The 49,171-nt window shown below is 69.8% G+C and carries 54 protein-coding genes, 2 tRNA genes and 3 pseudogenes (1 of these 59 running past the window's edge); 28 read left to right on the top strand and 31 right to left on the bottom strand.

Translation table 11 applies throughout. The features are described from left to right. Window positions 1-312: pseudogene (locus BUE16_RS09725) on the bottom strand (transcription initiation factor IIB); the annotation flags it as partial. Window positions 313-397: 85 nt separating this feature from the next. Here BUE16_RS09725 and rnhA point away from each other — a divergent pair. Together rnhA and BUE16_RS09715 are read left to right on the top strand one after the other, a co-directional pair. Further along, on the top strand, window positions 398-988 hold the full coding sequence (gene rnhA / locus BUE16_RS09720; RefSeq protein ID WP_073309058.1) for a ribonuclease HI: 591 nt from the start codon (window positions 398-400) through the stop codon (window positions 986-988). A 1-nt stretch (window position 989) separates the two neighbouring features. Further along, entirely contained in the window at window positions 990-1,640 is a 651-nt protein-coding gene (locus tag BUE16_RS09715) for a DUF7108 family protein (protein ID WP_234972374.1), read from the top strand. 52 nt (window positions 1,641-1,692) lie between these two features. Here BUE16_RS09715 and BUE16_RS09710 read toward each other — a convergent pair whose 3' ends face one another. Continuing rightward, a complete protein-coding gene (locus tag BUE16_RS09710) occupies window positions 1,693-2,058 on the bottom strand; it encodes a PadR family transcriptional regulator (protein WP_073309110.1) in 366 nt (121 codons plus the stop codon). 338 nt (window positions 2,059-2,396) lie between these two features. Between BUE16_RS09710 and BUE16_RS09705 the strand changes: the two genes are divergently transcribed. From BUE16_RS09705 to BUE16_RS09680, 6 genes are all read left to right on the top strand, one after another. Next, complete coding sequence (locus tag BUE16_RS09705; RefSeq protein WP_073309057.1) at window positions 2,397-2,930, top strand: inorganic diphosphatase; 534 nt, start codon at window positions 2,397-2,399, stop codon at window positions 2,928-2,930. A gap of 129 nt (window positions 2,931-3,059) precedes the next feature. After that, window positions 3,060-3,236, top strand: coding sequence for a hypothetical protein (locus BUE16_RS16950; protein ID WP_200778410.1), 177 nt, complete (start codon window positions 3,060-3,062; stop codon window positions 3,234-3,236). 111 nt (window positions 3,237-3,347) lie between these two features. Then, complete coding sequence (locus tag BUE16_RS09695) at window positions 3,348-4,271, top strand: rhomboid family intramembrane serine protease (protein WP_073309053.1); 924 nt, start codon at window positions 3,348-3,350, stop codon at window positions 4,269-4,271. Between the two features lie 6 nt (window positions 4,272-4,277). Further along, window positions 4,278-5,069 (top strand): endonuclease V, encoded by a 792-nt coding sequence (locus BUE16_RS09690; protein WP_073309050.1) that lies wholly within the window; start codon window positions 4,278-4,280, stop codon window positions 5,067-5,069. Between the two features lie 83 nt (window positions 5,070-5,152). Continuing rightward, complete coding sequence (locus BUE16_RS09685) at window positions 5,153-5,977, top strand: SDR family oxidoreductase (protein WP_073309048.1); 825 nt, start codon at window positions 5,153-5,155, stop codon at window positions 5,975-5,977. Window positions 5,978-5,981: 4 nt separating this feature from the next. Beyond that, on the top strand, window positions 5,982-6,281 hold the full coding sequence (locus BUE16_RS09680) for a hypothetical protein (protein WP_073309046.1): 300 nt from the start codon (window positions 5,982-5,984) through the stop codon (window positions 6,279-6,281). A 9-nt stretch (window positions 6,282-6,290) separates the two neighbouring features. Here the strand turns inward: BUE16_RS09680 and BUE16_RS09675 are convergent, their stop codons facing one another. Both BUE16_RS09675 and BUE16_RS09670 read right to left on the bottom strand, forming a co-directional pair. Further along, window positions 6,291-7,517, bottom strand: a complete 1,227-nt coding sequence (locus BUE16_RS09675; RefSeq protein ID WP_073309044.1) for an ArsA family ATPase — start codon at window positions 7,515-7,517, stop codon at window positions 6,291-6,293. A 224-nt stretch (window positions 7,518-7,741) separates the two neighbouring features. Then, window positions 7,742-8,842: a pyridoxal phosphate-dependent aminotransferase gene (locus BUE16_RS09670; protein ID WP_073309042.1), complete on the bottom strand. Its 1,101-nt coding sequence runs from the start codon at window positions 8,840-8,842 to the stop codon at window positions 7,742-7,744. Between the two features lie 75 nt (window positions 8,843-8,917). Here BUE16_RS09670 and BUE16_RS09665 point away from each other — a divergent pair, with 75 nt between their 5' ends. After that, window positions 8,918-9,436 (top strand): CinA family protein, encoded by a 519-nt coding sequence (locus BUE16_RS09665; RefSeq protein ID WP_073309040.1) that lies wholly within the window; start codon window positions 8,918-8,920, stop codon window positions 9,434-9,436. 105 nt (window positions 9,437-9,541) lie between these two features. Then, a complete protein-coding gene (locus BUE16_RS09660) occupies window positions 9,542-10,048 on the top strand; it encodes a metal-dependent hydrolase (protein WP_073309038.1) in 507 nt (168 codons plus the stop codon). 38 nt (window positions 10,049-10,086) lie between these two features. Here BUE16_RS09660 and BUE16_RS09655 read toward each other — a convergent pair whose 3' ends face one another. Continuing rightward, window positions 10,087-10,848: a PHP-associated domain-containing protein gene (locus BUE16_RS09655; protein WP_073309036.1), complete on the bottom strand. Its 762-nt coding sequence runs from the start codon at window positions 10,846-10,848 to the stop codon at window positions 10,087-10,089. 125 nt (window positions 10,849-10,973) lie between these two features. Between BUE16_RS09655 and BUE16_RS09650 the strand changes: the two genes are divergently transcribed. Beyond that, window positions 10,974-11,270 (top strand): DUF7565 family protein, encoded by a 297-nt coding sequence (locus BUE16_RS09650; RefSeq protein WP_073309034.1) that lies wholly within the window; start codon window positions 10,974-10,976, stop codon window positions 11,268-11,270. Between the two features lie 85 nt (window positions 11,271-11,355). Here the strand turns inward: BUE16_RS09650 and BUE16_RS09645 are convergent, their stop codons facing one another. The 6 genes from BUE16_RS09645 to BUE16_RS09620 form a co-directional block, all read right to left on the bottom strand. Next, window positions 11,356-11,811 carry a transcription elongation factor Spt5 gene (locus tag BUE16_RS09645; protein ID WP_073309032.1) on the bottom strand — a complete coding sequence of 152 codons (456 nt, stop codon included), beginning with the start codon at window positions 11,809-11,811 and terminating at the stop codon, window positions 11,356-11,358. 2 nt (window positions 11,812-11,813) lie between these two features. Beyond that, window positions 11,814-11,987, bottom strand: a complete 174-nt coding sequence (locus BUE16_RS09640) for a protein translocase SEC61 complex subunit gamma (protein WP_073309030.1) — start codon at window positions 11,985-11,987, stop codon at window positions 11,814-11,816. Between the two features lie 193 nt (window positions 11,988-12,180). Beyond that, complete coding sequence (gene ftsZ, locus BUE16_RS09635) at window positions 12,181-13,374, bottom strand: cell division protein FtsZ (RefSeq protein WP_073309028.1); 1,194 nt, start codon at window positions 13,372-13,374, stop codon at window positions 12,181-12,183. Window positions 13,375-13,434: 60 nt separating this feature from the next. Next, window positions 13,435-14,931 carry a D-aminoacyl-tRNA deacylase gene (locus tag BUE16_RS09630; RefSeq protein WP_073309026.1) on the bottom strand — a complete coding sequence of 499 codons (1,497 nt, stop codon included), beginning with the start codon at window positions 14,929-14,931 and terminating at the stop codon, window positions 13,435-13,437. Between the two features lie 99 nt (window positions 14,932-15,030). Then, window positions 15,031-16,353, bottom strand: coding sequence for a sodium:calcium antiporter (locus BUE16_RS09625; protein ID WP_073309024.1), 1,323 nt, complete (start codon window positions 16,351-16,353; stop codon window positions 15,031-15,033). Between the two features lie 141 nt (window positions 16,354-16,494). After that, window positions 16,495-17,508: a calcium/sodium antiporter gene (locus BUE16_RS09620; RefSeq protein WP_073309022.1), complete on the bottom strand. Its 1,014-nt coding sequence runs from the start codon at window positions 17,506-17,508 to the stop codon at window positions 16,495-16,497. A 141-nt stretch (window positions 17,509-17,649) separates the two neighbouring features. On the opposite strand from BUE16_RS09620, the gene BUE16_RS09615 reads away from it, so the two are divergent. The 6 genes from BUE16_RS09615 to BUE16_RS09590 all read left to right on the top strand — a co-directional run bounded on the left by BUE16_RS09615 (window position 17,650) and on the right by BUE16_RS09590 (window position 23,758). Further along, window positions 17,650-18,486, top strand: coding sequence for a shikimate dehydrogenase (locus BUE16_RS09615; RefSeq protein ID WP_073309020.1), 837 nt, complete (start codon window positions 17,650-17,652; stop codon window positions 18,484-18,486). Window positions 18,487-18,609: 123 nt separating this feature from the next. Then, window positions 18,610-19,413, top strand: coding sequence for a helix-hairpin-helix domain-containing protein (locus tag BUE16_RS09610; protein WP_073309018.1), 804 nt, complete (start codon window positions 18,610-18,612; stop codon window positions 19,411-19,413). Between the two features lie 541 nt (window positions 19,414-19,954). Then, window positions 19,955-21,631 (top strand): anthranilate synthase component I family protein, encoded by a 1,677-nt coding sequence (locus tag BUE16_RS09605; RefSeq protein ID WP_073309016.1) that lies wholly within the window; start codon window positions 19,955-19,957, stop codon window positions 21,629-21,631. Then, complete coding sequence (locus BUE16_RS09600; protein ID WP_073309013.1) at window positions 21,628-22,218, top strand: anthranilate synthase component II; 591 nt, start codon at window positions 21,628-21,630, stop codon at window positions 22,216-22,218. Before BUE16_RS09605 ends, BUE16_RS09600 begins: the two co-directional genes overlap by 4 nt. Then, window positions 22,215-23,297, top strand: a complete 1,083-nt coding sequence (locus tag BUE16_RS09595) for an aminotransferase class IV (protein ID WP_073309011.1) — start codon at window positions 22,215-22,217, stop codon at window positions 23,295-23,297. Before BUE16_RS09600 ends, BUE16_RS09595 begins: the two co-directional genes overlap by 4 nt. A gap of 35 nt (window positions 23,298-23,332) precedes the next feature. Further along, the gene (locus BUE16_RS09590) at window positions 23,333-23,758 is read left to right on the top strand and encodes a Rieske (2Fe-2S) protein (protein WP_073309009.1); all 426 of its coding nucleotides are present in this window, start codon (window positions 23,333-23,335) and stop codon (window positions 23,756-23,758) included. A gap of 93 nt (window positions 23,759-23,851) precedes the next feature. Here the strand turns inward: BUE16_RS09590 and BUE16_RS09585 are convergent. The 4 genes from BUE16_RS09585 to BUE16_RS09570 all read right to left on the bottom strand — a co-directional run bounded on the left by BUE16_RS09585 (window position 23,852) and on the right by BUE16_RS09570 (window position 25,726). Then, window positions 23,852-23,926, bottom strand: a tRNA-Met gene (locus BUE16_RS09585). A 110-nt stretch (window positions 23,927-24,036) separates the two neighbouring features. Continuing rightward, window positions 24,037-24,561, bottom strand: a complete 525-nt coding sequence (locus BUE16_RS09580; RefSeq protein ID WP_079991586.1) for a GtrA family protein — start codon at window positions 24,559-24,561, stop codon at window positions 24,037-24,039. Beyond that, window positions 24,558-25,397, bottom strand: coding sequence for a glycosyltransferase (locus BUE16_RS09575; protein WP_073309007.1), 840 nt, complete (start codon window positions 25,395-25,397; stop codon window positions 24,558-24,560). The genes BUE16_RS09580 and BUE16_RS09575 overlap by 4 nt, the downstream gene beginning before the upstream one ends. Window positions 25,398-25,459: 62 nt before the next feature. Beyond that, window positions 25,460-25,726, bottom strand: coding sequence for a hypothetical protein (locus BUE16_RS09570; protein ID WP_073309005.1), 267 nt, complete (start codon window positions 25,724-25,726; stop codon window positions 25,460-25,462). Between the two features lie 149 nt (window positions 25,727-25,875). Here BUE16_RS09570 and BUE16_RS09565 point away from each other — a divergent pair, with 149 nt between their 5' ends. Continuing rightward, entirely contained in the window at window positions 25,876-28,263 is a 2,388-nt protein-coding gene (locus BUE16_RS09565) for a DUF2298 domain-containing protein (protein ID WP_073309003.1), read from the top strand. On the opposite strand, the gene BUE16_RS09560 is transcribed toward BUE16_RS09565, so the two are convergent. The 5 genes and pseudogenes from BUE16_RS09560 to BUE16_RS09540 form a co-directional block, all read right to left on the bottom strand. Beyond that, the gene (locus BUE16_RS09560) at window positions 28,244-29,146 is read right to left on the bottom strand and encodes a hypothetical protein (RefSeq protein ID WP_073309001.1); all 903 of its coding nucleotides are present in this window, start codon (window positions 29,144-29,146) and stop codon (window positions 28,244-28,246) included. The two genes, BUE16_RS09565 and BUE16_RS09560, sit on opposite strands and share 20 nt — an antisense overlap. 61 nt (window positions 29,147-29,207) lie before the next feature. Next, window positions 29,208-29,474 (bottom strand): HAH_0734 family protein, encoded by a 267-nt coding sequence (locus BUE16_RS09555; RefSeq protein ID WP_073308999.1) that lies wholly within the window; start codon window positions 29,472-29,474, stop codon window positions 29,208-29,210. Between the two features lie 115 nt (window positions 29,475-29,589). Continuing rightward, window positions 29,590-29,847 (bottom strand): annotated as a pseudogene (locus tag BUE16_RS09550) (ABC transporter ATP-binding protein); the annotation flags it as partial. 127 nt (window positions 29,848-29,974) lie between these two features. Then, entirely contained in the window at window positions 29,975-30,400 is a 426-nt protein-coding gene (locus BUE16_RS09545) for a Zn-ribbon domain-containing OB-fold protein (protein WP_073308997.1), read from the bottom strand. Continuing rightward, window positions 30,397-31,569 carry a thiolase C-terminal domain-containing protein gene (locus tag BUE16_RS09540; RefSeq protein WP_073308995.1) on the bottom strand — a complete coding sequence of 391 codons (1,173 nt, stop codon included), beginning with the start codon at window positions 31,567-31,569 and terminating at the stop codon, window positions 30,397-30,399. The genes BUE16_RS09545 and BUE16_RS09540 overlap by 4 nt, the downstream gene beginning before the upstream one ends. Before the next feature lie 143 nt (window positions 31,570-31,712). Here BUE16_RS09540 and BUE16_RS09535 point away from each other — a divergent pair, with 143 nt between their 5' ends. The 7 genes from BUE16_RS09535 to BUE16_RS09505 all read left to right on the top strand — a co-directional run bounded on the left by BUE16_RS09535 (window position 31,713) and on the right by BUE16_RS09505 (window position 36,662). Further along, window positions 31,713-32,582, top strand: coding sequence for an HVO_0234 family beta-propeller protein (locus BUE16_RS09535; protein WP_073308993.1), 870 nt, complete (start codon window positions 31,713-31,715; stop codon window positions 32,580-32,582). Window positions 32,583-32,691: 109 nt separating this feature from the next. After that, window positions 32,692-33,543, top strand: coding sequence for a ribose-phosphate diphosphokinase (gene prs / locus BUE16_RS09530; RefSeq protein WP_073308991.1), 852 nt, complete (start codon window positions 32,692-32,694; stop codon window positions 33,541-33,543). A 238-nt stretch (window positions 33,544-33,781) separates the two neighbouring features. Then, window positions 33,782-34,108: a TM2 domain-containing protein gene (locus BUE16_RS17220; protein ID WP_073308989.1), complete on the top strand. Its 327-nt coding sequence runs from the start codon at window positions 33,782-33,784 to the stop codon at window positions 34,106-34,108. Window positions 34,109-34,183: 75 nt separating this feature from the next. Beyond that, the gene (locus BUE16_RS09520) at window positions 34,184-34,639 is read left to right on the top strand and encodes a zinc ribbon domain-containing protein (protein ID WP_073308987.1); all 456 of its coding nucleotides are present in this window, start codon (window positions 34,184-34,186) and stop codon (window positions 34,637-34,639) included. Window positions 34,640-34,688: 49 nt separating this feature from the next. Beyond that, the gene (locus tag BUE16_RS09515) at window positions 34,689-35,312 is read left to right on the top strand and encodes a uracil-DNA glycosylase (protein ID WP_234972373.1); all 624 of its coding nucleotides are present in this window, start codon (window positions 34,689-34,691) and stop codon (window positions 35,310-35,312) included. Between the two features lie 68 nt (window positions 35,313-35,380). After that, a complete protein-coding gene (locus BUE16_RS09510; RefSeq protein ID WP_073308985.1) occupies window positions 35,381-35,803 on the top strand; it encodes an HIT family protein in 423 nt (140 codons plus the stop codon). A 58-nt stretch (window positions 35,804-35,861) separates the two neighbouring features. Next, a complete protein-coding gene (locus tag BUE16_RS09505; protein ID WP_073308983.1) occupies window positions 35,862-36,662 on the top strand; it encodes a P-loop NTPase family protein in 801 nt (266 codons plus the stop codon). A 63-nt stretch (window positions 36,663-36,725) separates the two neighbouring features. On the opposite strand, the gene BUE16_RS09500 is transcribed toward BUE16_RS09505, so the two are convergent. Then, window positions 36,726-37,241, bottom strand: a complete 516-nt coding sequence (locus BUE16_RS09500) for a DUF7858 family protein (protein ID WP_073308981.1) — start codon at window positions 37,239-37,241, stop codon at window positions 36,726-36,728. Window positions 37,242-37,409: 168 nt separating this feature from the next. Between BUE16_RS09500 and BUE16_RS09495 the strand changes: the two genes are divergently transcribed. Beyond that, window positions 37,410-38,270, top strand: coding sequence for a transcription initiation factor IIB (locus tag BUE16_RS09495; protein ID WP_073308979.1), 861 nt, complete (start codon window positions 37,410-37,412; stop codon window positions 38,268-38,270). Window positions 38,271-38,330: 60 nt separating this feature from the next. Here the strand turns inward: BUE16_RS09495 and BUE16_RS09490 are convergent, their stop codons facing one another. From BUE16_RS09490 to BUE16_RS09455, 8 genes and pseudogenes are all read right to left on the bottom strand, one after another. Then, the gene (locus BUE16_RS09490) at window positions 38,331-38,993 is read right to left on the bottom strand and encodes a nucleotide-binding protein (RefSeq protein ID WP_073308977.1); all 663 of its coding nucleotides are present in this window, start codon (window positions 38,991-38,993) and stop codon (window positions 38,331-38,333) included. Next, complete coding sequence (locus BUE16_RS09485) at window positions 38,990-39,730, bottom strand: DUF7857 domain-containing protein (protein WP_073308975.1); 741 nt, start codon at window positions 39,728-39,730, stop codon at window positions 38,990-38,992. Before BUE16_RS09485 ends, BUE16_RS09490 begins: the two co-directional genes overlap by 4 nt. Window positions 39,731-39,794: 64 nt before the next feature. Next, the gene (locus tag BUE16_RS09480) at window positions 39,795-40,706 is read right to left on the bottom strand and encodes a DUF7856 family protein (RefSeq protein WP_073308973.1); all 912 of its coding nucleotides are present in this window, start codon (window positions 40,704-40,706) and stop codon (window positions 39,795-39,797) included. Further along, on the bottom strand, window positions 40,703-41,041 hold the full coding sequence (locus BUE16_RS09475) for a DUF7855 family protein (RefSeq protein ID WP_073308971.1): 339 nt from the start codon (window positions 41,039-41,041) through the stop codon (window positions 40,703-40,705). Before BUE16_RS09475 ends, BUE16_RS09480 begins: the two co-directional genes overlap by 4 nt. 67 nt (window positions 41,042-41,108) lie before the next feature. Further along, the gene (locus BUE16_RS09470) at window positions 41,109-41,393 is read right to left on the bottom strand and encodes a DUF7854 family protein (RefSeq protein ID WP_073308969.1); all 285 of its coding nucleotides are present in this window, start codon (window positions 41,391-41,393) and stop codon (window positions 41,109-41,111) included. A 6-nt stretch (window positions 41,394-41,399) separates the two neighbouring features. Beyond that, a complete protein-coding gene (locus BUE16_RS09465; RefSeq protein ID WP_073308967.1) occupies window positions 41,400-45,617 on the bottom strand; it encodes an LAGLIDADG family homing endonuclease in 4,218 nt (1,405 codons plus the stop codon). Between the two features lie 112 nt (window positions 45,618-45,729). Next, window positions 45,730-45,802: transfer RNA gene (locus BUE16_RS09460), tRNA-Pro, on the bottom strand. A 63-nt stretch (window positions 45,803-45,865) separates the two neighbouring features. Beyond that, window positions 45,866-46,528: pseudogene (locus BUE16_RS09455) on the bottom strand (SLC13 family permease); the annotation flags it as partial. 183 nt (window positions 46,529-46,711) lie between these two features. Between BUE16_RS09455 and BUE16_RS09450 the strand changes: the two are divergent. Further along, a complete protein-coding gene (locus BUE16_RS09450) occupies window positions 46,712-47,311 on the top strand; it encodes a DUF5789 family protein (RefSeq protein ID WP_073308965.1) in 600 nt (199 codons plus the stop codon). A 48-nt stretch (window positions 47,312-47,359) separates the two neighbouring features. On the opposite strand, the gene BUE16_RS09445 is transcribed toward BUE16_RS09450, so the two are convergent. Next, the gene (locus BUE16_RS09445) at window positions 47,360-47,782 is read right to left on the bottom strand and encodes a DUF7539 family protein (RefSeq protein WP_073308963.1); all 423 of its coding nucleotides are present in this window, start codon (window positions 47,780-47,782) and stop codon (window positions 47,360-47,362) included. A 135-nt stretch (window positions 47,783-47,917) separates the two neighbouring features. On the opposite strand from BUE16_RS09445, the gene BUE16_RS09440 reads away from it, so the two are divergent. Then, entirely contained in the window at window positions 47,918-48,775 is an 858-nt protein-coding gene (locus tag BUE16_RS09440; protein WP_143165401.1) for a hypothetical protein, read from the top strand. Between the two features lie 7 nt (window positions 48,776-48,782). Here BUE16_RS09440 and BUE16_RS09435 read toward each other — a convergent pair whose 3' ends face one another. Further along, on the bottom strand, window positions 48,783-49,171 hold the end of the coding sequence (locus tag BUE16_RS09435) for a DEAD/DEAH box helicase (RefSeq protein ID WP_073308959.1). The gene runs 1,654 nt beyond the window's last position; the window shows 389 of its 2,043 coding nt (coding positions 1,655-2,043); its start codon lies off the right edge, out of view — the gene reads right to left on this strand; the stop codon is at window positions 48,783-48,785.

Here is a 49,171-nt window from a genome sequence, read left to right as displayed (position 1 = left end):
CTTGTCGTGCATCGTCTCGGTCACGGGCGCGCCGACCCGCGACTTTGACTGCCGCTCGGAGTGGTTGAACGCCCGCCACTCCGGCCCACGGTCGACGTGGTCCTCCTCGACGATGAGCCCCGTCGGTTCGTGCATCAGTTCGTCGTCAGCCGTGCGGACGAGGTCTTCCTCGTCGAACTCCTCGGGGTCGACCTCGTCGCGTTCTTTTTCATCCGCTACCGCTTCCGCTTTGGCCGCCGACTCGCCGGCACGCTCAGAGCCGGTCCACTGCCGTCGCTCGCGTTCGTCCCGCTGCCGGGTAGGCCCTGTCATCGTATTTATATCCTGTCCGGATACAGACAAATAAGGCTTTGTGGCGATGGCAACGCTTTCTCCCCGTCCCCCGCCAACGACGAGTATGCCGGTCATCGACTGCGACCCCGAGGCGGCCCGCCGACGGCTGACAGAGGCGGGCGTCGAGGTGGACGCGGGCAACACCGACCACGAGCGGTGGCGCGCCGAACGCGACGGCGCCGTCGCGGTGGCGTACGACGACAAGGTCGTCGTCCAGGGAGGCGACCCGCAGCGGCTCGCCGCGCTCGTCCGCGAGGGGGGCGGCCGCGGACACGTCTACTTCGACGGCGCGTCGAGGGGGAACCCAGGTCCCGCGGCCGTCGGCTGGGCGATCGTCACGAGCGACGGCATCGTCGCGGAGGGGAGCGAGCGGATCCCCGACACGACCAACAACAAGGCGGAGTACGAGGCGCTGGTCAGAGCGCTGGAGGCGGCCGTCGACTACGGCCTCGACGAGGCCGACGTGCGCGGTGACTCCCAGTTACTCGTCAAGCAGATCCGCGGGGAGTGGGACGTGAACGACCCCGGACTGCGCGAAAAGCGCGTCCGGGCGTTGGAGCTGCTGGAGCGGTTCGACCGCTGGAGCATCGAACACGTCCCGAGAGAGATAAACGAGCGCGCCGACGAGTTGGCGAACGAAGCGTTCGAGGCCTGAGATGGACCACCAAGACGACACAGCCGATGCGACGCGAACGGTATCGACCGACGAACACGGCGACGGCGCCGAAACAGCCGGCGCCGAAGCGGACGGCGACGGGTGGGACGAGGAGCTCCCCGAACCGACCGTCGACGCCGCCGAGCGGCTCACCCGACTGGCCCGCGAGGCCGTCGACGACGCGGAGGCGGACGCCTATCGTGCGGACCGCGCCGAGCGACTCGCCGAGTACGGCTTCACCGCCCGCGTCCGCGACGAGGACGACACCCTCGTGTGCCACCCCGACGAGTGGATCGAGGACGGGACCGTGCAGATCGACCGCATCGAGGACACCGACCGCGCCGTCGAGGTGTCGCTATCGGGGCCGGGCGACCCGGACGACTGGTCCGAGATCGAAGCTCACAACGCCGCGCTCGTCGAGCAGATCGCCGAGGAATACGGCGAGACCCACGCGGCGAACGCGCGGGCGTTCGCCGACTTCATGGGCAACCACTACGCGCGACCGATGGACTCGGCCGACGCCGACGAGGTACAGGAGTTCCTCAACGAGTACTACCCGCGCAACGCGTGGCCGTCGGAAGAACAGCGCGACGCCGTTCGAGCGTCGCTGCGGCACGTCTTCGAGGCCGCGGACGAGCGGACTCCCTTGTGAGCCCGTCCGGGCGGTGACGCCCCGCGAGTGATCGTTTCGGTGACGCGTGTGTCTACGCGTCGAGCGCAGCGTCGACGAGTTCGCGAACGTCGTCAGCGCGGTCCCCGTCGGTGGCGTACTTGCCGACAACCCAGTTCAGACGGTCCAGGACGGCATTTTGACCAGTCATAGTCAGTTCGTACTGGTTCGTCCGCTTGTCGAGTTCGCTCTTTTCGACGAGCCCCAGCTCGACGAGGTCGTCCAGGTTGGGGTACAGCCGACCGTGGTTGACCTCGGCGTCGTAGTAGCTTTCGAGCTCGCGCTTGATCGCGAGTCCGTACATCGCCTCCTCCGAGAGGATGACGAGGATGTTCTGCTGGAACGCGGTGAGGTCCCGCGCGATGCTACCCACTTCTGCTTCCGCTTGTGCCTCTGACATGGTCATTGGATTGGAAGTCATGGGAGTATTTAATTGTTACCAACCACAACATCAATTCTGGATATAGAAGGTCTGAGAAGCCACTATATCGACAATCGTCTTCGCTCTCATCCCCCCAGCTTGTCAATCGCTTATCCAGAATGGACGGCGAGAACGCATATAATTCCTCGGGCGATATTATTCGGGGAAGCGGACACAAGTACTCTTTGAAGAATCTTCAGGGGTGACCCCAGGCGCACCGCGCGCGAATGCAAGCAGATCGATCGAGCCACCGAGGGGAGCCGACGCCGACTGCGTGCCGAAAGGTCTTTGCTCGCGTTGGCGGAACCCTCAGGCGCATGACGAACCTCTGGGAAGACCTCGAGACGGGCCCGAACGCCCCCGAGGAGATCTACGCCGTCGTGGAGTGTCTGAAGGGCGAGCGTAACAAGTACGAGTACGACAAAGACATTCCCGGCGTGATGCTCGACCGCGTCCTGCACTCGAACGTCCACTACCCCTCGGACTACGGCTTCATCCCGCGGTCGTACTACGACGACGAGGACCCCTTCGACGTGCTCGTGCTCGTCGAAGACCAGACGTTCCCGGGCTGTGTTATCGAAGCTCGTCCCGTCGCCCTGATGAAGATGGACGACGACGGCGAGCAGGACGACAAGGTCATCGCCGTCCCGAGCGAGGATCCCCGGTACGACCACATCGAAGACCTGGAAGACATCCCGCAACAGCAGATCGACGAGATCGACGAATTCTTCCAGACCTACAAGAACCTCGAGGAGGGCAAGGAAGTCGAGACGCTGGGCTGGGAGGACAAGCAGGCCGCGATGGACGCCATCGAGCACGCCCAAGACCTCTACGACGAGAAGTTCGCGTAACGCTCCGAATCCTGCCGTTTTCGGTGTTCTCGATCCGTTGGGATTAGCCGTGAGCATGGCTCCGCTCCCGTGCATACATTATGCTCATGAGTAATCTTTTGTGGTGCGACCGGCAAGATGTACCCGAACATGGCCGCGAAACAGCCCGCCGTCGGCATCGACCACGTGACCGTCGTCCCGACGAACGCCGCCCGCGGCGACGATCCGACCGCCGACCGAGACGCGGTCGACGCCGACGAGGCCAACGAGGCCGGCGTCGGCCCCGGCGACGACCCCGGCGACGACCGCGCTGGCGACGACGCGTGACCACCTCGACCCTCCCGACGTGCCGGCGTTCGACAAGCGAGTCACCGCGCGGGTGCGCGTTCGGATCCCGGAGGGGGCAGACATATACCCCGCCCGCGGCTAAGGCGGGTAATGGCGAAGTGCGCGGAGTGCGGCGAGTACGAGAATCTCCCGTACCAGTGCAGACGCTGCGGACAGACCTTCTGTGCGGAACACCGCCTCCCAGAGAACCACGACTGTCCGGGGCTGGGCGAGTGGAACGATCCGGGCGGAGTGTTCGATTCTAGCTTCGATGACGGCGTCGAGGAGAGCGGGTCCGACGGGGGCGTCGGTGCCCGTGTGAAGTCGCGGATCGACCGCGAGGCGGGGACCGGCGGGATCGCGGGCGCGTTCCGGGGAAACATGACGTACGTGTTCCTCGCGTTGATGTGGATCACCTTCGCCGCCGAGTTCGCCGTCATCTTCACGCTCGGTGGCGGGACCTTCACCGAGTTGTTCGTCCTCAGCGGCGCGAACCTCATCCGGGGCAACGTCTGGACGGTGGTCACCTCGGTGTTCGCGCACTCCCCGAACGCCTTCTTCCACATCGCCGGTAACTCGATCGCGCTGTACTTCTTCGGGCCGCTGGTCGAGCGCTACCTCGGCTCGAAGCGGTTCGCCGGGATGTTCCTCGTGACCGGCGCGGTCGCGGGGCTCGCACAGATCGGGACTGGCCTGCTGCTCGGCAGCCCGCTCACGAGCGGCGTCTACGGGGCCTCGGGTGCGATCATGGCGGTGATGGGCTTCCTCTCGGTCGTGAACCCGAACCTCAAGGTGATGCTGCTCATCCCGCCGATCCCGCTGAAGATCCGAACGATCACGCTCCTCTACGCCGCGCTGTCGGTGTTCGGCGTGTTCTCGGCGGGCTCACTCGGCGGTATCGCCCACGCCGCCCACCTCTCGGGACTCGTCCTCGGCGTCCTGTACGCGACCGTCGCCGACGGCCGTCGGAACGTGCCCAACCAGATCGGCAGCGGCGGGGGCGGACTCGGCGGCGGCGGTCGCGGACCGTTCTGACTGACGATGGTCGATCCCGTCCGTCCCGCGTATCTCCCGGACCCCGCGCTCGACCGCGACGCGATGGAGGCGCTCCAGCGCGACATCGCAGACGCGGCCCGGTTCGCGGACGATCTCCCGTTCGATCCCGGGAGCGTCGGCATCGATCCGGATCCGCGCGACCCGGACCCGTCTGGCGACCCGCCACTCGTCGCCGGCGTCGATCAGGCGTTCCTCGATGACCGCGTGGTGTCGGCGGTCGTCGTGCGCCGCGGCGACGAGGTGATCGAACGCACGTACGCGCTGACGGACCTGTCGATCCCGTACATCCCCGGCCTGCTCGCCTTCCGGGAGGGCGGTCCGATCGTCGACGCGCTGGCGACGCTGGAGTCAGAGCCGGACCTGTACGTCCTCGACGGGAGTGGCCGGATCCACTACCAGCAGGCCGGAATCGCCGTCCACGTCGGCGTGCTGTTCGACGCGCCCGCCGTCGGCGTCGCGAAGTCGCTGCTGTGTGGAACGCCCGAGGCGAGCGTCGACGGCAGGCCCGCCGGCTGGCGGACGCCGATCGTCGCTGACGGCTCGGTCGACGCGCCGGCGGGGACGGCGATCGGGTACGCCTACCAGTCACGGCAGTACGACTCCTCGCCGGTGATCAATCCGCTGTACGTGAGCCCCGGTCACCGGGTGAGCAGCGAGACGACGGTCGACCTCGTCGCGGCGCTGTGCGACGGCTACAAGCTGCCCGAGCCGACCAGGCTCGCGGACGCGTACGCCGACGAGGCGAAAGCCGAGGTCGCCGACGACCGAGACGGCTGAGGACGCGGAGACGGGTGAGGGCGACGGAGTCCCGCGCCGACGAGACGGCGGGAGTTAACTTCGGGGCCCCCGAGACCGGTGACATGACCAGGACCGTGCTCATCACGGGGTGCTCGTCCGGCATCGGACGGGCGAGCGCGAAGGCCTTCCTCGAGGAGGAGTGGACGGTGTACGCGACGGCGCGCAACCCGGCCGACATCCAGACGCTCGGCGACCACGACGACTGCCGGATCGCGACGCTCGACGTGACCGACGCCGAGGACATCGAGCGCGTCGTCGACCGGATGCTCGACGAGGAAGGGCGCATCGACGCGCTCGTCAACAACGCCGGCTACGGTCAGATGGGTCCCGTCGAGGACGTGCCGACCGACGCCGTCCGCGACCAGTTCGAGGTGAACGTGTACGGCCCTCACCGGCTGATCCGCGAGGTGCTGCCCGCGATGCGGCGCCGCGAGGACGGCGCCATCGTGAACGTCTCCTCGGCGGCCGGGCGAGTCTCCTTCCCGGGCGGCGGCGTCTACTGCGGCTCGAAGTACGCGCTGGAGGCGATGAGCGACGCCCTCCGCAACGAGGTCCGCGAGTACGGCATCACCGTCTCGCTGATCGAGCCCGGTCCCGTCGAGACCTCCTTCGAGGACCGCGTCGAGTCGGAGATCGAAGGAATCGAGCGGTCGGGCGCCTACGAGTCGTTCTACGAGCTGTTCGAGGACTACGACGCCATCGGCGGCGGCGGGTTCGCGGCCGTCGAACCGGAGCGCGTCGCCGAGGATATCGTCGACGCCGCGAGCTCGACGAAGCCGCCCGCTCGCTACCCGGTCGGCCCGCTCGCGACGGTCGCGGAGGTCGGCCGGCTCGTCCCGACGCGGATCGCGGACTCGCTGTGGTCGTTCGCCTCGAAGCTGTCGTGAGCCCGTGACGGACGACGACGACGGGGGGATCGACGACCGGCTCAACGCGCTCTACGAGCACCTCGCTGCGACCGCCGAGCGGCCGATCGCCCGCGCCGCGAGCGCACGCCTCGGAGAGGCGGAGGCCGTCGCACGCGACCTCGCGGATCGACCCGCCGAGCCGGAGACCGTTCGCGAGCGCGCGGGCCACGTCGTCCGCCTGCTCCGCGAGGCCGGCGACACCGAGGACGAGGCGGCCGACGAGCACGTCGCCGCGGCGCTGGAGATCGCTCGGGAACTCGCCGGCGACGATGACCCGACGTAACCGTCCCGCTCAGGCGAGGCAGGCAGCGACGACGCGGAGGGCGTCCTCGCCGCGCACCTCGTCGGCGAGCAGGGGGACGCGTTTCACGTCGCGGCCCCGGTAGAGGTCGGTCGCCTTCGAGAGGCTGTTCTGTTGGACCTCCCACCGGCGCTGGCAGAACTCACAGTCCTCCAGGTTCGGCGTGACGATCCACGAGGGGTCGACGTCGTCGCCGAACGCCGCGACCTCGCGGGGGTCCTCCGTCACGCGGTTCACGACCAGCGTGTTCACCGGGATGGAGAACTCGTCGAGCCGAGAGACGAGGCGCTCGGACTCGACGACGCTCATCTCCTCCGGCACCATCACGACCCGGAAGTCCGTCTTCGAGGGGTCCTGCAGCGTCTCGCGCAGTCGGGTGATGCGCTCTTTCAGCTCGTCGAGGTCTGGCTCGGCGGCGGTGTTGTCGCCCATCCCGAACATCCCCTTCATTCCGTCCATCATCCCGGAGAACTGCTGCTTGATCTTCATGATCCGGCCGACCATCGAATCGAGCGTCTCGGGCAGTTGGAGCAGGCGGAGGGTGTGTCCGGTCGGCGCGGTGTCGACGACGACGCGGTCGAAGCGCGGGTCGTCGAGGTGCTCCAGCAGTTGGCGCATCGCCGCGGCCTCGTCGGCGCCGGGCATCGTCCCGCCGAACATCTCCCCCATCGGCGAGTCGGTCATCGCCTCGCCCATCCCGCCGAGGCCGCCGAGGGGGCTCTCGCCGCCGGTCGAACCGGCCGGGCCGCCCGCTGACTCGTCGCCGCCGGCCGCTCCGTCGGCGCCGCCCCCGCCGGTCGTCATCCCCGCGCCGAACATCCCCTCCTCCATCGCCGCGTCGGGGTCGATCTCCGCGGCGTACAGCGGAACGTCCTCGCGGATGCGCGAGGGGTGCGCGGGAATGTCGGTGTCGAGCGTGTCGGACAGCGAGTGCGCCGGGTCGGTCGACACGACCAGCGTCGCGACGCCGTCGTGCGCGCTCGCCAGGGCCGTCGCGGCCGCGCACGTCGTTTTGCCGACGCCGCCTTTCCCGCCGTAGAGGACGTACTCGGGCGCGTCGGGGGCGTCGAGACCGGCGGCACCGCGCACGTCGATCTCGGCGCCCATTCGCGACGACGGTGCGGCGCCGTCGCCGCTGCCACTGTCGGCCCCGCCGGCGTCCGCGTGCTCGTCGGGGTCGTCGATCTCATCGACCGGCTCCACGTCGATGTCGCTCATTGCCGGGAGCGAGGGGGCGAGAACTTGTCTATCCGTTGGTCGCGGGGCGACCGAGCGCGCGGCAGTCGGACCGTCCGACGGTTAAAATACGATACCGGTACCACCCCGTCCCGGACGCACGGGGTCGGCGCCGCCGACCCGCAGTCCGCGTCGCCCCTCGCGTGCCGTCGGAGCGCCCGGGGCCGAGCAACGAGAGCGAGCGATCAGACCGGTCCCGTCGTCGGCTACGCGAAGTAGTCGGCCAGCCGTGCGGCCGCCTCCTCGACGCGCGGGGTCACGAGCGCGAACCGGAGCCACTCGCCGCGCGCCGAGCCGAAGGTCTCGCCCGGCATCCCGGCGACGCCGGCCTCGTCAATCAGTCGCTTGGCGTTTTCCATGGTTCCGGGGAAGTCCTCGAAGCGCGCGAGGACGTAGAACGCACCCTCCGGCGTCGTGTACTCGGCGCCCGCGGCGTCGAGGGCGTCGGTGAACATCGTCACGCGCTCGCGCAGCATCGCGCGCACGTCGGCGTAGTAGTCGGCGTCCGTCTCCCGGAGCGCCCGCAACACGGCGGCCTGCGGCGGGCGCGAGGTGGCGACGTTGACGAGCATGTGCCGGGTCTTCGCGGCGTCGACGAGCCGCTCGGGGAGCACCGCGTAGCCGACGCGAAAGCCGGTGATCGCCATGGACTTGGAGTAGCCGGTCGTCACGATCACGCGGTCGCTGTCAAGCGTCAGCGCCGATTCGAACTCCCCGGTGAAATCGAAGTGGTCGTACACCTCATCGACGACGAGCGTCGCGTCGACCTCCGCGGCGACGCGTTCGAGCTCCGCGACCGTCTCGCGGTCGTACACCGCACCGGTCGGATTGTTCGGCGTGTTCACGAGGATGAGCCCGGTCTCTTCGCTCGCAGCCTCCCGGAAGCGCTCGGGGTGGATAGAGCCGTCGCGCTCGGTCGGAACGAGCGTCGCGTCGCCGCCGAGGAGTTCGGCTTTCCCCGGGTAGTACGGGTAGACGGGGTCGGTCAAGAGGACCTCGGAGCCGGCGTCGCGGTCCATCGCCGCGGCCATCGCGAGGTAGTTCGCTTCACCCGTCCCGTTGGTGACGACGATCCGATCGGCGTCGACGTTCCGACGGGCGGCGATCTCCTCGCGGAGGTCACGGAGCCCCTCGCTGGGCGGGTACTGGAACTCGTCCGGGTCGGCGTCGGCGTACTCGCGCAGCCCGTCGCGAAGCGCGGTGGGCGGCTCCCAGTCGGGGTTGCCCGACACCATGTCCACCACGTCCCGGTCGGCGGACGCGGCATACTGCATCACGTGGAAGAACTGCGGACGCTCGTAGTGCACGGCTTCTCAGCGGTACTGCGAGCCGTCGCTCCTTCACTCCCGCGGTCTTAAGCCGTCGCCGGGCGATCAGAGCCTATGTGCGAGTCCGAATCCGACCCGCCCGTCGAGGAGCGCGTCGGCGACGCACTCCGTGACGCCGACCAGACGATCGCGACCGCCGAGTCGTGCACCGGCGGCCTGATCGGGTCGCTTGTGACCGACGTGCCCGGCTCCAGCGACTACTTCGACCGCTCGGTCGTCACCTACAGCTACGACGCGAAGCTGGAGGAGCTCGCGGTGCCGCGAGAGTTCCTCGACGAGGAGGGGGCCGTCTCCGAATCCGTCGCCCGCGCGATGGCCCGGGGCGTCCGCGACACCGCCGGTGTCGACTGGGGCGTCTCCACAACCGGCATCGCCGGTCCGGACGGGGGGAGCGACCAGAAGCCGGTCGGAACGGTCTTCATCGGCGTCGCGTTCGCCGGCGAGTGGGGGGCTGGCGAGAGCGGCGCGACCGTCGAGCGCTACGAGTTGGACGGGACGCGGACCGAGATCAAATCGCAGATCGCGCGGCGAGCACTTTCCGATCTCTTTGCCGCGGTCGACGAGCGCCGGTAGCGGGCGGCGCGAGTCCCTGCCGGTATGGCGACCCTACCGCGTGACGCCGGTCAGGTCCGATCGAGGAGCCGAAACGATTTGGTCGTCGCGGCGGCACGTGGAGTCGTGAACAAGAAGGGCCACGTGCTGAACGCGGTGCTGCTCGCGATCGGACTGGCGTACATCCTCCGTCCGTCAGGCGACATGGAGACGTTTGTCACCATCGCCGAACTGTTCGTCCCGCTCGTGCTCGGTGCCCTGTTCCCCGACGTGGACACCGCCTTCGGCAAGCACCGCAAGACGCTCCACAACCTCCCCGTCCTCGGCGTTATCGTGGCGTACCCGATCTACTTCGGGAACCTCCAGTTCGTCTGGATCGGCGTCGCGACGCACTACCTCCTCGACGTGGTCGGCAGCAAGCGCGGCATCGCGTTGTTTTATCCGGTGACGAAGACCGAGTACGGACTCCCGGTCGGCGTCACGACCTCCAGCAGCCGGGCGGACGCGCTCACCGTCGTCATCACGCTCGGCGAGCTCGCCGCGCTGGCGGCCGTCCAGTACTTCCTCGTCGACTTGAACACGGGGACGCCGCGCGAGGCGGTCGCGGCCGTCCTCGCCGGCTTGCCGGTGTAGACGCGCCTCGGTGTGAAACGCGGCGCCGCGGCCGCCGATCAGTAGACGGTCACGTCGTCGAATCGCCCGTCGTAGGCGATGTGTCGAGGGTGGGTCGCCTCCATCCCCGAGAGGAGCAGGCGATCGAGTTTCCCCCACGAGTTCTCGTACCCGAGGTGGGTAAACTCCACCAGTCGGCGCAGGCGTGTCGCGGGGTCGGTTCGTTTTACGACCGAGCGGGCAGCGCCCCCCTGTAGCGCCACCACAAGTGCCTCTTCCCCCCGAACATCGTCTTCGAACTCGGTCCACGCTGCGCCAACGGTTCCGCGGAGGTGCGCGTACGACGAGCCGAAGCCGGGGATGTCGAACGCCTCGGCGATACGGCGACCGCGGTCGTTCTGGTGGTCGAACAGCTTGGCGTTGTACGTCTCCACGGCGTCGACGCGGTCGCGGTAGGCGCCCACCTCGGCGCGGGTGAGACTCACGTTCATGAACGCCGGGTGCGGGACGATTACGGCCGCGTCCTGACGCTCGAACTCCGCCAGCGCCGCCTCGAAGGTGATGAAGTCCGGGACCGGGTCGTCCAGTCCGACCGCGAGGAGGTGGCGGCGGTTCCCCCAGTCGCCGGTGAACACTTCCCGGGCCGGCACCACGGTGACCTCGTCGGTCGAGAACCGCTCGGCGCGCTCGCGGATCTCCGGGAGCCGCGTGAAGTGGGGGGCGTACACGAGCGTGTCGATACCCGACTCTCGCGCCCGCTCAACAACGCGCTCGTCGAGCACTTTGACGTGGGGGTCGACCCGCGTCGGTCCTCCGCTCACACCCGGAGGTCGACCGCGTCGACGTTATGGATTCCGCTTCGGAGTGGAGCCGAAAAGGCAGACAGCGGGCGAATCACCGCGGCCCCACGGGAACGCTTAAGCGAGTCTATCCTCTGCGTGCGGGTATGTCCCGGTGGGCCTGTGGCCTCGATGGGTGCGACGCGGCGTTCGACGCGGTCGAGGACGCCATCGTCCACCAGACGACCGCACACGAGCGACACGAGTGTCAGGTGTGTGGCGCCGTCGTCCCCGACGGGTACTTCGCGATCCGTCACGCCCTCGACGAGCACACCCGCGCCGAGTTCGTCCGCGCGTACGACGCCGACTCCGACGATGTCCGCGAGCGCGAGCGGATCAAAGCCGACATCGAGGACATCGCGGATCTGGACCGGATCGTCGAGCGCGTCGACGGCGCTGTCTGAGCGCCACGTCGCCGGTTCCCGTGTCGCAGACGGTGGAGTGACCCTTCGGCCGAAAAATAAGAGATCGGACGGTGCTGCGAGCGGGTCAGCGCTCGTCGCTGTCGAGCACGCGGATCTGGTCGCCGCGCACCGTCACCGGAATGGGGACGGTCGCCTCGTACAGCTCGACGGTCACCTGGTCTTTCCCCTCGTCGATGCGCTGCACCTGTGCCTTCTCGCCTTTGAACGGGCCGGCGATCAGCTCGACGATGTCGCCCTCGGCGATCCCCTCCACGTCCGGCGTCGGCGAGAGGAAGTGCTCGACCTCGGACATCGACGACTGGCCGGCCTCGCCGCCGGGGCCCTCGACGAGCCCGCGGGCGTGGGGCACCTCCTCCAGCACGCGGCGGATGATCGCGTCGCTGTCCGCCTCGACCATCACGTAGCTGGTGAGCTGATCGGGCGCGAGCACGGCGTGGATCTCGGCCATCTCCTTGCTCGCGATCATGTCCGCGACGGTGCGCTCCTGGCTGGCGGTGGTCTTGACGGAGTAGATGGGCACCGTCAGATCCCCCCGGTGACGACCGACATGACCGCGAAGATGACGAATCCGAGGAACCCGACGAGGAAGATGCCTGCACCGGCGATCTTGGATATCTGGGAGAACTCCTCCCAGGAGGGCGTGCTCGCCAGTTTGAGCACCCTGACGTAGCTTGTCAGGTCATACTTGACATCCATGGTTACCGGGCGTACTTCGCCGCACCTTCTATATCTGTTGCTCTGCCGGCGAAGCGTCCGTCACGGCGACGCACGCGGGACGGCGCGTCGGCTGGCGAACATCGGGCGTGGGAAACCGAAGACCGGAGCGCGGAGGGAACCGCAGGCGGGGAGTCGACGCCGTGGGACTCCGTCGTCGGGACGAGCGGGTGCGTTACTCGACGTAGTCGATGTCTTCGAGGCGGTCGCCGGCGGTCGCCTGGGCGGCCTCGTTCCGGCCGTAGATCTGCGGGGAGTCGACGCCGGTGACGACTATCATCGTGCGCATCGAGCCGTCGAGTTCCTCGTCGATCGATGTCCCCCAGATGATCCGCGCGTCGGGGTCGATCCGGTCGTAGATCTCTTCGACGACGCCCTCGGCCTCCTCGATGGACATGTCGGAGCCGCCGGTAACGTTGACGAGCGCGGAGTTGGCCCCGGAGATATCGACGTCAAGCAGCGGCGAGCGGAGCGCCGACTGGACGGACTCCTGCGCCTTCGTGTCGGAGTCGGACTCGCCGAGACCGATCATCGCGACGCCGCCCTTCTCCATGACGGTGCGAACGTCGGCGAAGTCGAGGTTCACGAGGCCGGGCTTGGTGATGAGTTCGGTGATGCCCTTCACCGAGCGCATCAGCACCTCGTCTGAGATCTTGAACGCCTGGCGGACGGGGAGCTTCCCGACGGCGTCGAGCAGGCGGTCGTTGGGGACGACGATCACGGTGTCGGCCACGTCGCGGAGGCGTTCGAGGCCCGCCTCCGCGTTGGTGCGTCGCACCTCGCCCTCGGCGGTGAACGGCGTCGTGACGATGGCGATGGTGAGCGCGCCGATCTCGCGGGCCGCCTTCGCGACGACGGGCGCCGAGCCGGTGCCGGTGCCGCCGCCGAGTCCGGCGGTGACGAACACCATGTCGGAGCCGTCGAGCGACTCGCGGATCTCCGACTGCGACTCGATGGCCGCCTCCTCGCCGACCTGCGGGAGCGACCCGGCGCCGCGGCCCTGGGTCTTCTCCTGCCCCATCAGGATTTTCGTGTCCGCCTCGATGTTGACGAGGTGCTGCACGTCGGTGTTGGCCGCCACGAGCGTCGCGCCGTGGATACCCTCCTCGTGCATCCGGTTCACCGTGTTGCCGCCGGCGCCGCCGCACCCGACGACGGTGATGTTCGTCTGGAGGTCCTTCAGAACGTCCTGAAGCTCCTCGTCGGTCATCTTCCCCGTTCGCGAGGAGTCGCCGCCAGAGTCGGGCGATCTCGCCGCGGCGTCGCCCTCGACCTCGGCGGCCGCCGGATCGGCGGAGGTCCCGTTGTCCCCCGGCTCCCCGGCCTCCTCCTCAGCCTCGTTGATCGCGTCCTCAACGATGGAGTCCATAGGTATGAGGGGCCGTTGCCGACGGAGAGTTATTATCCTTCCCCTCGCGTCTTGCCTCCGTCAGACAGCGAACACCTTCTCACGCTCGCGGGAGACCGTCTCCGGCCGGATCGTCTCGCCGTCGACCTCGACCGGTTCGCCCGCCGAGAGCGCGCCAAACTTCGGCCCCTCGGGGATGCCCAGCGTCGCCGCCCGCTGCGGGTCGAACGACTCGACCCGGGCGCGGACCGCGTCGCCCTCACGGACGACCTCGTCGTACTTCCCCGCGAGCACCGCCGCGAGGTCGTCGACGAGCGCGTCGTACGGGCCGGAGTCGGCTTCCGCGTCGCCGTCGGGCGTCCGCGTCGACTCGCGCGGACTCGCCGGGAGCGCGGCTCGCCCGGCGGCGCGCGTGCCCGCCTGCTCGGTCTCGAAGGCGACGGCGTGGCGCTCGACGGCCGCGCGGGCGGCGTCGGGGTCGATCCCCTGTGCCTCCGCGAGCAGGTCGCCCGGGAGGTCGACGACGCGGTAGGCGTCGTGAGTATCTCCCCCAGGATCGCTGCCGGCCGCGCCGACGTAGTCGGTCCGTTCGCCGAAGCGGAGGCCGTCGTCGACCGGGCGGAGGTCGGCCTCCAGCGCGTCGACGAGGTCGAGCGGCCGGTCGTCGACCGCGCGGACCCACGACTCCCCGACGACCCGCACGTCGCGGTCGGCGAGCGCCTCGCGGAGCACGGAGTACTCCCCCTCGATGAGCGCGAAGTCGGCGTCGCTGGCGCGGATCGCGGCGTCGAGCACGTCGGGGCGCTCCTCGGGGTGTCCGAGCTCCGCCACCTGCCAGTCGGCCGCGATGTGGCCGACGCCCCAGGCGGTCTCGCGGATCACCCGCTCGAACCGGGGGGCGTAGTGGCCGCCGCCGAAGCCGACGACGTGACGCGGGCGGTCGGGATCGCCGACCGCGACGGTCGCGCCGCGGGCGGGGAGCGCCAGCACCGCGCGGGCGACCGCGTCGGCGCCGTCGGGGTCGTCCCACTGCTCGTCGTCGCTGCCGAGTTCGGCGAACACCGCGGGCGTCGCGAGGTCGGTCGGGCCGTGGTGCGTCCCCTCGATGGCGACGCCGTACCCGTCGGGCGCGTGGTCGTCGAAGCCGGCGACGAGCGCCCGCTGGACGCCGGGACACGCGGGCGCGAACGACCCCGGCTCGCCGCCGTACTCCGCGTCGCCGAAGTTCCCCGTGAAGTGACACGTCAAGAGCGGCCCGGTGTCGCCCGAGTGGCGCGAGACGAACACGAGGTAGGCTGGGTCCTCCGAAAACGCCGGGGTCGGGTCGTCGAGGTGGATGTGCAGGTCGGCGAAGCTGCGCAGCTCGAACCGTGTGGGCGCGTCGCCGGCGGGCTCCCCCGCGTCGTCGACGATGGGGACGGCAGGAGCGTCGGAGGCGTCGAGCGTGTGGTACGTCCCGCCGCCGTCCGCGTCGGCGCGGGCGTCGTCCGTTCGCTCGGTCCACTCCGCGCGTTCGAGCAGGCGTTCGCCGATGTGGGTCGAGGCGCGATCCGCCCGGGAGACGACGATACCGATCACTGGCGGTCGGTAATGCGGTGACGGGTGAATACGCGTCGGTTTCGGAATCGGCAGATCGGGGATCCGACGCGACCGAGACGCCGCCTCGGGGGACCCGCGTCAGTCCGCGGGCTGTTCGTCGCCGCCGACCGCGTCACTGACGGTCGACTGCGTCAGCGAGGCGACCTCGCGGATCGCGTCCCGGCGGACCGCAAGCAGCGCGATCGTCAACACGACGTACAGCACGGTGAACGCGTGCAACAGGAGGATGGAGTTCGCCTCCGCAGCCGCCTCCGACATCGTCCGGATGAAGTAGAACTCCGCGATCACCTGCGAGAGGAACAACACGAGCAACAGCAGCGCCTCGCGGACGGAGATTTTGAAGTTGATCAGCACCGCCAGCGCGAAGAAGCTCTGTGCGGCGGTGATCCAGATCTCGGCGGCCTGCTTCGTGTCGAACATGAGCACGCCGTACTCCCCCAGCGAGATGCTGTACACGACCGCGAGCGTCCCGATGAGCAGCGTCCACTGGTTCAGCTTCGAGGAGATGAGCGCGTTGAACGCCGCCGTCGCGCGCGCCTTGTTCACGAGGTAGGCGGTGACGATGAGCTCCGGGCTCTCGGAGGCCAGCGGCGCGATCCACTGGATCATGAAGAACTTGGGGATGCCGTATTGGACGCCGAGCTGCTCCAGCCCGTGGGCGAACGGCTCGACCGCCGTGAATATGAGGAGCCCGGAGTAGGCGAACAGCGCGAGCACCGAGGTCGCGCGGACCGGAAACGGCTTCGACTGGAGGTACGCGGGCACGCCGACCTGCTCTTCGATCTCCTCGACGTCGCCGCGGACGATCACGAGAATGTACGCGGCGTACAGCCCGACGAGCACGAGCGTGTCGATGCCGCCGATGCCGCCCCCCAGCGGGACGAAGAACGCGTAGACGGTCGCGACGAACAGGAACGCCACCTCGAGGGCGATGTCGCGGTCGAGCGAGACGTAGTCGCCGAGGAGGCTGTCGTTCGTGACGACGCTTGGGTCCTGCCCGCCGGTGTACGCCTGGTAGATGGAGAACAGCGCGATGCCCGACCAGCCGATGCCGATGAGGATGCGGTTCGCGCCGGTCATGTTCGCGACCGCGAGGTTGGCCGCCTGCGCGTCGCCCTGGCCCGCCTGCCAGGCGTACAGCGCGTCGACGGCGTACTCAGGCGCCACCGCAAGCACCGCCAGTACGGCGATGGCGAACGCGCGCGGGACGTCTTTCTCCGCCGTTTCGGCGCCCCACGCGAGCAGGAACGACGCACCCAGCACCGCGACGCCGCTGACGGCGACGGTCTCGAGCGTGGAGAATCCGGCTCTGAACCCCGTCACCCACGACACGATCCACGGGAGCGTCAACCCCACCCCGCCGAACAGCGCGACGAGCGGACTGCGAAGCCGTGAACTCATTACCGGGACCGAGCGCGGTAGTGACCCTTACTCTTGTGCTTTGGAGTCGCCGCGAACGGCTCCATCGAGCCGTGATCACATACGGATCAGTAGATAGGAGCCGACCGGAACCGAGAGCCGGGTTCGGATCGACCCGCCCCGCTACGGCAACAGGAGATAGAAGAACACGAGGTACCCCCCGACGAGCGTGAGCCCGTCGAGTCGTCCGATCTCGTCGCCGCCCCGGATCATCACGACGGCCGCCGCGCCGGTGAACACCGCGAGCGCGGGCAGGTCGAAGGAGACGACCCCGGGGGAGACGAACACGGGAACGAGTATCGCGAGCACGCCCAGCACCGCGAGCACGTTGTAGATGTTCGACCCGACGACGTTCCCGACCGAGAAGTCGGCCTGCCCACGGACCGCGGCGACGACCGAGGCCGCAAACTCCGGGAGCGACGTGCCGAAAGCGATCACCGTCAGCCCGACCAGCCGCCGGGAGAACCCGATCTGAAACAGCATCGACTTGGAGTGAGTGATCAGCCATCGAGAGCCGAACAGGAGCAGCGCAAGGCCGACGGCGACGTACGCGATCTGTCGAAGCGTCGCGCCGAGGCCGGCGTCGGGAGCGACCTCCGGTACGTCCTCGACGACCGCGCCGCCGTCGGCGACGGTTCCGTCCTCGCCGACTGCAGCAGCCTCGTCTGCCGTCCCTCGGTACAGCACGTAGGTGAACGCCGCGAGCACGACGAGGAACACGGCGCCCTCGGGCCGACGGATCACGCCGTCGAGCCCGAACCCGATCAACAGCGCCGCAGCGAGCGCCATGAACGGCAGGTGTCGGTGGGTCATGTCGCGCGACACCGACAACGGACGGATCAGCGCGGAGACGCCCAACACGAGCCCGATGTTTGCGATGTTCGACCCGAGGATCGTACCGAGACCCATGCTGGCTTCTCCCTCGATCCCCGCGACCACGCCGACGAACAGCTCGGGAGCAGTCGTCGCGAACGCGACGACAGTGACGCCGACGAGTGCCGCGTGGAGCCCGACGCCGAGCGCGAGGCCCGCGGCCCCCTTCACCAGCGATTCGGCGCCGAGGTACAACAGCATCACGCCGAGGATCAAGAAGAGCCCGTGCTCGGAGATGAGTACATCAAGCAGTTGAAACAGCATTGTTCGGGCAGATTCGATCGCATGTGTTGAATCACGCGACCCGGGTATCAACGTTGATTTCTGAGTGCGGCCGATCCAGTCACTGCCGCGCGTCGGCGCCGCACGCCGATGTTTAAGCCGTCGGACACCGCACGCGGATCCATGGACGTGTACGGACTCGTCGGGAACCCGGTCGGGCACTCGCTGTCGCCGCCGATGCACGAGGCGGCGTACGACGCGCTCGGATTGGACGCCCGCTACGTCACCTTCGAACCGGACGCCGAAGACGGCGCGGCCGCCGTCGACGCCGCGGCGACTCTCGGGGTCGCCGGCCTGAACGTCACGGTCCCGTTCAAGCGGGACGTGCTGGAGGCGGTGGAGCCGGACGAGTTGGCCGCGGAGGTGGGCGCCGTGAACACGATCGACTTCGCCGGCGACGTGCCGCGCGGGTACAACACCGACGTGGCTGGCGTCCGCCGGTCGTTCGACCACCACGGGGTCGAGCGCGAGGGCGCCGCCGCCGTCGTCGTCGGCGCGGGCGGCGCCGGGCGGGCCGCGGCGTTCGCGCTCGCGGAGGCGTCGGTGTCGCTGCACATTGCCAACCGCACCGCCGAGCGCGCGAAGGCGCTCGCCTCGGCGGTCCGCGCGTCGGTCTCCGACGACCTGGACACGCCGACGGCCGTCTCCGCGGGCGGGCTGGGCTCGCTCGCCGAGCACGTGCCGGCCGCCGATATCCTGGTGAACGCGACGACCGTCGGGATGGAGTCGGACGAGACGCCCGTTCCCGCCGAGTACCTGCACGAGGGGCTGGCGGTACTGGATGCGGTGTACGCCCCGCTGGAGACGCGGCTCCTGCGGGATGCCGGCGCCGCGGGCGCGACGACGATCGACGGCGCGTGGATGCTGCTGTATCAGGGCGTCGAGGCGTTCGAACGCTGGACCGGCGAGGACGCCCCGGTCGACGCGATGAACGACGCGCTCCGCGCGGAGTTGGCGTAGCCCCGCGTCCGCGGTGTACTCCCCGCGACCGGCGATGAGCCACCGAAGCGTCGCCGCTCCTGCCCGGTGTTTTCTCGCCGATCGGCGCTGGATTTTTAAAAAGCGGCGGCGTGGGTTCGTCAAATGGGACTTCTTCAGCAGATCAAGCGCCTGCTGGGCATCGGACGCGATCAGTCGGACGAGCCCACCGCAGAGACATCAGTGACGGTCGAGCGCGAGCGCGACGACCCGGACCCCGAGACGGGAACAGAAGACGCCGTCAAGGGGACCGACGAAGTCAGCGACGACGGTGACGCGGCGGCCGCGGAAACGGACGCCGCCGCCTCCACCGGATCGACCGTCGACGCCGGCGACGATGGCGCCGCCGAACCCGCGGAAGCCGCCGCGAGCCCGGGCACGGAGACGGTAGCCGACGAAGCCGCGGGCGAAACCGACGAAACCGACGAAACCGTGGAGGCGAGTGAGGCTGCCGACGGCGAATCGGAGCCCGCCGCCGCCGAAACGGACGCCACCGCCTCCACGGAGTCGCTGGTCGACGAAGCCGAAGCGACCGACAAGGCGGCCGCGAAAGCCGAACCCGCTGAGGCCGCCGGCCCCGAGTCAGAGGATGTTACGACCGACATCGACGAGGTGGAGCCAGATGCCGACGAGGTGGAGCCGGACGCCGACGAGCCGGAGGGAGACGAAGACAGCGTCGACGACGATGGTGCAGCCGACGGTGAGTCCGAGGACGCCGGCGGCGCCGATGTCCCGGTCGACCAGATCAAGGGGATCGGTCCCGCGTACGCCGAGCGCCTCGCGGAGATCGGGATCGAGACGGTCGCGGATCTCGTGACCGCCGACGCCGAGGCGGTCGCAGAGCAGACGAGCGTCTCCGAGAAGCGCGTCGGGCGATGGATCGACCGCGCGGCCGACTTCGACGCGTAGCGAGCCGGACGGTCCGGACGAGCCGCTCAGCACGCGGTAGCGCGGAGCCTCCGTCCTCAAACGCGAGGGAAGCGAGCGGTAGGGCGGAGAGGAAGCGCGTTCGTACACGCTTAATGCGGCCCGCGATGCACCCTCTGCTACTGTCGTCCTCGCACAAGTCGGGGACGATAGGGACCACTCGTGAACTGGCCCCTGTGGCGCGAGCGTATCGCGTCCTATACTCGGGAACGACGACCGCGAGCGGGTTCAACTCCTGCCCCTCACTTGAGGGTAGATCGTGAGAACACCGGGAATTAAATCGGCGGGACAATCCCGACCTCGGTCTGAGTGGGAGGCGTATCAAATCGCGCCCACGCCGAGGCAAGGACGGTAAGAGGAAGCCGGGCCGCGTCCAAGCATGGGGTCGCGGGGCACAATCTCGTTTCGGTAAAGCCCCCTCCTCAAGGAGTGACCGACCGCCGCAAGGCGGGAGGGAGCGAGTAGGGCGGGGGAGTTTACTCAGAACCGAACCCGCTTTTTCGCTGCCGCGACACGACCACGCATGGAAACGGTCACCGATCGCGAGCGGTTTCGACGCCTCGCGGCCGACGCGCCCGCTGACGCCCGGATCCCCGTCGAGCGCCGGATCGCGGTCGACGATCCCTTCGACGCCTACCGCCGCGCCCGCCGCGACGAGCGCCCCGGGGTGTTCTACGAGACCACCAGCGGCCAATCCGGCTGGGGCTACTTCGGCGTCGACCCCGCGGAGACGCTGACGGTCGGTCCCGAGGCGGTCGTCTGCGACCCCGAGCACCCGGGCCACGGCGACTACGCTGCCCCGTCACCGACGCTGTCGGCGCTGGAGGGGCTGCTGGAGACGGGCACGCTCGTCCGCGGCGACTGTGACGTGCCGTACCCGTGCGGCGCCTTCGGCTGGCTGTCGTACGACGTGGCCCGCGAACTGGAGTCGTTCCCCGACGACGGCGCGGTCGACGACCGCGGGCTGCCGCGGCTCCAGGCGGCCGTCTACGCGACCCTCGCGTCGTGGGAGGAACCCCGAGGGGACCCCGAGAGCGGCGAGGGGCCCACGACGCTGCGGATCACAGCGTGCCCGCGCGTGGTGGACCACCCGAACGCCGACGCCGCCTACGACGCCGGGCTGGCCGCCGCCGGCGATCTGATCGACCAGGTGCGCGACGGCGACCCCGCCGTCGGTCCCGCGCCCGCCGCCGGCGACGCCGTGGGGCCCGACGGCGCCGACGACGCCGGCACGGCGACGGCGACGTTCGAGAGCGACTGCGGCCGCGAGGCGTACGCCGAGCGCGTCCGCCGCATCGAGGAGTCGATCCGCGCGGGCGACACCTTCCAGGCGAACGTGAGCCAGCGCCTCGCGGCGCCGGCGGCGGTCCATCCCGTCACCGCCTACGCGGCGCTGCGGGCGCGCAACCCCGCGCCGTACTCTGGACTGGTGGAGTTTCCCGGCGTCGACCTCGTGAGCGCGAGCCCCGAACTGCTGCTCCGGCGCGAACCCACGGGGGCGGCCGACGAGGGCGGCGGCGACGCGAACGGGGAAGCGGGCCGCGACGGCGAGGGCGACCCGGGGGCCCGGCTCGAAACAGAGCCCATCGCCGGCACCCGACCCCGCGGCGGCGACCCGGATGCGGACGCCACGCTGGAGGCCGAACTCACCGGCGACGAGAAGGAACGCGCCGAGCACGCGATGCTCGTCGACTTGGAGCGCAACGACCTCGGAAAGGTCAGCGAGTACGGTAGCGTCTCCGTGCCGGAGTACCGCCGAGTCGACCGCTACTCGGAGGTGATGCACCTCGTCTCGCTGGTCGAGGGCGTCGAGCGGGACGACCGCTCGCTGGCGGACACGCTCGCGGCGGTGTTCCCCGGCGGCACCATCACCGGCGCCCCGAAGCCGAAGACGATGGCGATCGTCGACGCGCTGGAGGGCACCCGGCGCGGCCCGTACACGGGGTCGATGGTCGCCGCCGGCTTCGACGGTCGTCTCGTCGCCAACATCGTCATCCGGACGCTCGTTCGCACGGGCGACCGCTACCACCTCCGGGTGGGCGCGGGCATCGTCCACGACTCCGACCCAGAGGCCGAGTACGAGGAGACGCTGGCGAAGGCCCGCGCGCTCGTCCGGTCCGTGGACGACGCGCTCGACGCGGACATGGCGGTGGAGGGGGAGCGAGCGCGCGAGGAAGCGAACGGGGGGACCGACGAGTGACCCGCGTGCTCGTCGTCGACAACTACGACTCGTTCGCGTACAACCTCGTCCAGTACGTCGGGGGGCTGGCCGACGAGGTACTCGTCCGGCGCAACGACTGCGTGACCGTCGACGAGATCCGCGGTCTCGATCCGGACGGGATCGTCGTCTCTCCCGGCCCCGGCACGCCCGCGGAGGCCGGCGTCTCCGTCCCGGTGTTCGAGGAGCTGACCTACCCGACGCTCGGCGTCTGCCTGGGACACCAGGCGCTGTGCGCCGCCAACGGCGCCGCGGTCACGCTCGCACCGGAGGTCGTCCACGGGAAGCCCTCGGACGTGCGTCACGACAGCCGCGGCGTGTTCGCCGACCTGCCCGAGCGCGTCGAGGTCGGCCGATACCACTCGCTGTGCGTGGAGCACGACGCGGTCCCCCCGGTGCTCGCCGAGACCGCCTGGACGGACGACGAGCGCGAGGTCGTGATGGGCGTGCGCCACACCGAGCGCCCCCACGTCGGCGTGCAGTTCCACCCCGAGAGCATCCTCACCCCGGACGGGAAGGCGATGATCCGCAACTTCCTCGGGGGCTGCGAGCGAGGGACGATCGAATGAGCGACAATCGCGAAGGCGGAGACCGCGCCGCCGACCTCGTCTACCACGTCGACGGGGAACTGGTCCCTGCGGGTGAGGCCGCGGTGTCGGTGACGGACCGCGGCTTCCAGTACGGCGACGCCACCTTCGAGACGGTCCGGGCGTACGGCGGGACGCTGTGGCGGTGGGACGCCCACGTCGACCGGCTGTTCGGAAGCCTCGACGCCCTCGGGATGCCCGCCGACGAGATGGGCCTGTCCGCGCTGGACCTCCAAGCCCGCGTTCGCGACACGCTTCGGGCGAACGACCTCGGCGACGCGTCCGTCCGCCTGTCGGTGACGCGCGGCGAGACGCCCGGCTTCGCGCCGCCCGCGGCCGACGAGACCGACCCCACGGTCGTCGTGCTCGTGAAACCGCTGCCGCGCGGCGGGCGCGAGGACCGCGGCGGCGCCTCGACGTGGGAAGGGCCGGCGACGCTCCAGACGGTGAAGACCCGCCGCGTGTCCGACCGGGCGATCCCGAGCGACGCGAAGACGCATAACTACCTGAACAACGTCCTCGCCCGCGTCGAGACGCGCGTCACCGGCGCCGACGAGGCGGTCATGCTCGACGGCGACGGACGCGTCGCCGAGTGTGCGACGGCGAACCTCTTTTTCGTCGCCGACGACGCGATCCGCACCCCCTCCCTCGACGGGCCGGTGCTCCCCGGCGTCACCCGCGCGGAGGTGCTCGACATCGCCCGCGAGGAGGGGTTCCCGGTCGAGGAGGGCGCGTACACGCCCGACGACGTGCGCGGCGCCGACGAGGCGTTCATCGCCTCCTCGATACGGGAGATCCGCCCGGTCGGGACGTACGACGGCGTCGAGATCGGGGGTGTCTCCGAATCGGTAGGTTCGGAGGCACGAGAGACCTCGTCCCTCGGAGGCCCGGTGACAACGCTGCTGTCGCGGCTGTACGACGAGCGCGTGGAGGCGGAGTGTTACGCGGTCGGCGGTGGCGACGACGGCGAGGACTCCGACGGTGAGGGCGCCATCAGCCGAGACGCCGACGACGACGATTGTGGAGCCGACCGCGACCGCGGCGATCCCGCACCGGAATAGGGAGGCATACAAACGCGCCGCCTCTTCCCCGTCGTATGGACGAGGCCGCGCGCGTCGCCGACGCCGACGACGTGCTCGAGGGCGAGACGCTGTTGTTCACCGTCCGCGACGACGAGGGCGAGCTGGCGGAGGCGTTCTGCACCCGCCTGGCGGACGGGACGGTCGTCGCGTACCGCAACTACTGCCAGCACTGGACGGACGTGCGCCTCGACAAGGGCGACGGGGCGCGCGTCACGAACGGTGAGGTGTGGTGTCAAAAGCACGGTGCGACGTTCCAACTCGACACCGGCGTCTGCGACTTCGGCCCCTGCGAGGGATCGGTGATGGAGCGCGTCGACATGACCGTCGCCGACGGCGGCGTGTACGTCGACGACGAGGCGTACGCCTTCGAGCACCTCGGTCCCAGCGGCGTCGACAAGGGCGACGGCGGCGACAGCCGGATCGACTTCACCGGGAACTAGCGGTGAGCGCGATCCGAACGACCGGGTGAACGAGCCCACCGCTCACGGGGTCACGTGGTTGGAGAGAACGACTGAATCCGGAGCCGAGGAGAGTAGCGGGAGGTAGATTTGAACTACCGATCTCCGGGTTATGAGCCCGGCGGAATCTCCTGGCTATCCCATCCCGCTACCGGATACAATTCGACCTGTACTTGTAAGGGTTGTGTTTCACATCCCGCCGCCGTGTGGGAGTTTCACCCACGATACGTGGCCGCGGACACCGCGGCGCCGCCGGAGCGTCACTCCAGCACGCGCCAGGTGAACAGGCTCTCGGCGACGTAGTTGAGCGTCAGCCCGACGCCGATGCCGATCAGGTTGGCGACGGTCGGCCAGAGATCGCGACCGGCGACGAGCAGCGAGACGTCCGTGTGGGAGGTGAGCAGCCATAGCGTCGCGAACGCGACGGCGAGCCCCCCGAGCCGGACGAGGTGGGACTTCCCCCAGCGACGAAGCAGCGCCACCCCGCCGGCGTCGCCCTCGTCGCCGAACGTGTAGCGGTCGTTCAACAGGAACATCAGGGTGATCGACGCCTCCGCGCCGACCGCCTTCGCGGCCAGCGGCGCGGCCGCCGCGAGCGTGGTCAACAGCGCGACGATGACCGTCTCGAGCGTCGCGCCGGCGACGCCGACGGAGACGAACTGTCCGATCCGGACGCCGGAGACGAGCGCACCGAGCCCCCCGTCGCTCCCGGCTGCCGCCCCGCCGTCCGTCGTCGCGTCCGGACTGTCCGTCGTCGCGTCCGAGCCGTCAGCGTCGCCGCTCACGGGTCTCCCCCGTCGCTCACGGCGCCGCGGTCGTCCGGGCGATCGATCAGTGCGACCCCCTCCTCGCGGTCGATCAGCCGGTGCAGCCGGTCGTCGCGGATGAGCCGAGCGCGGTGGCGCGCCACCAACAGTCCGCGACCCATGTCGAGCGTGTCGCCGACGGGCGAGACGGTCGATCCGGGCTGGTCCTCCCACGCGATCGGTACCTCCGCGATCCGGTAGTCCAGGGCTCCCGCGACGGCGACGAGTTCGATGTCCCACGCGAACCCCGGTTCGTACAGGTGATCGCGGACGCGCTCCCACGCCGTCGCCGTGATCGCCTTCGCGCCGCACTGGTAGTCGTACAGCTCCGCGTCGAGCAGGCGGCGGGCGATCCACGCGAACCCGTCGCCGAGGAACCGTCGGGCGAACGTCTGGTGGGAACGGACCACGGAGTCCGGGTGGCGCCGCGACCCCGCCGCGAGGTCGGCGCCGCCGTCGCACACGGGGGCGATCACGTCCGCCAGCGACGCCGCCGGGGTGGCACCGTCGGCGTCGGCGAAGGCGTACACGTCCGTCGAGAGCGCCTCGAACCCGGCGGTGACGGCCGCGCCCTTCCCGCGGCGACGGCGGGCCACGCGGCAGTCCACCCCGGCGGGGAGGTCGAAGGGGGCCGCCGCCCCGGCGGACTCGCCGTCCGCGGAGCCGGCGACCGCGTCCGTTCGGCCCTCCGGGAGGTCGAGCTCGACGCGGAGCTCATCGGGGTCGAACGTCTCGCGGATCGCGCGGAGGTAGGTCCGGAGCCGACCGGGGTCCGGGTGGTAGGCGGGGACGACGACGCCGACGGTCGGCTGCATACCGACGACTTCAGCATCGCCGGATAAAAACGGTACGAACGCGTCTCGCGGCGCGGGGCCGGCTACCGCCGGAGGAACGACCCGACGAGCACGAACAGCCCGAGGAGGGCGACCCCCGCGAACACGGGGAGCATCGTCGCGTCGGCGCCGGGGGGAAGCGTCCCGCCGGCGACCAGCACCTGCACGACAAGGTTGCCCGCGACCGCGCCGACGAGTGCGGTTCCCCCGACGATCGGGAGCCGGCTCCCGCCGAACGCCCTCTCGTCGTCGCCGTCCGCGGTCGCTCCACCCGCCGCGTCGTCTCCGTCGGTCGCGTCCTGCCGAGTCACACGTGCGATCGGGGCCGTCGGCGCTTAGGGGTTTGTGTCGGTCGGAGCCGAGTACGGTCACTCGCCGCCGTCCCGGGGGGGCGGTCGACACACGGTCGCCTCGCGACGGAGGGAAAGGAACTTACCCCGCGAGCGACCCGTCGGAAGCGATGGAGTACGGTCTCGTCGTCCGCTGGCTCGTCGCCCTCCTCGCGCTCGGCGCCGTCGGCGTCCCGCTGGCCGCCCGGCTGTTCCCCCGGTCGGCGACCAGAGGCGTGGGGTTCGCCCTTCCGCTTTCGTCGCTGACGCTCGGGCTCGTCGCCTTCTGGGTCGGCCGCACGACGTTCGGCCCGATCGCGCTCGCCGTCGGCCTGCTCGTGCTGCTCGCGCTCGCCGCGGGGTCGCTGCTCGACAGCGATTCGCTTCGCGACCGGACCGTCAGGCTCGACGACGAGGCACTCGACAGGCTGCCCGATCGGCGCGTCGTCGCGGAGACGGCCGCGGTGTTCGCGGGCGCGTTCCTGTTCGTCGTCCTGATCCGCGCGTTCGACCCCGGCGTCGACCCCAGCGCGGGCGAGAAGTTCCTCGATTACGGCATCCTCAAGTCGCTGCTGCGAGCCGGGGCGCTCCCGCCGGAGGACATGTGGTTCGCCGGCGAGCCCGTCCGCTACTACTACGGCGGCCACCTGCTTTCGGCGCTGTTCACGACGCTGACGGCGACGCCCGCGCGCTTCGGCTACAACCTCGCGCTCGCCGGCTTCTTCGGGATGCTCGTCGCCGCCGTCTACGATCTGGCGGGCGCGGTCGCCGCGAGCCGGGGACGCTCCCGCCGGACCGCGGGCCTGCTGGCGGCGTTCTTCGTCGGGCTCGCTGCGAACCTCCACACCGCCGGCTGGGTGGTTCTCCGGGCGCTTCCGCCGGGCGCCCGCGAGACCGTTTCGAGCCTCCTCGGGTTCGATCCCAGCGGGATCGTCGCTCGCGACTTCTCCTACTGGACCGCGAGTCGGATCATCCCCGGTACGATCAACGAGTTCCCGCTGTTCGCCTGGCTCAACGGCGACCTCCACGCGCACATGACGATGACGCCGTTCCTGCTGCTGGGCGCGGCGCTCGCGTTCGCGCTGTATCGCACTCCCGCCTCCGAGACGCGTCGCCGGCGACTGCTCCTGTTCGGCGCCGTCCCGCTCGTCGGCGGCTTCCAGGTCGTGCTCGACACCTGGAGCTTCCCGAGCGTGCTCGGGCTCGCGTGGCTCGCGCTCGCGGCGGCGCCGGCGGCGCCGCGGACGCTGCTGCCCGCGCCGCTGCGGCGGCGCCTCGACGTGCCGTTGACCGACGACGCCGACACGCGCCTCCCCGCGGAACTGGCGCGCCCCGTCGTCGCTGCGGTACTGGTGGCCGGCGCCGGAGCAATCGCCGTCGCCGTCGCCGCCCCGTTCCTGCTCGTCGCCGTCGCCGGCGGCGGGAGCGAGCGCGAGCTCGCGGTGCTCCCCGTCGAGATGCGCTCGTCGCTGAACGGCCTCCTCATCGTCCACGGCGCCTTCCTCGGGACGTTCGTCTCGGGCCTGCTCAGCGCGGTCGGCCGCGAGCGGCCGCTGCCGGTCGTCGCCGGAGGCGCCGCGCTGGTGCTCGCCGGACTCGCGGTCGACCTCCCGGCGCTCGGCGTGTTCGGCGTCTTGGTGGTCGCGGGGTGGGTCGCGCTGCGGACCGACCGCGCGGGGTTCGAGACGGTGCTTATCGTCGGCGGCGCGGGGCTGGCGCTGATCGTCGAGGTCGTCTACCTGAACGAGCAGGCCGGGCCGGGGCGGATGAACACCGTGTTCAAGACGTACGCGCAGGTGTGGCCGCTGTGGGCCGCCGCCGCCGGCGTCGTCCTCACGGGGATGTTGCGGGCGGTCCCCCGCCCTGACGCCTCGCTGCTGTGGCCGAGCGCGGGCACCCGCGACGTAGCCGCCTCGCTGTTCGTCGCCGCGCTGCTCGTGTCGACGGGGCTGTACGCCGCCTTCGCCGTCCCGGCGCACGTGACCGAGGGGTACCCCGAGGAGCCGACGCTCGACGGCACCGACTTCGTCGAGACGTTCCATCCCAGCCAAGTGCGCGCCATCGACTGGCTGGACGCCCGCGAGGGCCAGCCCGTGATCCTCTCGGCGCCCGCGACCGGCGTGTACCCCGGTGCGGAGAACCGATACGGCCACTCGCCGACGATGTACCAGTGGAACGCGAACCCCGCGGCCAGCCTCACCGGCCTCCCGACCGTCGCCGGCTGGCACCACGAGGTCGGCTACCGCGGTCCGGAGGCGTACTTCTCGCGCGTTCGCGACGTCGACGACGCGTACACCTCGCGGGCGCGGGCCGTCGAGGTGCTCCGCGAGTACGACGTGCGCTACGTGTGGGTCGGCCCCGCCGAGCGCGGGCGCTACGAGGGCCGCGGGCTGATCGACTTCGCGTCCATCGACGGCGTCGAGGTGGTCGATGCGGCGTCGACGCCGACGGTGACGGTGTTCCGTGTGACGGAATCGGAGCTGCCAGCCGCGAGCGCCGTCAACTCGGCCGAGGAGTGACCGACCGACTGCGACGGACCGCTCGAAGGCTTCGGCCGACCGTGAATCCGACCGTCCCGAGGACGACCGCGAACGCCGACGCCGCGATGAACGCGAGCGCGAGGTCGACCGCCGGGCCGCCGCCGCTGATGCCGTCGCGCAGGTAGTCGAGTCCCGTTCCGCCGAACAGCGGCGCGAACACGACCGCCCACGAGAGAAGCAGCCCGCCGCCGCGGAGCGCGGGCGCCGCCGCCAGCCCGGTCCACGCGAGGACGACGACGACGCCGACCACAGGGTCGCCGTCTATCGGGGCGAGCGGGTAGAACAGTTCCGGGACCGACACCGTCGCCGTCACCGGCGTCGACTCCGGGACGGATCCGACGACGCCGGCCGCGCCGAGCAGGAGACCGCCCGCGACGGCCAGCCAGCGGAACGTCGTCTCGGCGGTCCCCACGAGGAACTCGCGGCGTCCGTCGCTGTCGACGAGCCACGCAACGCCACGGGGGCCACTCTCGAGCGTCCGGCCGAGCACGTACCCGACGGTGCCGACGACGAACGCGGCGAGGGCTGCAAAGCCGAGTGGAACAGCGAGCACATCCGGCGAGAAGACGGGTCGGCGGACGAAGTCAGCCCAGACTCGGCCGACGACGAGGCCGAACACGAGCGCCCAGCTACCGGCGACCCCGTCGTTCCAGCGGGCGTTGGCCGCCGCGAGTCCGCCGACGACGAGTACGACCCCGATGACGAGCGAGGCAAGGTCGTCGAAGAGTACGGGGAGCCAGTTGGCGCCGGCGGCACTCAGGTAGCCGAGCAGGGCGAGCGCGAGCGCCGCCGCAAACACCGACAGCGTCCGGCGCGGATCGCGGCCGACGAGAGCGACACGGAGCTCGTTCTCGGAGGGCACGGCGGCGCTTCGACGGACGAGTAAAAAGGGCTGGTGGCTGGTAGCTGGTAGCTGGTGGCGTTCAAACGTTGAGGTCGCCGCCCGCCTTGACCACGTCGAGCGCCTCGGCGTCGATCGTGTCGACCGCCAGCCAGTGGGGGACGTACGTCTTCGTCTCGAAGTCCTCGCGCTCGTCGTCGGTGCCGATGGTGCACCATAGCTGCGGCTCCTCGGGGCCGTGGTACTCACCCTGTCGCTGGACGGAGAAGACGCGCATCTCCTCGCCGTCGTAGTCGATGATCCCGTCCTTGCGGAGCCCCGGGTCGCCGTGGACGATGAGCTTCTGCATGCGCCCGGGTTGGCGGGTTCCTACACTAAGGGTTTCGATGCCGTACGTCTCTGGGCGATGTGGCGCCACGGTGACCCTCAGAAGGCCCAGTGCGACGCCGACGGCGCGGCGACGCCTACCCGCCGAGATAGAGCCGCGACACCTCGGGGTTGTCGAGCAGCGCGTCCACCTCGTCGGCGTACGCGACGGCGCCCTGATCGAGGACGTACCCCGAGTCGGAGATCGACAGCCCCTTGCGGGCGTTCTGTTCGACCATCAGGATCGCCGTCCCGAGTTCGTTGACCGCGAGCACGTCGTCGAACACCTCGTCGGCCGTGTTGGGCGCCAGCCCGGCCGACGGTTCGTCGATCAACAGCACGTCCGGTTCCATCAAGACCAACGACGACTGAGCCACCGACCGTCGGTCGCGGTCGCGTCGTACCTACCTACCGTTTTTTGCTGGCATCCGAGCAGTCGACGTTCGCTCACGGCGGCGACGAGACACGTCACTCCGCTCCCACTCACCGGAGTTCGAAGCGGTGGACCGGCCAGTCGGCTTCGTAGTCCAGCGCGGCCTCCCGCTGTTCTGCGGTCGGTTCCTGCACCGTGAGTTCGACCGGGTCACCGATGGCGACATCGGCGTAGTCTGCGTCCACGCGCCCGAGGAGGCGACCGCCGTCCGCGAGTTCCACCACGGCGACCGTGTACGGGGCGTCCGCCGCGAACGCCGGCGGTGCCGCGTGGACCTCCGTGTACGAGAAGATGGTCCCCCCCGGCGACTGCGGTTCGACATCGACGGCCCGACTGCCGCAGGCGTAGCACGCTGGCCGCGGCGGTAGCAAGACCTGCCCACAGTCCGCACAGACCCCGCCCAGGAGTTCGCCCTCCGCGAGGGCGTCGAAGAAGCCCGGGAGCGTCCGCGGGTCGCTGGCGTCGAGGTCGGTCATCGTGCCCCCTCCGCGGTGGTGAGCACGTGGCCGACGGTGACGGCGTCCGCGACACCCCCCTCGTTGAGCAACAGGGCCGTGTCAGCGCCCTCGACCGCGCGGTCGCCCGCGGCACCCGTGAGTTGTTCGTACGCCTCCAGCGCCTGTAGCAGTCCGGTCGCGCCGATCGGATGCCCGCGAGCCTTGAGTCCGCCGCTGGGACTCAACCGCACGTCTGTCCACCCGTCGGCCCGCTTTGCGGGGTCCAGATAGCTCTGATACCCCATCTCCGAGGGGGCGAATCCGGCGGCCTCCGCGAGCAGCGCCTCACAGACGGTGAACGCGTCGTGGACCTCGGCGATGTCGACGGCGTCGGCGTCGATGCCCGCTTCCTCGTACGCCGTCTCGGCGGCGATGCGAGCGCCCGCGATGTCGGTCATATCCCGCTCGGCGACCGCGATGTTGTTCGCGGAGGCCCCGCTGCCGGCGACGCGCACCTGCGGGCGGCCGAGGTCCTCGGCGAGCTCGGCGCTCGTCACGAGGACGGCCGCCGCGCCGTCGCCGACCGGCGCACAGTCGTAGAGTTTCAGCGGCGAGGCGACGGGATTGGACTCCAGAACGGTGTCCACGTCGATCTCTTTGGGAAACTGGGCGCGAGGGTTTCGAGCGGCGTTGGCGTGGTTCTTCACCGCGATCTCGGCCAGGTCGCGTTCGGTGGCGTCCGTCTCGTGGAGGTATCGCTGGGCCAGCAGTGCGTACTGGCTGGGCGCGGTGACGCCGGAGCGCTGCTCGATGGCGCGGTCGAACGCCGCCGACAGGGCGTCGGTCGCGCCGCTGGTGCCGGCGGACGTCATCTTCTCGACGCCGCATGCGAGGACGGCCTCGTGGTCGCCGTTGCGGACATCCTTGACCGCGTGGCGCAACGCGAGTGCCCCCGCGGCGGCACACCCCTCGACGCGTTCGGCGGGGACGTGACGGAGGCCGGCCCACTCTGCCAGAAGCGTCCCGTGCATAATCTGGTGTTCGTAGCTCTCCGACTGGTTGCCAACGTACACTGCCTCGACGAGTTCGGCCGGGTCGGGCAGTCCGTCGAACGCCTCCGCGAGTGCGATCGAGAACAGGTCTCGGCCCGGGAGGTCCGTGCGGCCGATCGGTGAGGCACCCACCGACGCGATGACTGGCTCTGGCATTCGTGCCTCTGCGGTGTCGGTAACGTTAGTTAACTGTTGTCACGTTCTGTCGTCCAGACAGCCGGATCGTCGTGGCTGCACCGAGTTCCGCCGACCGCGCTGGCTTCGCGTCACTTATTCGCCCCGCCGACGCACCCCCGCGTATGCCTACGATCGCCGAGAAGCGCGTGTTCACGGAGCGTGACGACGTGGTGCGGGCGCTTGCCGCCTCCTCGATCGGAGTGGTCGGCATCTCGCTGTCGGGCGACATTGTCGGCGAGTTCGGGATCGAACACCGCTGTGACGCCCGTGATGCGGCCGCCCGGGGCGACGCCGTCGCGGTCGCCACCGACGAGGACGTGCTCGTGGGCGACTTCGAGCCGACGGGACACGGTCCCGCCGTCGCGGTCGCGGTCACCGGCGACGGCGTGATCGCGGCGGCGCCCGACGGCACGGTCTCGCTGCTCGCCGGCGACTCCAACGGGGAGGCGGACGACGACGCGAACGGGGCGGGAACCGGGGCGTCGTGGACCGCCGTCGGCGCCGTCGAGGACCCCCGCCGACTGGACGGTCGGCTCGTCGCCGCCGGCGACGGCGTCCACCGCCTGACCGACGGCGAGCTGGAGTACGCCGGCCTCGACGACGCCAGGGACGTGAGCGACCGCGGCGTCCCGCTGGCGGTGACCGGCGACGCGCTGTACACCCTCGGGAACGGCTGGATGCGCGACCTCGGCGGCGACGGCGGCGGCGACGGAACCCCCACGGAGAGCGGAGCGTTCCGCTGCGTCGTCGCCGACGCCGAGGGCGAGCGTGCAGTCGCCGCGACCGACGCGGCGGTACTCGAGCGCGCCGACGCGACCGCGACCGAGTGGGTTCGACACGACGAGTCGGGCGTCGTCGACGCCGCGTTCGCGGGTCGCCACCTCGTCGCCGTCACGGACGGTGGAGAGGCCCGGGTGTACGCCGATGGGGGGTGGCGCGGCCGGACGCTCGGGCTCCCCGACGTGCGGGCGGTTGCGGTGCCGGGCGAGTAGCGAGGCCGCTACTCGACCGGTCCTCGATCCGGCCGCCGCGGGCTGTGAGGCCGCCGCACGCGTCGCCCGAGTAGGAACGCGTTTGTATCCGGCGGCGGGAACGGCGTGTATGATCGTACCCGGGTCCGCGTCGCAGGCGCTCGCGGCCGCCCTCGCCGAGCACACCGACCGCGCGCTCGCCACGCCGGAGTACCGCTGGTTCCCGGACGGCGAGGAGTGCGCCTCAGTGCCCGAGTTCGGAGGCGAGGAGGCCGTCGTCGTCGCTGCGACCGAGTCCAACGACGCGCTCGTCGAGCTGCTCCAGTTGCAGGACGCCGTTCGCGAGGCCGGCGCCGAGACCGTCACGACCGTCATCCCGTACATGGGATACGCCCGCCAGGACCGAGCGTTCGAGCACGGCGAGCCCGTCTCCGCGCGGGCGGTCGCCCGCGCCGTCTCCACCGGCACCGACCGCGTCGTCCTCGTGACTCCCCACGAGCCCGACGTGGCCGAGTACTTCGATGCGCCCGTCGAGGTGCTCGAGGCCGCGGCGCTGCTGGCCGATCCCCTCCCCGTCGACCTGACTGACCCGCTGTTCCTCGGTCCCGACGCCTCAGCCGAGGAGCTGGCGGTCGACGTGCGCGACGCCTACGACGGCGGCGAGACCGACTTCTTCGAGAAGGTGCGCGACTACGACACCGGCGAGGTGACCGTCATGCCCAGCGACGCCGATGCGGCCGGCCGCGACGTGGTCGTCGTCGACGACATCATCGCCACGGGGTCAACGATGAGCGAGGCGGTCGCCGCGCTCCGCGAGCGCGGCTGCGACGACGTGTACACCGTCTGCGTCCACGGGATGCTCGCGGGCAACGCCCGCACGAAGCTGGCCGCCGCGGGCGTGACGCACGTCGTCGCGACCGACACCCTCGAACGCGCCGAAAGCGACGTGTCGGTTGCGCCGCTGGTGGCCGACGCGCTGTAGGCGCGAACCCGACGACCGCCGCGGCTGCCGCCCGCTCGAAGTGAACCTCGATCCCCGTGAGTGCGACCGACGCGAGCGTCACGAAGAGCTACTCCGTGGGGACGACCCGCCCGGACCGGTTCGCTGGATCATCGAACCGCGTCCGAATACTAATCAGATACTGTCAGTATATTTTACGTATCGAATTTGATAACTAACCAGTATTTTTATTATAGTTCATGAAAGGTTTGACACGAAGATGAGCAATGCAACTCCCGGCGCGGACGAGCAGTTCTGCAGTAGCTGCGGCGAAGTGATCAAGAAGGAAGCGGAGATCTGCACCGAGTGCGGGGTGCGCCAGTCGACCCCGTCGTCCTCGAGCTCGAAGGACAAAACGAGCGCGGCGCTGTTGGCCATTTTCCTCGGCTGGATCGGTGGTCACCACTTCTACCTCGGGAACACGGGACGAGGGATCATCTACCTCCTGTTCTCGTGGACGGCGATTCCCGCCCTCATCGGTATCATCGAGGGGATCATCTACCTCACGAAGTCCGAGGACGAGTTCCAGCGCCAGTACGTCAACTGACGACGCACCCCCTCGATCCGTTCTATTATATATCACCCTCCGAAGCACCGAGACCGTCGACCCCCGATCACAACCATGACCAAACAAAAAGCGGCGGACGAGGTGTTCTGTCGTTCCTGCGGCGAGGCGATCAAACAGGCCTCGGAGCTGTGCCCCAACTGCGGGGTCCGCAACGACAACTACAGCCGCGGCGGCGGCACCGCCGGCGATGTCCACGATCCCTCGCGGTACGAGACCTCAGTGTCGGACACGTGGTGGTACGGCGTCGCCGCGGGGACGGGTATCTGGGTGCTACTGGTGCTCGCGGCGGCCGCCAGCAGCGACCTCGGGGCCGCCGGCGGGCTGCTCGTCCTGATCGGCTGGGTCGGGCTCCCGCTATCGGTGTACTTCGACATCCAGTACGTCCGCGCGAACTCCGAGTGGGACCCGAACGTCGGGGTCTGGGTGGTCCTCTCGGCGCTGTGGTTCGTCAACATCGTCGCCGGCGCGGCCTACCTCTACCGGCGCCATCAGGTGCTCGGCGAGCCCTGATCGCCGGCGGAGCGAAACCGCCAATCCCCGCCACGACGACCGACCAGGCGTGACTGCCCCCGGCGATCCGATCGACCATCCCGATCCCGCGGACCGACTGGTGATCGAGCCGGACTGCTCGCGCTGTCCGGCGCTCGTGGACACGCGGACCCGCATTTCGTGGGGTAACGGCCCCCGCGACGCGAGCGTCCTCGTCGTCGGCGAGGCGCCCGGCGCGGGCGATCCCGACGCCGACACGTGGAAGGGCGGCAACCACACCGGCTGCGCGTACACCTCCCGCCACTCCGGCCGTCGCGTGCGCCGCCTCATGGCCGACCTCGGCTACGGCGGCGACTGCTTGTTCACGAACGCGGTGAAGTGCCATCCCCCGGGGAACCGCGACCCGACCGACGAGGAACTCAGGAACTGCCGCGGCCACCTCGAAACGGAACTCGACATCGTGGACCCGGAGACGGTCGTCACGACCGGAAAACACGCGACTGCGACCCTGCTCGCGTTCGAGGGGGTCGCCCTCGACGGGTTCCTCGACCGCGTCAGCGACCCCGTCGACTGCCCGACCCTCGGGGTGAGGCGCCTCCCGGTCCTCCACCCGAGTTATCGGGAGGTGTGGCTCTCGCGGCTCGACCTGACCGAGGCAGAGTACCGGGCGCGGATCGCCGAACATCTGCCGTGATCACGGCTGACCATGCCGCCGGCCGTCCGCAGTTTCAAGCGCCCGGGCAACAGATGGGTGACGTACGCATGAGTGACGACTGCATCTTCTGTTCGATCGTCGCGGGCGACATCCCCGCCCGCGTGGTCGCTGAGACCGACGACGCGCTCGCGTTCCTCGACGCGAACCCAATGGCCCGCGGCCACACCCTCGTGGTCCCCAAGGGCCACCACCAGCGCGTCGCAGACCTCTCCCGGGAGGAGTCGCGCGCCGTCTTCGACCTCGTGCACGACCTCGCGCCCGCGATCGAGGACGCCGTCAACGCCGACGCCCACACGATCGGCGTCAACGACGGCCCGGACGCCGGCCAGGAGGTCCCCCACGCGCACGTCCACATCATCCCGCGCTTCGAGCGCGACGGCGGCGGTCCCATCCACGTCGCCGCCGGCGAGCGGCCAGAGGTGGACGACGACGAGTTGGACGAGATCGCGGCGTCGATCGGGGAGTCGTAGTCCAGTTTCCGCGTTCGAATACGCGAATGTATTTATTGGATCGGGACGCAGCCGCCGCATGGCCAGCACCAGCATCCGGTCGCTCGCGCTCGTCGGCGCCGTCGGCGGCGCGGGCACGACCAGAACGGCGGTCGAGTGCGCCGCCGCGCTCGCCCGCGACGAGCGAGCCGTCGCCGTCCTCGACGCCGCATACGCGACCCAGGGGTTGAGCGAGGTCGTTCCCGGCCGCATCAACCCCGACGGAACCGAGCTGTGTCTCGATCCGGAGCGGCCCCTCACCGACGGACTGTACGATCTCGACTGTCCGGTCGACGGGCGGATCGCGCTCGCGCCGGCGCACGCGCCCTTCGAGCGGCTCGCCCGCGCGAGCGTCCCCGACGCGGCGCAGGCGCTCGCCGACCGGGTGAACGAGGCCGCCGCGCGCTTCGATCACGTGATCGTCGACGTGCCGCCGATCGCCACGAATCCGGCGGTCGCCGCGGTCCACGCCGTCGACCGCGTGGCGATCGTCGCCCCCGACACGGCGCACGGCGCCGAGGGACGCCGGCGCCAGCGCGAGGCGCTTCGAGACATCGACGCCCCAGACGCCGACCCGGCGAGCGTCACCGTCGCCAAGGCGAACGCGGACCCCGGCGGGAGCGGGCGTGGCGGCGACGACGCGGCGGCGGACGCGGTGATCCCGAGCGGACCCGCCGTACTCGACGCCGCGCCCGCGTGTCTCGACGGCGACGGCTTCGCTGCCGGCGTGGTGCGGGCAGCGGAGACGCTGTTCGAGACCGAGATCGGCGTCGAGTTCGACGATCGGGGCGTCGTCGATCGGATCACCGCCGGCGTCGATCGAGTTCGCGGCGGCAACTGACGAAGCGAATCTGTTTGCGGAGTGGCCCCCTGACAGGCTGCGACCGGATTCCGCCGGCGCGAGTCAGCGGAGGTCGACGGCCGCAGTCATTGTCTCCCCGAGCGCGTCCCGCTTCTCCACGCTCGCGTTCGCGCCGTCCGCAAGGGCGCCGCGGGCGATATCCGCCAACTCCGGGATCGGATCGTGCGATTCGACGTAGCCGGCGAGCGCGAACGCGGCCTCGTCGCCGCCGGCGAGTTCGAGCGCGTCAGCGCGCGAGAGGTCGCCTGCAAGCCAGTCGCGGACGACGCGCCGGGCGGTCGGCGCGAGCGGACAGACTCCCTGAACACCGCAGCGGTGGAGCACCTTCGCTGCCGTCATCGCGGCGACGCCGGCCTCGCGGGCGCTCGCGCCGACGCTGACGCCGCGAGCGTGGTGGCGAAGCACCACCTCGGCCGCTTCGGGCGTACATGCCAACGAGTCGGCATGCGGAGCCAGCCGCGACGCGAGGTCGCCGCCGGTGTCGTCGACCGCGGCGACGCCGCGCGCGTCCTGGCGCGCGGTCACCTCGATGCCGGCGGCGATATCTGAGAGGTCCATGTGCGTTCTCGTTCGGCACCCGATATAAATACACGCGTTCGATAAGCTACCATAACGGTCCGATCATGCGTAACGTACCGGTTATCGGTACGTTCGATCGGGGTCGAACGACCCGGATCCGGCGGATCCCCCCACACATAAGTATGGGTTCGGGACCGACGTTCGAGTATGGCAACGAGTACGACGGTGTGTCCGGAGTGCGACGGTCGAATCCGCGCGGACGGCGACGAGGCGGTGTGCAGCGAGTGCGGGCTCGTCGTCGCGGAAGACCGTATCGACCGCGGTCCCGAGTGGCGCAGCTTCGCGGACGACGACCGCGACCCGCGGCGGACCGGGGCGCCGCTCACGCGGTCGCGCCACGACCGCGGCCTCTCGACAGAGATCGGCCACACCCGCGTGAAGGGGCGCAAGCGGCGGCAGTGGGCGCGAATGCGCAGACAACACACGCGTGCGCGAATGTCGAGCAAGCGCGACCGCAACAAGGTGTACGGCTTCACCGAGATCCGCCGGCTCGTCTCGGCGGCCGGCCTCCCCGACTCGTTGCGCGATCAGGCGTGTTCGCTGTTCGAGTCCGCACAGGAGGCCGACCTGCTCTGCGGGCGCTCGCTCGAGGGGTTCGCCGCCGCTGCGGTGTACGTCGCCTGCCGGGTCGCGGGGGTCTCGCGCACCCGGAGCGAACTCGTCGCCGACGCGAAAGCAGACGCCAACGAGCTCCGCGCCGCCTTCGACGCGATGAACCGCGAGCTCGGACTCCCAGTCGGCCCCATCGACCCGGCCGAGTATCTCCCCCGGTTCGCGACAGAGCTGGGACTTGACGCGACGGTCGAACGGGCGGCCCGAGAGTACCTCGATGTCGCCCGAGACGAGGGGCTCACGAACGGGCGAAACCCCTGCGGCGTCGCGGCGGCGTGTCTGTACGCCGCCGCGCGCGACGACGGAGCCGACTGCACGCAGGCTGCCGCCGCCGACGTGGCCGACGTGACTCCCGTCACGCTCCGGTCGTCGTACGTCGAGCTACGCGATCGGTAGCACAGGCCCCGTACGCACCGTTTTCGCCTCCGATCGGCGAACCCTCGCTTCGGCTCCGTTCTACCCGACCGCGCAGCGACGGACGACCGCCGCAAGGCTCTCGACCGCCCGTGCCGCAGCCGACTCCGGGGCCGCCGTCGTCACCGGCGCCTCCGCTCCGATCGACCGCGCGAGCCGCGGATCCGCGGGCACCGCCGTCGCCGGCGCGCCGAGGGCGCGCCCGACCGCGTCCGTCGGCGGATCCTCGACGACGCGATTGAGCGCGACGGCCGCGAGGCCGCAGCCGAGTTCCCTCGCCACCTCGCGGGCGGCGATCGCGTCCGCGAGCGCCCATCGCGTCGGCGACGCCGTGAGCAGGCAGGCGTCGGCGACCGCCAACGGCGCGCCGGCGTCGACCCGAAGCCCGGCCGGCGAGTCGACGACGACGTGCTCGTAGCCGCTGACGGCGACGGCCTCGCGGAGCTGCCGCACGTCTGCCAACCGGGCGCCCGCGAGCGAACGGCCGCACGGGACCACGTCCACGGGGCCCGGACGGACCGCCTCGGCGGGAGCCGCCCTGCCGGCGAGTACGTCGTGGAGGTCGGGACCGCGCTCACGCCCGCCCGGGAGGTCGGCCATCGCGAGGTCCGCATCGACGACGAGCGCGTCCAGCGCGCCCGCGACGTTGTACGCCAGCGTCGACTTACCGACGCCCCCCTTCCCGCCGGCGACGGCGACGATCACGCGAGACGCTCCAGCGCGTCGGTCGGCACGTCGACGGCCTCCGCTCGCGAAGCGAGCGAGTCGACACGGGACGCGAGCCGTTCCAGCGCGGCCGCATCGAGCGCGATGAGTTCGGTCAGCTCGTCGGGGTCGGTGCCCGCTTCGAGCAGCTCCGTCGCCTCCGCGACCGACCCGTCCGTGACGGCCTCCGCTTTCGCGAGCCGGGCGTCGACCTCGTCGAGGTACCCCGCGACGGCCGGCGGGATGTCCGTCGGCGCTGACGGGAGTAGCTCCGCCGCGGCCCCTTCGACGCCAGTTGATCCGGTCGACCCGGCCGACCGTTCCCACGGACAGTCCCCGGGAGCGCCGGGGACAGCGGCGACCGAGGCCGCGTCCGGAGGGGGCCGGTGATCCGGGAGGTCCGCGAGCACGTCGTTTATTGGGTCGGCGTCGGCAGCTGCCGGGTCGGCGACATCGGCGAGCGAGACCGGATCAGCGTCGTCTTCGATCAGTCCGTCCGGACCGGCGCGGCAAGCGTAGCCGAGCGCGAGCGTCGAGTCGGCGCCGACGACGCCGACGTAGCCGTCGCTCGACCATCCCGGTTCGGGCGCTCCGTGTCGCCGCGGCGGGAGGACCCGCCCATCGAGACGGTTCTCGAGACGGACGGCGCGATCGACCGGTTCCGTGTTCCGCACGCGGACGGCGACGAACGCGACGCCGTCGACCGTCGCGACCGTCGAATCGAGCGTGATCGGCATGGCCGCGTTTGTCTCGGTATCGGCGATAAACATCCGCACGCGAGGGGGCGGTCCGACCCCGGACTCACTCGGACACGACGCGCACGACCGGTGCGCGAAGCCAGGCGCTCGCCTCGGTCGGATCGGCGAATCGGTCGGTCGCGACGATCACCGGGTCCGACCGCCCGGCGATGCGAACGGCGGCCGCGTGAGCGACGACGGGGTCGCCCTCGAACTCACTCGGGTTATCGCCGACCGCGGCGACTGCGGCCCCGCAGCGCGCAGCGTCGACGTTCGCTCCGGAGTGAAACGCCTCGATGACGCCCGCGAACACAGGGTACACGCCACGCGCGAGGTCGCGCCGCGCCGCTCGGCGACGGTTGGCGAGCGCGTCGCGCAAGCGGAGCCGTCGCTCCCGGTCGTCGCGCGCCGAGCGGGCGACCTCAACGGCGCGAGCCAACGCCTGTTCGGCCGCGTGCCGTTCGGTTTCCGCCTCGGTCAGGTCCCGCGTCGCCGCCGCGAACTCCGCACGGATCGCGTCGACCGCGGCGTCGGCTTCCCCAGCGCCGTCCCCCTCGGTCGCGTTCGTCCGCTCGCGGGCCTCCGCGAGCCGCCCGCGGAGCGTCGCCGTCCGTTCGCGCAGTCGATCCACGTCGGCACCGGCCTCTGCAGCACGCCGACGCGCCGCGGCCAGCAGGTCGCTCGCCTCGCCGGCGTCCTCGATCGCATCGAGAGTCCCCTCGAGGGCCGCCGCGATCCGGCGCCGTTCATCATCTGCGTGGTGGTCGCGACCGCGCTCGCGGGCCGCCGCGGCGAGCGCTCGTCGCAGCGGCGGCGGCCGCTCGGTCAGCGTCGCCAGCGGGTCGTCGGCGTCGAGGTCGAGCGCTTCGAGCGCGGCGGAGACGCCGGGGGCGTCGGGCGCGTCGCGGAGGTCGATCGCCGCGGCCCCCTCGGAGCTGTCGAAGCGAGCGAGTCGGTCGCGGAGCCGCAGGTTCACAGCTCGGCATCGCGCATCGACGCCGGGTCAGGATAGTCCGCGCCGACGGCGAACTTCGCATACGGGGTGCTCGTCGCGTCGCGGTCCTCGTAGGCGACGGCGGCCTCGCGAACCGCTGGTCGAACCGCCGCGAACTCGTTGAACGGTTCGGTGCGCTCGACTTGCACGTCGGCGCCGTGTTTCGCCCGGAGTCGGCACGCGAGGAAGGCGCCCAGTTCCGTCTCCGTGAACAGCGTAGCCCGACCCAACCGCCTGACAACGGTGTCGTCGTGGCTGCGACAGATGTTGCGTAGCGTCGTTCGCGCCGCGCGAGAGTACGTCACGACGAGTATCATACACTCACAGTGCCAGTTTTCAATATAAACGTACTGAGCCGCGTATCGAAGTCGAGACCGCCGCCGCTTACAGCGGTTCGACCGTCACGTCGGTCGCGTCCACCGCGTCGCCGGCGTCCGCGAGGAGGACAGCCTGCTCGCGCGCCTCGGCGGGAGTTCCGGCGACGACAACGCGGCCTTCACCCGGACCGTCGACGACGCGGTACGCGCGGCGGTCCTCGCTGTCGAACTCCGTCGCGTACGTCCGGAGGACGGTGGCGACGCGACGCTCGGTGTCGGCGAGATCCGCCTCGCCGTCCTCGAACGCGCGGATGGCGTCCTCGACGTTCCGGAGGGCTGAGATTCGGTCCATCGGCGGTTACGTCGTCCGCACGTAGCCGGACTGCGGCTCGTAGATCTCCCCGCGCGTCCGGAGCTTCTCCAGTTCCTGCTCGGCCTTGCCGGCGTCCATCCCGACCTCGTCGGCGCGCTCGACGATCGCGTCGACCGGTGCGCCCGGTTCGTTCTCGTACTCCTCGGCGAGGGTCTGGATGAGCTCCTTGATGTTCTTGATTCGGTCACGCTGGCTCTTGCTGGTCCCGGTCTCGACCACGTCCGCGTCGAACTGCCCGGTCTCGGGGTCGACGCCGATGTCCTGGAGACACGAGCGGACGATCTCGATGACGCGGGTGGCGTCCTCCTCCTGGACGGTGTCCGAGAGGCGCACGCGGGCGCTGGCCTCCGAGAGCCGAACGAGCGCCTCCAGCTTCCGGGCGGTGACGGGCACGGGCGCGTCCTCGTCGGCGCCCTTCGACCGGAGGTCGACGTAGAACTCGCGGATCGCCGCCTTCGCCTCGTCGGTCATCGTCGGGTAGCAGTTGCGCTTGGCGTAGGCGATGTACTTGCGCAGCAGTTCCGCGTCGATGACCGGCGCGACTTCCTCCGTCACCTCGTCGACCTCCTCCTGGGTGAAGTTCGAGGTCGCCATCTCGGTGCGCTGGGTGTTCAGCTCGCCCGCGTAGTTCGTCGTCAGAATGTGGTCCGCGAGCTTCGCGTCGTGTTCGGGGTCGGGGCTGTCGGTGACGGTGAAGATGAGGTCGAACCGGGAGATAAGCGCCGGTTCGAGGTCGATCTGCTCGCCGATGGACTCGTACTGGTCGAAGCGGCCGTACTTGGGGTTCGCGGCGCCGAGGAGCGAACAGCGCGACTTGAGCGTCGCGTTGATCCCGGCCTTGGAGATCGAGATAGAGTTGTGGAGCGCCACCCCCGAGCTGACGAACGTGTTCGTCGGCTCGACCGTGACATCGTATACCCACTCCGTCTCGTACTCCCCCGCGTTCGCGACGGATTCGACGTCCGTTACGCGGTAGTACCGGAGGTCGCACCGGTCGGCGAGCGTCTCCGTCCGCCGTTCGGCTTCGACCATCGCCTCGTGAACCGCTGTCGCTGCCCGTTCAGCCAAGTCCTCACGAGTCTCGGAGTCGTATCCGCCCTTCTCGGCGTAGTGGATTCGGCTCGTCGGTACGCCGTCCAACCGTGCCGCGAGTTGGCGCCCCGACCAACCGACCGTCGACCGGATCGATCCGAGGTCGTCCGCATGGTCGATCGTTTCGCGGACGGTCCCGATCCGCTCGTGAAGCGTCTCGATCTCCTCGGAGACGGTTTCGACGCGAACCCCGTACCCTTCATCGAGGTTCTCGCGGAACCGCCCTGTCTTCCCGAGTCCAGTAAGCGTTCGCAGTTCTCGGATCTCCCGGGCAGCGCTCGTCGGCAGTACGTCGTGATGACGCGGAGTCCGTTCGCTCCGGTCGACGAACTCCTCTGCCCGTTCGTGACGGTCGTCCGCCGGGTCGACGACCGCGTCGACGAATCGGTCGGTCGAGTCACCCATCACGTACGTCTTCCACGAGTCCTCCGCGGTGTCGTGATGGATCCGGGAGGCGATCCCGAGCTTCGCGAGCGCGTCGGCGTAGTCGCGAGCCAATCCCTCTGAGGCTGTACAAAAGGACATCGCCTCGCTCTCGACGCCGCCGTCGCCGGCGAACGCTCCGACGAGGAACCGTCGGATCTGCTCCTCGGAGCCGCCGAGGACCCGGGAGGGGATCCGTTTTTCGCGAGCAGTGTGCATGAATTCGGGGAAGTTCTCCTCGAGCCACCGGTAGAGTTTTGTCGACACCCACCGCTGCGTTACTGTTCCCGCAGCGTTCGTCGTGTCGGTACACTCGAACCCGAATACGCGGGACATCAGTTCGTCCATCCGCGCGAGAAGTCGTTCGTCCTGGTTCGAGAACCCGATCTCGTGTGCCGATCCCGCGTACGAATGCCCTTCTGCGGTGAGGAAGCCGAGGATCTCGGCGAGGTCTCCACTCAGTTTCTCCGGGAGGGTAACGTCGCGTTCCTTCCCGACGTGAGGCTCGTCGGTCAAGCTGACCGGTTTGGCGGAGTTCGGGAGTTTCCGTGGTGCCGGAACGAACGCCCCCTCGTCGATGTCTTTCGCTTCGACCGTTCCGACCGCACCGCCATCGTCGACGAACATCGGATGTTCCGGAGTTACGAGCACGTCGCGGCCGTTCGAGAACGTCACACGGACGAACTCCTCGGGTGCCTTGTGTCTGCTTACTCGATCGATCGGGAGCTTCGTCGTCTCGTTCGTCTCGAAGTCGACGGAGTGAACGCGAGCGTCCTCGATCGGAAGGATCTCACAGTCGACACCCGCTACCACGTCGTCCGAGCGCGCAGCCATTCGCTCGTCCACGAACTCGCCGATCCGAACACGTCGGCCATCCGCGAGGAACACCTCCGATCTCGGGTGATATGACTGCTGTTCGAGCGCTTCGTGCATTGCCGACCGGTCGTTCGAATCCATTTTATCCAGCTCGTCGACGGCGGCGATCCCCTTGTCGGCGAGTACGAGCGCACCGGCCTCCAACGTCCACTGCTGGCCGTCGCCGAAATCATCGCGAACAGCTGCAGCAGTAAGCCCTGCAGCGGAGCTACCCTTCCCCGACGTGTAGACCGATCGCGGAGCGATGTTCTGAACGTACGACAGCATCTGCGAGTTGTGCGAGACGATCCCGTTCGAGACGTAGCTGTGCGTACCATCGACTTCGAGGTCGTACACCCACTCAGCAGCTGGTTCGACGTGCTCGATCGACTCGACCCGTTCCCACGTTCGCCTGAGCGACGTGGATCGGGATGCCGACTCCGACGAACGAACAGCAGCCGCTCCACCGTCGGTCAGCGGCCCCGACACGGCAGCGATCGTCGTTCCTTCGGAGAGTTCGTCGGCACGAACTGCGTGTTGGCTCTCGCCTGCTCGGACGAACAGCGGATGCGACGGCGTCACCTGCAGTTCCCGCCCGCTATTTGTCCGGATCCGTAGCATTTCTTCGGGCGCCTCCCGCTTCCAGACTTTCGTTGCCTGCCGCGACTCGATCTCACCGTTCGCCCCGAGCGATGGGACCGCGAAGTCGGCGCCGTCCCAGACCCCGTCGTCCACCGGTTTCGGATTGTCGAGGTTCGACTCAACCAGTTCCCGGATCGGTACGTCGCGACCGTCGTCGAGCGTGACCCGTGTATCCCCGTCGACACACTTCCCTGTACCTGGGTCTCCGATCAGCAGCATGTGCAGGTCGCCGCGGATGCGCGACCCGTCCGGGAGATGCTTCGTGACCCCCGAGAACAGTTGGAGGATCATCGAGAGCTTCTCCTGGTCGTACCCGTAGATGGAGGGCGCGACGGAGGCAACCATCTCCTCGTAGATGTTCTCATGCGTCGAGAGTTCGAGGATCTCCTGTTTGTCCTCGTCGGTGATGTCCATGTCCTCAAACTCCTCGTCCTCGATGACGACCGAGACGCCCTCCATGTACGGGTCGAACACCGTCGTCTTCTCCTGCCCGCTCGTCACCTGCTCCATCTCCAGGCGACCGACGACGGTCACGTGGTCGCCGGGGGTCACCTGCCCGCAGACATCGTCCTCCAAGTTCACGTCGATGCTCTGTGGGGTCTCGCCGCCGCGGAGACCCTCAGGCGACTCCTGCACGCGGAGCTGCTGGGAGTCGATGAACTTCGACTCGTTGTTGTTGACGCGGAACGGCCCCTGTCGCTCACAGCCCTGGCACTCGTGGGGCTCCTGGAAGCCGGAGTCGTTCTGCGGGATGTAGGTCATCGTCCCGCAGCGCTGGCACTCGAAGGCCGCCTCGGTGATCTTCGGGCGCACGTCGGTCGCCTTGCGGACGATGCCCTGCACGGCGACCATCGATCCGATGTGGTCGTCGCTGACGCGGACGCCGCGGATGTCGATCGTGTTCTCGCGCGGGAGGTTCCGGAGGCGGACGTGCGCCTGTCCCAGCGAGATGTCGACGGGGAGGTCGTAGGTGCGCAGCGCCTCCTCGGCGACCTCCTGCATCTCGCCCGGCCGGTTGAGGTATCGTTCGGCGAGATCCGGGTCGAACGTGTACAGGTCGTCGTACTCGACGTACAGCGACCGCTGTTCCTTCGGGTAGTTCTGGGCGAGGCGGGCGATCTCGTCGGCGTAGTAGGTCCGGTAAAAACTGAGGAACGCGTCGACATCTTGCCCCTCGGAGACCTGACTCATTGCACTGAGGTAGCCACCTCATCGGGTAAGAACTGTCGCCTCTCGGTGGAAGTAGTGAGACCCCCCGGCGGGCCGGGAGAGAACGGGCCACGGGGAGCGTTCGCGACGTGAGTGGGACCGCCCGGATTTGAACCGGGGTCACGGGCACCCAAGGCCCGAAGTATACCAGGCTAACCCACGGTCCCGTACTACCGTCTTTCTCGCGGACCCGAATAAACCGTTCCGTTCGCCTCGCCCTCGGGACCGGGTCACATTCCCAGTCCGAACACGACCGGGATCCCCAGCGTCGTCACGACCGCGAAGATCGCCTGCAGCGGCGCCCCAACGCGCACGTAGTCGGAGAACTTGTAGCCGCCGGGGCCGTAGACGAACAGGTTCGTCTGGTAGCCGACGGGCGTCATGAACGCCGTCGACGCCGCGAACATGACGGCCATCGCGAACGCGAGCGGGTTCGCGCCGAGCGCGGCGGCGACCTGCAGGGCGACCGGGATCATGAGCACGACGCTGGCGTTGTTCGAGATGACGGTCGTGAGCAGCGCCGTCACCACGTAGAACGACCCCAGCAGCGCCAGCGGCGGGAGCAGGGCGGCACTCGCGACGATCGCGTCCGCCAGCAGGCCCGCGGTGCCGGAGGTCTGCATGGCGATGCCGAGCGGAATGACGCCCGCGAGCAGGAAAATCACGTCCCACTCGACGGCCTCGTACACCTCTCCGGGCTTCAGACAGCCCGTGACGACCATCGCGAGCGACCCCGCGAGCGCCGAGACGACGATGGGGAGGAGGTCTGCGGCGGCGAGCCCGATCGCGAGCGCGACGATCGCGACGGCGACGGGGGTCTTCGACCCGCGGTAGTCGTGGCGTTCGATCTCCTGAGCGAGGATGAGGTTCCGGTTCGCGTCGAGCCCCTCGACATCGAGCAACTCGACGAGAGTCGCGCGGTCGGTCCGCACGGCGAACAGGTCGCCCGCCTGGATCTCATAGTCAAAAAAGGGTACGGGAACGGAACGACGTTCGGCCGGCGGGCCGCTCGCCCGCGTTCACGCGCCGCCGGAACCGTCCGCGGGGTTATCGCGCCAGAGCGGCTACTTTCTGGGATGGCAGACGACAAGCGAGGACGGGACAAGCAGGCGCACGATTCGGAGGATCGCCGGCGGGAGCGCGACCTGGCGACGGAACTGGACCACGGGGACGAGTCGGAGCCACCGGTCGAGTCCGAGTCGCTCGACGACATCGAGGCGGACCTGGGGTCGGTGTCGTTCCCCGCGACCGGGGCCACAGTCGTCGCGACGGTCGGCGACCGGACCCTCCATGCGGCCGACCGGACCGACACCGTCAAGGAGTTGATCCCGCGGACGGACGCCGAGACGTTCGAGTCGCCCGCGGCGGTCCGGGTGCGCGTCCACCGGCCGACGGTCGCCGCGGCCATGAAGCGGATCGCAGAGGCCGCCGCCGCGCTCCCGGACGCGGAGGTGGAGGGGTCACAGCGGGACGGGTACGAGCGCACGCTCCGGGAGCTTGCTGCGATCGACGCGGTCGACGAAGACGAGGGGATCCGGGTCATCGCCGACTGGGTCGTCGAACAGATCCGCGAGGACCGCAAGCTCCCCGGCTCCCGGGCGGTCCGGCGAGAAGCGGCCACGTACTGTCGGGCGAACGGCTACGAGGTCCGGAACGACGAGTGGCTCGGCGTCTAACGGGGACGCAGCGTCTCCTTCGGTCCCGCTCGCGTCCGCGACCGGGCGTCAGTCCCGGCCGAGGTACTCGTCGAGTTCCGCCTCGATGCGTTCCGTGACGCGCTCGGCGTACGTCCACAGCGCCGCGTTGATCCGCTCTTCGGTCTCGTCGTCGAGGTCGTCCACGCCGCGCAGCACCGAGTCGCGTGTCACCTGCGGGTGGTAGACGCAGACGACGCCCAGCGAGTCGTCCGACCCCGAGGCGCCGGCGGAGTGGATCCCGTACTGGTCGGTCCCCCACACGCCCTCCCCACCGTGGCGCTCCAGCAGCGAGTCGACCTCGTCGAGCAACCGGAGCTCCTCCTCGGAGAGGATCGGGTCCTCCCCCTCGAAGAACTCCGCGTACGCCTCGCGTCGGGCGGTGGTTGTCCAGCTATCGAGCCGGGATCGGACCTCGATCACGAGTTGACGGTCGGCGGCTGACTCGTCCATACCTAACTGACGATCCCACGGGCAATGAATTGGTGCACAGGTTGGCGCTCGGGACGAAGCGGGAGCGAGCGAAGAGCGAAATCGACCCGCTTCGGCCCCACGAAGTATTTATTCTACGAGGCTGCACGTCGCCCCGTGTCGCCGCCCTCCACGTCACGACGGGGACTGATCGCGGCCCTGGGAGCAGTGCCGGCCCTCGGATCGCTGGCAGGCTGTGTCGCCGGGAGCGGTTCCGGGACCGAGGAACGAACCGAGTCGCCTGCGGGTGACAGCGCTACACACACCTCCGCGACCGAGTCGGACGAACCCGATCGACCGGCCGCCGTCGAAGCGGTGTCGGTGGCGGACTTCGTCATCTACCCGCTCTCGGGAGTCCACCCGCACGTCCACCGCCGGTCGGGGACGCAGTACGTCGTCGTGGCCCTGATCACGTCGCTGTCGGGCCGGACGCTCCGGGACCGACTGACGGTCGAAGTAGACGGCGAGCCAGTCCACCTGGCGGCACACCAGCCGGTGCCGTGGGAGACAGAGGCGGCCCGGGTGGCGCTCGCCGTCCCGAAAGACGCGACTCACGAGGGAGGTCGCGTGCTGTTCGACGGAGCGGTGGTGCACGACCTGTCGACAGCGGTGATCAGACGGCTGAACGCGCCGCCGGTGTTCGAGGTCGGCGAGCCGTCGATCTCCCCGACGGGGGTCGAGGCGGGCGAACAGACCACCGCAGTCGCCCAGTTCGGACTGCGGAACGTTGGCGAGGGACGCGGCACCTTCGGTGCGAGTCTCACGGGGAACTACGTCTCCGGGTCAGCGACCGTCACCGAATCGCTCGATCCCGGCGCGGAGACGACCGTATCGGTGTCGACGCCGGTCGTCGGCGACGGGGACGCCGCGGCGGTGACACTCGACTGGGGGGCCGACTGGCGGTCGTTCGAGATTCCGGTCGTTGAGACGACGGCCGACGGCGAGACCGCGACGCCGACGCCGGCCCCTCGATAGCGACCCGTTACAGCTCCTCGTCGGCCAGTTCCATGTCCGCGACGATCTCGTAGGGGTGGTGGTCCTTTCGGATCCCGTCGAGGATGCGGAACGCGTCGTCGGGGGCGAGGAAGTGCTCGGTGACCGCCCGGCCCAGCGGTGTCGGCGACAGGCCGTCGATGAACTCCCACTCCAGCAGCTTGCCGATGGCGTGGGTGGTGGGGACCTCGCCGATCATCCGGTCGTTCAGCTTCTTGGCGTGCGTGCCCGCGACGACGACGTTCGCGAGCGTCTCCTCGGCGGCGGAGGTCGTGTCGTACACCGTCGTCACGTCCTCCATCTCGCCTTTCAGGAGCTTGAACGCGGTCTCGTCTTCGGTCCCCTCCATCGAGGAGTGATAGCTGGCGTCCGGTTCGA

The organism is Halobaculum gomorrense, assembly GCF_900129775.1.
GTDB classification, from domain to species: Archaea; Halobacteriota; Halobacteria; order Halobacteriales; family Haloferacaceae; genus Halobaculum; species Halobaculum gomorrense.
Note: the sequence above shows the minus strand (reverse complement) of the source record. Positions and strands in the feature narration are given on the sequence as shown.

Excerpts from the sequence above, each read along its gene's own strand:
- BUE16_RS09605 (WP_073309016.1), top strand. The coding sequence starts at position 19,955 with ATGGAAACGGTCACCGATCGCGAGCGGTTTCGACGCCTCGCGGCCGAC.
- BUE16_RS09475 (WP_073308971.1), bottom strand. The coding sequence starts at position 41,041 with ATGATACTCGTCGTGACGTACTCTCGCGCGGCGCGAACGACGCTACGC.
- BUE16_RS09590 (WP_073309009.1), top strand. The coding sequence starts at position 23,333 with ATGGACGAGGCCGCGCGCGTCGCCGACGCCGACGACGTGCTCGAGGGC.
- BUE16_RS09540 (WP_073308995.1), bottom strand. The coding sequence starts at position 31,569 with ATGCCAGAGCCAGTCATCGCGTCGGTGGGTGCCTCACCGATCGGCCGC.
- BUE16_RS09565 (WP_073309003.1), top strand. The coding sequence starts at position 25,876 with ATGGAGTACGGTCTCGTCGTCCGCTGGCTCGTCGCCCTCCTCGCGCTC.
- BUE16_RS09495 (WP_073308979.1), top strand. The coding sequence starts at position 37,410 with ATGGCAACGAGTACGACGGTGTGTCCGGAGTGCGACGGTCGAATCCGC.
- BUE16_RS09610 (WP_073309018.1), top strand. The coding sequence starts at position 18,610 with ATGGGACTTCTTCAGCAGATCAAGCGCCTGCTGGGCATCGGACGCGAT.
- BUE16_RS09710 (WP_073309110.1), bottom strand. The coding sequence starts at position 2,058 with ATGTCAGAGGCACAAGCGGAAGCAGAAGTGGGTAGCATCGCGCGGGAC.
- BUE16_RS09715 (WP_234972374.1), top strand. The coding sequence starts at position 990 with ATGGACCACCAAGACGACACAGCCGATGCGACGCGAACGGTATCGACC.
- BUE16_RS09620 (WP_073309022.1), bottom strand. The coding sequence starts at position 17,508 with ATGCTGTTTCAACTGCTTGATGTACTCATCTCCGAGCACGGGCTCTTC.
- BUE16_RS09625 (WP_073309024.1), bottom strand. The coding sequence starts at position 16,353 with ATGAGTTCACGGCTTCGCAGTCCGCTCGTCGCGCTGTTCGGCGGGGTG.
- BUE16_RS09695 (WP_073309053.1), top strand. The coding sequence starts at position 3,348 with ATGGCGAAGTGCGCGGAGTGCGGCGAGTACGAGAATCTCCCGTACCAG.
- BUE16_RS09640 (WP_073309030.1), bottom strand. The coding sequence starts at position 11,987 with ATGGATGTCAAGTATGACCTGACAAGCTACGTCAGGGTGCTCAAACTG.
- BUE16_RS09465 (WP_073308967.1), bottom strand. The coding sequence starts at position 45,617 with ATGAGTCAGGTCTCCGAGGGGCAAGATGTCGACGCGTTCCTCAGTTTT.
- rnhA (WP_073309058.1), top strand. The coding sequence starts at position 398 with ATGCCGGTCATCGACTGCGACCCCGAGGCGGCCCGCCGACGGCTGACA.
- BUE16_RS09545 (WP_073308997.1), bottom strand. The coding sequence starts at position 30,400 with ATGACCGACCTCGACGCCAGCGACCCGCGGACGCTCCCGGGCTTCTTC.
- BUE16_RS09510 (WP_073308985.1), top strand. The coding sequence starts at position 35,381 with ATGAGTGACGACTGCATCTTCTGTTCGATCGTCGCGGGCGACATCCCC.
- BUE16_RS09500 (WP_073308981.1), bottom strand. The coding sequence starts at position 37,241 with ATGGACCTCTCAGATATCGCCGCCGGCATCGAGGTGACCGCGCGCCAG.
- BUE16_RS16950 (WP_200778410.1), top strand. The coding sequence starts at position 3,060 with ATGGCCGCGAAACAGCCCGCCGTCGGCATCGACCACGTGACCGTCGTC.
- BUE16_RS09675 (WP_073309044.1), bottom strand. The coding sequence starts at position 7,517 with ATGAGCGACATCGACGTGGAGCCGGTCGATGAGATCGACGACCCCGAC.
- BUE16_RS09650 (WP_073309034.1), top strand. The coding sequence starts at position 10,974 with ATGTCCCGGTGGGCCTGTGGCCTCGATGGGTGCGACGCGGCGTTCGAC.
- BUE16_RS09485 (WP_073308975.1), bottom strand. The coding sequence starts at position 39,730 with ATGCCGATCACGCTCGATTCGACGGTCGCGACGGTCGACGGCGTCGCG.
- BUE16_RS09450 (WP_073308965.1), top strand. The coding sequence starts at position 46,712 with ATGGCAGACGACAAGCGAGGACGGGACAAGCAGGCGCACGATTCGGAG.
- ftsZ (WP_073309028.1), bottom strand. The coding sequence starts at position 13,374 with ATGGACTCCATCGTTGAGGACGCGATCAACGAGGCTGAGGAGGAGGCC.
- BUE16_RS17220 (WP_073308989.1), top strand. The coding sequence starts at position 33,782 with ATGAGCAATGCAACTCCCGGCGCGGACGAGCAGTTCTGCAGTAGCTGC.
- BUE16_RS09690 (WP_073309050.1), top strand. The coding sequence starts at position 4,278 with ATGGTCGATCCCGTCCGTCCCGCGTATCTCCCGGACCCCGCGCTCGAC.
- prs (WP_073308991.1), top strand. The coding sequence starts at position 32,692 with ATGATCGTACCCGGGTCCGCGTCGCAGGCGCTCGCGGCCGCCCTCGCC.
- BUE16_RS09535 (WP_073308993.1), top strand. The coding sequence starts at position 31,713 with ATGCCTACGATCGCCGAGAAGCGCGTGTTCACGGAGCGTGACGACGTG.
- BUE16_RS09520 (WP_073308987.1), top strand. The coding sequence starts at position 34,184 with ATGACCAAACAAAAAGCGGCGGACGAGGTGTTCTGTCGTTCCTGCGGC.
- BUE16_RS09705 (WP_073309057.1), top strand. The coding sequence starts at position 2,397 with ATGACGAACCTCTGGGAAGACCTCGAGACGGGCCCGAACGCCCCCGAG.
- BUE16_RS09575 (WP_073309007.1), bottom strand. The coding sequence starts at position 25,397 with ATGCAGCCGACCGTCGGCGTCGTCGTCCCCGCCTACCACCCGGACCCC.
- BUE16_RS09555 (WP_073308999.1), bottom strand. The coding sequence starts at position 29,474 with ATGCAGAAGCTCATCGTCCACGGCGACCCGGGGCTCCGCAAGGACGGG.
- BUE16_RS09595 (WP_073309011.1), top strand. The coding sequence starts at position 22,215 with ATGAGCGACAATCGCGAAGGCGGAGACCGCGCCGCCGACCTCGTCTAC.
- BUE16_RS09615 (WP_073309020.1), top strand. The coding sequence starts at position 17,650 with ATGGACGTGTACGGACTCGTCGGGAACCCGGTCGGGCACTCGCTGTCG.
- BUE16_RS09685 (WP_073309048.1), top strand. The coding sequence starts at position 5,153 with ATGACCAGGACCGTGCTCATCACGGGGTGCTCGTCCGGCATCGGACGG.
- BUE16_RS09665 (WP_073309040.1), top strand. The coding sequence starts at position 8,918 with ATGTGCGAGTCCGAATCCGACCCGCCCGTCGAGGAGCGCGTCGGCGAC.
- BUE16_RS09505 (WP_073308983.1), top strand. The coding sequence starts at position 35,862 with ATGGCCAGCACCAGCATCCGGTCGCTCGCGCTCGTCGGCGCCGTCGGC.
- BUE16_RS09445 (WP_073308963.1), bottom strand. The coding sequence starts at position 47,782 with ATGGACGAGTCAGCCGCCGACCGTCAACTCGTGATCGAGGTCCGATCC.
- BUE16_RS09470 (WP_073308969.1), bottom strand. The coding sequence starts at position 41,393 with ATGGACCGAATCTCAGCCCTCCGGAACGTCGAGGACGCCATCCGCGCG.